The organism is Pseudarthrobacter phenanthrenivorans, from assembly GCF_000813845.1.
GTDB lineage: Bacteria > Actinomycetota > Actinomycetes > Actinomycetales > Micrococcaceae > Arthrobacter > Arthrobacter phenanthrenivorans_B.
This window is the reverse complement of record NZ_JWTB01000005.1, coordinates 171,753-212,434: the sequence shown is the minus strand read 5'-3', so window position 1 is coordinate 212,434 and position 40,682 is coordinate 171,753. Positions and strand designations below refer to the sequence as shown.

Annotated in this window: 36 protein-coding genes (1 of these 36 only partly in view); 22 read left to right on the top strand and 14 right to left on the bottom strand. The window is 67.1% G+C overall.

Annotation, left to right across the window (positions count from 1 at the left end; translation table 11 throughout):
* Positions 1–32 precede the first annotated feature (32 nt).
* Complete coding sequence (locus tag RM50_RS02850; protein WP_043449682.1) at positions 33–662, top strand: MSMEG_4193 family putative phosphomutase; 630 nt, start codon at positions 33–35, stop codon at positions 660–662.
* Between the two features lie 25 nt (positions 663–687).
* Positions 688–1,422 carry an SCO1664 family protein gene (locus RM50_RS02845; RefSeq protein ID WP_052259919.1) on the top strand — a complete coding sequence of 245 codons (735 nt, stop codon included), beginning with the start codon at positions 688–690 and terminating at the stop codon, positions 1,420–1,422.
* Positions 1,423–1,474: 52 nt separating this feature from the next.
* Here the strand turns inward: RM50_RS02845 and RM50_RS02840 are convergent, their stop codons facing one another.
* On the bottom strand, positions 1,475–2,203 hold the full coding sequence (locus RM50_RS02840) for an SGNH/GDSL hydrolase family protein (RefSeq protein WP_043449681.1): 729 nt from the start codon (positions 2,201–2,203) through the stop codon (positions 1,475–1,477).
* A 223-nt stretch (positions 2,204–2,426) separates the two neighbouring features.
* On the opposite strand from RM50_RS02840, the gene RM50_RS02835 reads away from it, so the two are divergent.
* Complete coding sequence (locus tag RM50_RS02835; RefSeq protein ID WP_082006949.1) at positions 2,427–3,260, top strand: MBL fold metallo-hydrolase; 834 nt, start codon at positions 2,427–2,429, stop codon at positions 3,258–3,260.
* Between the two features lie 19 nt (positions 3,261–3,279).
* Here the strand turns inward: RM50_RS02835 and RM50_RS02830 are convergent, their stop codons facing one another.
* The gene (locus RM50_RS02830) at positions 3,280–4,104 is read right to left on the bottom strand and encodes a DUF1206 domain-containing protein (RefSeq protein ID WP_043449679.1); all 825 of its coding nucleotides are present in this window, start codon (positions 4,102–4,104) and stop codon (positions 3,280–3,282) included.
* Positions 4,105–4,309: 205 nt separating this feature from the next.
* Between RM50_RS02830 and RM50_RS02825 the strand changes: the two genes are divergently transcribed.
* Entirely contained in the window at positions 4,310–6,862 is a 2,553-nt protein-coding gene (locus tag RM50_RS02825) for an excinuclease ABC subunit UvrA (protein ID WP_052259925.1), read from the top strand.
* A gap of 47 nt (positions 6,863–6,909) precedes the next feature.
* Complete coding sequence (locus tag RM50_RS02820) at positions 6,910–7,773, top strand: SDR family NAD(P)-dependent oxidoreductase (RefSeq protein ID WP_043449676.1); 864 nt, start codon at positions 6,910–6,912, stop codon at positions 7,771–7,773.
* Positions 7,774–7,778: 5 nt separating this feature from the next.
* Here the strand turns inward: RM50_RS02820 and RM50_RS02815 are convergent, their stop codons facing one another.
* On the bottom strand, positions 7,779–9,110 hold the full coding sequence (locus RM50_RS02815; protein ID WP_205622215.1) for an MFS transporter: 1,332 nt from the start codon (positions 9,108–9,110) through the stop codon (positions 7,779–7,781).
* 372 nt (positions 9,111–9,482) lie between these two features.
* Between RM50_RS02815 and RM50_RS02810 the strand changes: the two genes are divergently transcribed.
* Together RM50_RS02810 and RM50_RS02805 are read left to right on the top strand one after the other, a co-directional pair.
* Positions 9,483–10,916, top strand: coding sequence for a flotillin family protein (locus RM50_RS02810; RefSeq protein WP_043449672.1), 1,434 nt, complete (start codon positions 9,483–9,485; stop codon positions 10,914–10,916).
* 10 nt (positions 10,917–10,926) lie between these two features.
* The gene (locus tag RM50_RS02805) at positions 10,927–11,169 is read left to right on the top strand and encodes a hypothetical protein (protein ID WP_082006948.1); all 243 of its coding nucleotides are present in this window, start codon (positions 10,927–10,929) and stop codon (positions 11,167–11,169) included.
* A 29-nt stretch (positions 11,170–11,198) separates the two neighbouring features.
* Here the strand turns inward: RM50_RS02805 and RM50_RS02800 are convergent, their stop codons facing one another.
* From RM50_RS02800 to RM50_RS02785, 4 genes are all read right to left on the bottom strand, one after another.
* Positions 11,199–12,230 carry an aldo/keto reductase gene (locus RM50_RS02800; RefSeq protein WP_043449670.1) on the bottom strand — a complete coding sequence of 344 codons (1,032 nt, stop codon included), beginning with the start codon at positions 12,228–12,230 and terminating at the stop codon, positions 11,199–11,201.
* 14 nt (positions 12,231–12,244) lie between these two features.
* Positions 12,245–13,138, bottom strand: coding sequence for an SMP-30/gluconolactonase/LRE family protein (locus RM50_RS02795; protein WP_043449668.1), 894 nt, complete (start codon positions 13,136–13,138; stop codon positions 12,245–12,247).
* Positions 13,139–13,276: 138 nt separating this feature from the next.
* Positions 13,277–15,463 (bottom strand): bifunctional polysaccharide deacetylase/glycosyltransferase family 2 protein, encoded by a 2,187-nt coding sequence (locus tag RM50_RS02790; protein WP_043449666.1) that lies wholly within the window; start codon positions 15,461–15,463, stop codon positions 13,277–13,279.
* Position 15,464: 1 nt separating this feature from the next.
* Positions 15,465–16,034, bottom strand: coding sequence for a hypothetical protein (locus RM50_RS02785; RefSeq protein WP_052259918.1), 570 nt, complete (start codon positions 16,032–16,034; stop codon positions 15,465–15,467).
* A 146-nt stretch (positions 16,035–16,180) separates the two neighbouring features.
* On the opposite strand from RM50_RS02785, the gene RM50_RS02780 reads away from it, so the two are divergent.
* Together RM50_RS02780 and RM50_RS02775 are read left to right on the top strand one after the other, a co-directional pair.
* Positions 16,181–17,347, top strand: coding sequence for a cytochrome P450 (locus RM50_RS02780; RefSeq protein WP_043449735.1), 1,167 nt, complete (start codon positions 16,181–16,183; stop codon positions 17,345–17,347).
* An 82-nt stretch (positions 17,348–17,429) separates the two neighbouring features.
* Entirely contained in the window at positions 17,430–17,945 is a 516-nt protein-coding gene (locus tag RM50_RS02775) for a nucleoside kinase (RefSeq protein WP_043449664.1), read from the top strand.
* Between the two features lie 54 nt (positions 17,946–17,999).
* Here RM50_RS02775 and RM50_RS02770 read toward each other — a convergent pair whose 3' ends face one another.
* Both RM50_RS02770 and RM50_RS02765 read right to left on the bottom strand, forming a co-directional pair.
* A complete protein-coding gene (locus RM50_RS02770) occupies positions 18,000–18,743 on the bottom strand; it encodes a lytic transglycosylase domain-containing protein (RefSeq protein WP_043449662.1) in 744 nt (247 codons plus the stop codon).
* A 24-nt stretch (positions 18,744–18,767) separates the two neighbouring features.
* Positions 18,768–19,802, bottom strand: coding sequence for a zinc-dependent alcohol dehydrogenase family protein (locus tag RM50_RS02765; protein WP_043449659.1), 1,035 nt, complete (start codon positions 19,800–19,802; stop codon positions 18,768–18,770).
* Positions 19,803–20,064: 262 nt separating this feature from the next.
* Between RM50_RS02765 and RM50_RS02760 the strand changes: the two genes are divergently transcribed.
* The 4 genes from RM50_RS02760 (at position 20,065) to RM50_RS02745 (ending at position 23,501) form a co-directional block, all read left to right on the top strand.
* Positions 20,065–21,117, top strand: coding sequence for an NADP-dependent oxidoreductase (locus RM50_RS02760; protein WP_052259917.1), 1,053 nt, complete (start codon positions 20,065–20,067; stop codon positions 21,115–21,117).
* Positions 21,114–21,971, top strand: a complete 858-nt coding sequence (locus RM50_RS02755) for an alpha/beta fold hydrolase (protein WP_043449658.1) — start codon at positions 21,114–21,116, stop codon at positions 21,969–21,971. Before RM50_RS02760 ends, RM50_RS02755 begins: the two co-directional genes overlap by 4 nt.
* A gap of 72 nt (positions 21,972–22,043) precedes the next feature.
* Positions 22,044–22,646 (top strand): TetR/AcrR family transcriptional regulator, encoded by a 603-nt coding sequence (locus RM50_RS02750; protein ID WP_043449656.1) that lies wholly within the window; start codon positions 22,044–22,046, stop codon positions 22,644–22,646.
* Positions 22,647–22,793: 147 nt separating this feature from the next.
* Entirely contained in the window at positions 22,794–23,501 is a 708-nt protein-coding gene (locus tag RM50_RS02745; RefSeq protein ID WP_043449654.1) for an SDR family oxidoreductase, read from the top strand.
* Between the two features lie 6 nt (positions 23,502–23,507).
* Here RM50_RS02745 and RM50_RS02740 read toward each other — a convergent pair whose 3' ends face one another.
* The gene (locus RM50_RS02740) at positions 23,508–23,990 is read right to left on the bottom strand and encodes a hypothetical protein (RefSeq protein ID WP_043449652.1); all 483 of its coding nucleotides are present in this window, start codon (positions 23,988–23,990) and stop codon (positions 23,508–23,510) included.
* A 1,273-nt stretch (positions 23,991–25,263) separates the two neighbouring features.
* Here RM50_RS02740 and RM50_RS02735 point away from each other — a divergent pair.
* Positions 25,264–26,016, top strand: coding sequence for a GntR family transcriptional regulator (locus RM50_RS02735; RefSeq protein ID WP_043449650.1), 753 nt, complete (start codon positions 25,264–25,266; stop codon positions 26,014–26,016).
* 8 nt (positions 26,017–26,024) lie between these two features.
* Here the strand turns inward: RM50_RS02735 and RM50_RS02730 are convergent, their stop codons facing one another.
* Together RM50_RS02730 and RM50_RS02725 are read right to left on the bottom strand one after the other, a co-directional pair.
* Positions 26,025–26,483 carry a PTS sugar transporter subunit IIA gene (locus RM50_RS02730; RefSeq protein WP_043449647.1) on the bottom strand — a complete coding sequence of 153 codons (459 nt, stop codon included), beginning with the start codon at positions 26,481–26,483 and terminating at the stop codon, positions 26,025–26,027.
* The gene (locus tag RM50_RS02725) at positions 26,483–26,713 is read right to left on the bottom strand and encodes a glucose PTS transporter subunit EIIB (protein WP_043449645.1); all 231 of its coding nucleotides are present in this window, start codon (positions 26,711–26,713) and stop codon (positions 26,483–26,485) included. Before RM50_RS02725 ends, RM50_RS02730 begins: the two co-directional genes overlap by 1 nt.
* A 231-nt stretch (positions 26,714–26,944) precedes the next feature.
* Between RM50_RS02725 and RM50_RS02720 the strand changes: the two genes are divergently transcribed.
* The 8 genes from RM50_RS02720 to RM50_RS02685 all read left to right on the top strand — a co-directional run bounded on the left by RM50_RS02720 (position 26,945) and on the right by RM50_RS02685 (position 37,721).
* Positions 26,945–28,192, top strand: coding sequence for a PTS transporter subunit EIIC (locus tag RM50_RS02720; RefSeq protein ID WP_043449731.1), 1,248 nt, complete (start codon positions 26,945–26,947; stop codon positions 28,190–28,192).
* Between the two features lie 44 nt (positions 28,193–28,236).
* On the top strand, positions 28,237–29,016 hold the full coding sequence (gene nagB / locus RM50_RS02715; RefSeq protein ID WP_043449642.1) for a glucosamine-6-phosphate deaminase: 780 nt from the start codon (positions 28,237–28,239) through the stop codon (positions 29,014–29,016).
* Positions 29,001–29,804, top strand: a complete 804-nt coding sequence (locus RM50_RS02710; RefSeq protein WP_052259916.1) for a copper homeostasis protein CutC — start codon at positions 29,001–29,003, stop codon at positions 29,802–29,804. The genes nagB and RM50_RS02710 overlap by 16 nt, the downstream gene beginning before the upstream one ends.
* Complete coding sequence (locus tag RM50_RS02705; protein WP_052259915.1) at positions 29,804–31,039, top strand: N-acetylglucosamine-6-phosphate deacetylase; 1,236 nt, start codon at positions 29,804–29,806, stop codon at positions 31,037–31,039. The genes RM50_RS02710 and RM50_RS02705 overlap by 1 nt, the downstream gene beginning before the upstream one ends.
* A 232-nt stretch (positions 31,040–31,271) precedes the next feature.
* Positions 31,272–31,772 carry a DUF1772 domain-containing protein gene (locus RM50_RS02700; RefSeq protein WP_052259914.1) on the top strand — a complete coding sequence of 167 codons (501 nt, stop codon included), beginning with the start codon at positions 31,272–31,274 and terminating at the stop codon, positions 31,770–31,772.
* A gap of 301 nt (positions 31,773–32,073) precedes the next feature.
* A complete protein-coding gene (locus tag RM50_RS20295; RefSeq protein ID WP_082006946.1) occupies positions 32,074–33,192 on the top strand; it encodes an ATP-binding response regulator in 1,119 nt (372 codons plus the stop codon).
* Between the two features lie 267 nt (positions 33,193–33,459).
* Positions 33,460–36,816 carry a hybrid sensor histidine kinase/response regulator gene (locus RM50_RS02690; RefSeq protein WP_240471842.1) on the top strand — a complete coding sequence of 1,119 codons (3,357 nt, stop codon included), beginning with the start codon at positions 33,460–33,462 and terminating at the stop codon, positions 36,814–36,816.
* Entirely contained in the window at positions 36,813–37,721 is a 909-nt protein-coding gene (locus tag RM50_RS02685; RefSeq protein ID WP_043449641.1) for a GGDEF domain-containing response regulator, read from the top strand. The genes RM50_RS02690 and RM50_RS02685 overlap by 4 nt, the downstream gene beginning before the upstream one ends.
* A gap of 382 nt (positions 37,722–38,103) precedes the next feature.
* Here the strand turns inward: RM50_RS02685 and selB are convergent, their stop codons facing one another.
* Positions 38,104–39,897, bottom strand: coding sequence for a selenocysteine-specific translation elongation factor (gene selB / locus RM50_RS02680; RefSeq protein ID WP_043449639.1), 1,794 nt, complete (start codon positions 39,895–39,897; stop codon positions 38,104–38,106).
* 3 nt (positions 39,898–39,900) lie between these two features.
* Positions 39,901–40,682: the 3' portion of an L-seryl-tRNA(Sec) selenium transferase gene (gene selA / locus RM50_RS02675; RefSeq protein ID WP_043449638.1), read on the bottom strand. The gene runs 550 nt beyond the window's last position; only the last 782 of its 1,332 coding nucleotides appear in the window; the start codon falls outside the window, past its right edge — the gene reads right to left on this strand; the stop codon is at positions 39,901–39,903.

The following is a 40,682-nucleotide window of genomic DNA, read 5'->3' as shown; positions in this document are numbered from 1 at the left end:
GCGGGGCCCCCTCGCGGCTACGCTTAGACCCGATGACACAGAACACGCTGATCCTCCTGGTGCGTCACGGTGAGACCCCCACTACGGGAAAGGTCCTGCCTGGCCGGGCCCCCGGGCTGCATCTGTCCGAGCGCGGACGCGCGCAGGCCGACGCCGTTGCCGGCCGCCTTTCCGGCCTTCCGGTGGACGCCATCTACTCCTCGCCGCTGGAACGCGCCAGGGAGACCGCGGAGCCGGCCTCCGCCCGCTCCGGAGTGGCGGTCACGGAAGAAGCCGGGCTCCTTGAATGCGACTTCGGCGACTGGACCGGAGCTGAGCTCTCCGGCCTCGGCAGCCTGCCGGAGTGGCAGACAGTGCAGCACAACCCGTCGGTCTTCCGGTTTCCCAACGGCGAATCGTTCTCCGGAATGCAGGCCAGGATGGTCAGCACGCTGGAGGACCTCCGCGCCGCCCACCGGGGCGGGGTGGTGGTCTGCTTCTCGCACGCCGACCCCATCAAAGCGGCCGTTGCCCACGCCCTGGGCACCCACCTTGACCTCTTCCAGCGGATCTTCATCAGCCCGGCGTCGGTCTCTGCGATCTCCTACGCCGATGGCCAGGCGCCCGCCGTGCTGACGGTGAACTCGACGGCGGACCCGTTGAGCGGGCTGAGGCCGGCATGACGCCTTACCTGCCGGTGCCGGACGGATGGACGAGGCGCTCAGCCGCCGGGGGCGCGCGGTGTCCGGCCGCGAACTGACCCTCCTCACTGAGGGCCGCGTCGAGTTGCTGGGGCGCATCGTGACCGGCAGCAATGCCACCTTCCTCGCCGAAGTGACGCGCGGCGACGATTCAGCCTGGGCGGTGTACAAGCCGGAGGCAGGGGAACGGCCACTGGCGGATTTCGACGCCGGCCTGTACCGCCGGGAGCGCGCCGCGTACCTCCTCAGTGAAGCACTCGGGTGGGGCATTGTGCCGCCCACGGTGGTCCGGACGGACGCACCCCTGGGCATCGGATCGCTGCAGTGGTTCATCGAGGGCGACCAGCAGGAGCATTACTTCACCCTCTACGCGGATGCTCCGGAAACCCACGCGGCACTGGCCCGGATAGCCCTGTTTGACTACGTGGCGAACAACACCGACCGCAAAAGCGGCCACGTCCTGCGCGGCGCCGACGGGCATATCTGGGGCATCGACCATGGACTTTGCTTCTCCGCCCCCTTCAAGCTGCGCACCGTGATCTGGGACTTCGCCGGCGATCCCGTTCCGGAGCCCCTCCTTGAGGACATCAGCCCGCTCGCCGTCGAGGTTCCGCTGGACGTGGCCGCGCTGCTCGACCCTGCCGAAGCGGCGTCCCTGCGCCGCAGGGTCCAGCACATACTGGAGGACAAGACCCTTCCCGTCGACCGGACCGGGATGCGCTACCCGTGGCCGCTCGTCTGAGGAATCTGGCCTGAGTTATCTGGCCTGAGTTATCTGGCTTGGGGCAGCGGCTTCATTGCGCTTCCGGGTGCCCCTTGGCGGCGGCTGCCGCCGGAGCCACCTGTTCCAGGTAGGCCCCGATGTGCTCCAGCAGGTAGTGCTGTCCCAGCACCGTGGGGTGGTCGCCGTCGGGGCCGATCAGGTCGTCGAAGTCATCGCTGATCCAGCCCTCGGCGATGGGGTCCACGAACTCACCGCCCGCCTCCCGGGCCGCGGACCTGAGCTGGCCGCTGATGTCCACGAGCGCGGGGTCAGGGTCTGCAGAGTACGACGGCGGCCCCACCACGATGATCTTCGCTTCGGGCGCCAGGGCCTCCGCACGGTCCATCGCCGCCAGGGCGGCCTCGCCCACGTCCGAAGGCGCATAGCCAAGGTCGTTTTCAGAGCCGAAGAACACAACGATGCCGGTGTCCGGGGTGACGAAGTCTTCTACTTCGGTGCCGAACGTGCCGTCGAAATCACCGGGGCTGAGGTAACCGCTGCCGTTCTGGGCGGCGTTGACGACCTCCAGGCCGGCGCCCAGCGGGTCCTTCCGGATCAAAGCCGGCCACGCCTGCTGCGGTGAGGTGCCGTGGCCGGTGCTGAGCGAGTCCCCCACCACCACGACGCGGACCGGCGGCGCGGCAGCGGCAAGTGGCGGGGCCTGGGCGGTGCTTCCCGACGTGACGGCGAGCGCGAGGCCAACGGCACCCGCGGCCACAAGCCGGCCGGGATGCCTGTGCAGCAGCACACTGTGTTGCATGGTGCCGCCTCCTGCCTGGAATCATCGAAGGTCCCGCGGCGGCCGGCGGCCGCCAATCTGTCCTTTGTCCCTGTCCCATCGTAGGCAATGGTGGAAATACTTTATGGCTTGGGCGGCCAGGATCAAAGGATCCACAGCGACTGCACAGGAATTTCCGCTCCAGGGACGCTCTCGGGGGCCAAAGGTCCGGGAGGTCCGGTTCGCGGCGGGCTACCCTTGACGGGTGCAGCGGCAAACCATCGGCTGGAACCCCGAAACCAACGTCTCCGAACCGGCACCCGGTGTCTACTTCGTCGAGGGGCCGGCCTCCAACTGGATCGTGGTCCGGGCCGGATCGGACTTCATCCTGGTCGACAGCGGTTACCCCGGGGACCGCGAACACGTCCTGGCGTCGCTCCGCTGGGTGGGCCTGGAACCGGCGGCCGCCGCTGCGCTGCTGCTTACGCACGGCCATGTGGACCATACCGGCTCTGCGGCCTTCTTCTCGGAATCGTATGGAACCCCGGTCCTGTGCGCGCCCGAAGAACTGGCCCATGTCCGGGGGCAGGAAAAACACCAGGTGACTTTTGGCCAGGTCCTCTGCCGGGCGTGGCGCCCCCGCGTGTTGAGCTGGATGGTCCACGTCATCCAGGCGGGGGCGCTGTCGGCGAAGCCCGCAACGCGGGCCGAGGCATGGGACACGGCAACCCTCCGCGCCCTCCCCGGCCACCCGGTTGCCATCAGCCTGCCGGGCCACACGCCCGGCAACGCGGCACTCTTCTTCCCCGCCGCAGGTGCCATCGCCGTGGGCGACTCGTTTGTCACCGGACACCCGATCAGCCCGGAGTCCGGTCCGCAAATGCTGCACGCCATGTACCACAGCGATCCGGCCGGGGCGTTTGCCGCACTGCGGAACCTGGCGGGCATGGAGGCATCCGTCATCCTTCCCGGCCACGGTCCTGCACTGCATAAGCCGCTGGCCGACGCACTGGCGGACCTGGACGTTCAGGAAGGGACCGCGCCGCGAGGATCGGGAGACCGAGGATCAGGGAACCGACCACCAGGGAAGCAGGGATAAAGCCCAGCGGGGGCCGTACCTAGAACTTTCCGTACCGGGCCCGCGCCATTGAGTACACGCCGTAGCAGATGAGCCCGGCGGCAATGGCCGCCAGGAGGAAGACGCCATAGGGCTGTGCACCAAGCGTCTTCAGGCCGCCGTCCAGGCCGGAGGATTTGGAGGGGTCGGCCGTTGCGGCCGCCACGATGATCAGGACTCCCACGACGGCGAGGACCACGCCCTTGGCCGTGTACCCGACGACGCCGAGCCACTCGACGGCCGTGCGGGCACTGCCTGGGTCCTGCAGGTCCTTCATGAACTTCCGTGACACACCGCGATAGGCGTAAAACACCCCGGCGCCGATGATTGCCAGGCCTATGGCGATCAGGAGGACCACCCCCGCGGGGGCTCCCATGAGCTTTGCCGTGAAATCACTGGCCGACTGGCTGGAGTTCTTGCTGCCGCCGGAGGCAAAGACCGCAAAGGTGAAGGCCAGGAACCCGAAGACCACCGCTTTGCCGGCGGCACTGGCGGCCGCCTTCAGCTTCTTCTTGGAATCGGTTTCGGCACGGGCCCCAAAGAACGTCTCGCTGAGCATCCACAGGGCAAGCGCGGCGCAGGCCACCGCCCCGACCCACAACAGGATGCCGCCGCCGGGCTTGGAGGCCAGGGTTCCGATGGCCCCGGATTGGTCGGCTTCCCCGCCCTGGCCCCTGTCCAACTGCAGGGCGATGACGCCGATCAGGATATGGACCAGGCCGATGAAGACAAAGCCGGCCCGGGCCAGGATACGGACGGCCGGGCTGCGGCTCGCCGACGCGGCCTCGGATACTGCCCTGTTCGCTCCCTGCGACGCGTTGCCCATGGCCGGCCCTTCCACCTATGTAGTTGATCGTTGGTCCCGCCGGGTGGCACCTGCTGCCTGCCGTCCCTGCGGGATGATTCAGTGTAAATCCGTCCGCCCCGTCCCGACAGATCCCTGGAGTTCGGGCCACAGCCGGATGGCGGCTAGAGTCGAAGCGGTGCATGCCGAACAGAACCTTGACGACCTGACCGCCCTGAACCTGCAGATGCCGGGCCTGCCCGCAGAGGCCGGCGGCCACGGCGAAGGCGGCTTCGTCCGGGTGCGTGGCGCCCGCGAAAACAACCTCAAGCACGTCAGCGTGAACGTACCGCGCGACGCAATCGTGGCCTTCACCGGGGTCTCCGGCTCCGGCAAGTCGTCCCTTGCCTTCGGCACCATCTACGCCGAGGCGCAGCGCCGCTTCCTCGAATCCGTCGCACCCTACGCCCGCAGGCTCATCCAACAGGGCCACAACCCCAAGGTGGAACAGATCACGGGGCTGCCGCCCGCCGTCGCACTTCAACAGCGCCGCGGCACGGCCAGCACCCGCTCAACTGTAGGAACGGTCACCACGCTCTCCAATTCGGTGCGGATGCTCTTTTCCCGCGCCGGCAGCTACCCCGCCGGGGCTCCGCCGCTGGACTCCGATGCCTTCTCCCCCAACACTGCGGCCGGCGCCTGCCCGGAATGCCACGGCCTGGGCACCGCCCACACTGTCACGGAAGCGTCGCTGGTTCCGGATCCGTCAGTGAGCATCCGCGAAGGCGCGATTGCTGCGTGGCCCGGCGCCTGGCAGGGCAAGAACCTGCGGGACATCCTGACGCACCTGGGGTACGACGTGGACATCCCCTGGCGGCAGCTGCCGCGGAAAGACCGCGACTGGATCCTCTTCACGGAGGAGCAACCCGTAGTGGAGGTGACGCCGCAGCGCGACCGCGTGGCCAAGCCATACAAGGGCCGGTTCTGGAGTGCCAGGAGCTATGTGATGCACACACTGCTCGGCTCCGGCAGCCCTGCCATGCGGGAAAAGGTGCTGCGGTTCATGGACACCGGGCCGTGCCCGCGGTGCGGCGGAACAGGGCTCAGGCCCGACGCCCTCGCGGTGACGTTCGCCGGGCACACGATCGCCGGGCTCAACGCCCTGCCCCTGACCGACCTGGCTGGGATCATCCGCCCCACCACCCTGCTGGCCACACCGGGCACCGCATCACGGAAACAGTCATCCGAGTCGAACGAAGTGGCGGTGGCCATCACCCGGGACCTCCTGCAGCGCATCACCGTCCTGCTGGAGCTCGGCCTCGGCTACCTGGCCCTCAACCGGGCCACGCCAACACTCTCCCCGGGCGAAATGCAGCGGCTCCGGATAGCCACCCAGCTCCGCTCCGGGCTCTTCGGCGTGATCTACGTGCTGGATGAGCCGTCGGCGGGCCTGCACCCCGCAGACGCCGAACCGCTCCTGGCGGTCCTCGACCAGCTGAAGGCATCGGGGAATTCCGTATTCGTGGTGGAGCACAACATGGATGTGGTGCGCCGCGCCGACTGGCTGGTGGACGTCGGTCCCCGCGCCGGGGAAGATGGCGGCCAGGTGCTCTACAGCGGCCCGGTGCGGGGCCTGGACGAGGTGGAAGGGTCCGTGACCCGGCCGTTCCTGTTCCCTGGCGGCCACGCAGGACTCAGCGCTGACGGCGGCACCGGCAACGACGGGCCGCGGGAAGCTGCCGGGTGGCTGGCCCTGCACGGGATCACCCGCCATAACCTGAACAACCTGGACGCCGCCTTCCCGCTCGGCGTCCTGACAGCCGTTACCGGCGTTTCAGGCTCGGGCAAGTCCACGCTGGTCAGCAAAGTACTGGCCGATGCCGCCGGTGCCCGGCGGGCCGCGGAGGACAGCGCGGGAGGGTCCGGCGAACCGGGCAGGAGCGACGGCGACGGCGGCCCGGGCCGCGTGGGGCAGGTGTCCGGGCTGGAGGGGATCGACCGGACCGTCACGGTGGACCAGAAGCCGATCGGACGCACGCCCCGCTCCAACCTGGCCACCTACACAGGATTGTTCGACGCCGTCCGGAAGGAGTTCGCCGCCACGGACGCGGCGAAAAGCCGGGGCTTCGGGCCCGGGCGGTTTTCCTTCAACGTGGCCGGTGGACGCTGCGACACATGCCAGGGCGAGGGCTTCGTCGCCGTGGAACTGCTCTTCCTGCCCGGCAGCTACGGTCCGTGCCCGGAATGCAACGGCTCGCGCTACAACCCCGAAACCCTGGAGGTCACCTACCAGGGCAGGAATATCGCCGAGGTCCTTGGCATGACAGTCAACGCCGCGGCCGGCTTCCTTGCCGGAATCCCCGCCGCTGCGCGTTCCCTCCGCACCCTCCAGGACGTGGGCCTGGGCTACCTCCGGCTGGGCCAGCCTGCCACCGAGCTGTCCGGCGGCGAGGCGCAGCGGATCAAGCTGGCCACGGAGCTGCAGCGGGCCAGGCGCGGCCACACCCTGTACCTGCTGGACGAGCCCACCACGGGACTGCACCCGGCCGACGTCCAGCTCCTGGTGGCGCAGCTGAACCGCCTCGTGGACGCCGGCAACACAGTGATCGTGGTGGAGCACGCCATGGACGTGGTGGCCGGGGCGGACTGGGTGATGGACCTGGGCCCGGACGGTGGGGACGCCGGCGGCCGGATTGTCGCCGCCGGCAACCCGGCCGCCGTCGCGCGTTCCCGCACCAGCCGCACCGCCCCCTACCTTGCAGCCGCGCTCAAGGCCCGGTCCGGCACCCGCAAAAGATAGGAGGCCACGCACTTGCCCTCCTCCCCGCCGGCGCGTATCACTGAGGAATGCGTTCCCGGACGCCGGCAGCCCGGCACGACCAGCTTCGGGGCCGGGTGGCGGTGGTCACCGGCTCAAGCCGCGGGCTGGGGTTTGCGATGGCGAGGGAGCTGGGCCTGCACGGTGCCGCCGTGGTGCTGGCGGCACGATCGGCCGACGCCGTTGCTGCCGCCGTCGAACGCTTGCGGGCCGAGGGCATCACGGCGTCAGGACGGCGCTGCGATACCGGCGTACTGGCCGACGTGGAAGCGGTCCGGGACGAGGCCCTCGCCCGCGGAACGCTGGACATCTGGGTGAACAACGCCGGGACGTCAGGGGTGTTCGGACCGACGGCGTCCACGCCCGTGGACGACTTCACCCGCGTGGTGCGCACCAACATCCTTGGCACGTTCCACGGGGCGAGGGTCGCTTTGCCGGTCTTCCTTGCCCAGGGCCACGGCGACCTGGTGAACCTCTACGGCCAGGGAGACCAGGGACCCGTAGCCCTGCAGAACGCCTATGCCTCGAGCAAGCGGTGGGTGCGGCAGTTCACCGAAACCCTGCGCCTGGAAACCAAGGGGACCGGCGTACGGGTGCACGGCATGAACCCCGGGCTGGTGGAAACAAATCTCCTGGGCCGGGTGTCATCACAGGCCGGGTACGAGCAGCAGCTCGGGGCCCTGCAGGTGGTGGTGGGGCTGTGGGGCCAGAATGCACGCGAAGCAGCCCGGCCGATCGTTGGGCTGGTCACCGGCGATGCACCGGAATACCGGTTCCTGACCAGGCGGAGGCTGGTGACGCACGGACTGCGCAACGTCCTGCGCGGCCGCCTCCGCCGGCGGAACCGGATGCCCCTGGACGTCACAGTGGTGGAGGGACACTCCGGGAATTGACGACGCTACGGGATTCCCGGCCTGGCCGGCCTTACCGTGGTGGCTGCGTCCCTTGCCAAGGCTCCCTTGGCCCGGGGCAGGAAGATCAGCGCCAGCATCGCGATAACGCAGCAAAGGATGATGTAGAGCGAGATCGAGGTCGAATTCCCGTAGCTGGCCAGCAGGGCCGCGGCAATCAGGGGCGCAGGGCCACCGGCAACCACGCTCGCCAGCTGGTAGCCGAGCCCGGCACCCGTATACCGGATGTCCGTGTCAAAGCTCTCGGCAATCAGCGCGGCCTGCGGCCCGTACTGGATATCGTGCAGGACCAGGCTCACCACGATGGCGACACCCACCCACAAGGCGTCACGGGTGTTCAACAGCCCAAAGTACGGGAACGCGAAGAGTGCCGTCAGCACGATGCCGGTCCCGTAGACGCGGCGCCGGCCAAACCGGTCTGAAAGGCGCCCGAACAAGGGAACGCTGACCAGCCCCAGGGCCGCTGCAATGAGGGTGTCGTCAAGAATCGAGTTGCTGTCCAGTTTCAGCTGCTTGGTGGCATAGGTAATGACGAAGGTAATGAACAGGTAAAACGGAGCCTGCTCGGAGGTCCGCACCAGGGCGGAAAGAAGGATTTCCCTGGGCTGGCGCCTGATCACCTCGATGATCGGGGCCCGCACCACCTTGTTGGACTTGCGGACTGCATCAAACTCCGGGCTTTCAATGACGCGCAGCCGGACGAAGAGGCCCACTCCGATCAGGATGATGCTCAGGATGAACGGGATCCGCCAGCCGTATGCCAGGAAGCCGTCCGTTCCGGTTGAAGCGGTGGTGATCCGGACGACGCCGGTAGACAGGACAAGTCCCAGCGGCACCCCGATCTGTGGCCAGGACGCCGACAGCCCACGGCGGTCCTGGTTGCCCCATTCCATGCTCAGCAGGACGGAGCCGCCCCACTCACCGCCGACGCCGATCCCCTGGATGATACGGAGCAGGACCAGCAGGACCGGGGCGGCCACGCCGATGCTCTGGTAGGTGGGAAGGCAGCCGATCAGTACCGTACCGAAAGCCATGAGGAAGAGCGTGGCCATAAGCGTTGTCTTGCGGCCGATCCGGTCGCCGAAATGGCCAAAAATGGCTGCACCGATGGGCCGGGCAACAAAGCCGACAAATTGCGTGCCGAATGCCGCCAGTACGCCGGCAAAGGCTACCTGCCCCGGGAAGAACAATTGCGGAAACACCAATGCAGCGGCAGTGCCATAAAGGAAAAAGTCATACCACTCAATGGTCGTTCCCACCACGCTGGCCACGGTGGCCCGCCGTACGGCCTGTTCCCGGGTCACTTCTTGAATACTCATCATCACTCCATTGGTCTGATGCAGTAGAACGCCCGGCTTGGCTTCGAAATAGCGACATGGATTGTGAAGCCAGGCCCTGGACCCGCAGTGCGGATCCTCCTTTCATGGTGCGAGGGTCGGTTGCCTGTGTCAACGGTCCGCGGGAGGGCCCGGCGGGCCCGCAGCCGGGGCGGCCGTCGGACGCCTGTCTTGGTTGCTGCAGGCAAATATCAACCGGGCTCTGGACTCTTGGCCGGGGCCCGATCAGACTGTCTACAACAGCTGGCCGGGCGCGGCGGAATTGACGGTACTTTGATGGCCTGGTGCATGGACGGCTGCATTTATTGGGGCTTTACCGTGATGCCTGTTTCACGGCATTGAAAGGACCTGGTCATGCCGGACTTCGCACCGTTCTATCCACTTATTGCCATTATCCTGGGCGTGCTGGTTGCCATCGGGTTTATCTGGGTGGCAACCAAGCTGATGTGGAAAGTGGCTGAACCCAATGAAGCCCTGATCATTTCGGGCCTGACGCGGGGAACCCTCGAAACGCGGGCAGGAATGGATTTCAAGATCGTCACCGGCAAGGGCGCCCTGGTCCTGCCAGGTCTCCAGACGGTACGGACACTGTCGCTGACACTGAATGAAACCGAACTGAAGGTTTCCTGCGTGACGTCCCAGGGCATCCAGGTGATTGTTGAAGGCGTGGTGATCTACAAGATCGGTGATGCACCGCCGTTCATTGCCAACGCGGCCCGGCGCTTCCTGGGCCAGCAGCCCAAGATGGAAAGCCAGGTGTACAACGTCTTCGAGGGCCACCTCCGGTCCATCATCGGCAGCATGACCGTGGAGGAGATCATCCGGGAACGGGACAAGCTCGGTTCCCAGGTCCGCAGCGCCAGCGGGGTGGAAATGGAAAAGCTGGGACTGGTGGTGGATTCACTGCAGATCAAGGACCTGCAGGACCCCACCGGATACATCCAGAACATCGCAAAGCCGCACATTGCCCAGGTGAAGATGGAAGCCCGGATAGCGGAAGCCACGCGGAACCGGGAAGCGGCGGAGAAGGAGGCGGAAGCGGCGGCGCTGATTGCGGACGCCCAAAGCGTCTCGGCGATCCGGCAGTCGGTGGCGCAGGCCAATGCGGAGCGCGCCAGGGCGAACGCCGCCCAGGCCGGGCCGCTGGCCGAGGCGACCGCGCGGCAACAGGTGGTGGTGCAGGAAACCGAAGTGGCCAAGCTCGAGGCGGACCGGGAAGAGCAGAAGCTGCAGACGAGCATCCGCAAGCCCGCAGACGCGAAGGCTTACGCGAAGCGAACGGACGCTGAAGGCCAGAAGGCTGCTGACATCAGCGCCGCCGAAGCGCTGGCCCGCCGCACCGAACTCGAGGCGCAGGCGAACGCACGCCGCACCGAACTGCAGGCCCAGGCAAATGCGACGGCCGCGGCTGCCGCCGCCGGTGCAACGAAGGTCACGGGCGAGGCCGAGGCCGCCGCCACCAGGGCGAAAGGCGACGCCGCTGCATCCGCGATCAAGGCCAAGGCACTGGCGGAGGCGGACGGCATCAAAGCCCGGGCGGAGGCACTGGGCACGAACCAGGACGCCGTCATCTCTCAGCAGCTTGCGGAGAACATGCCCGCCATCATCGCCGCAGCAGCGGAGCCGTTCTCGCACGTGGGCAACATGACGGTGCTGAACGGCGGCGAAGGCGTCAACAAAATGCTGGGCGGCATCCTGGCCCAGGCCGGCGATTACCTGCCGGCCCTCGCGTCCGCGCTGCGCAAGGGTGAGGACACCAAACGGCCCCCGAAGGCTCCCACCCCCTAAAGGCAGGCCAATGCGAAAAGACGTTGACCGGAGCCTGACGGGCAGGATCGGCCGGGTGACCGGGCGGATCGGGCCGGGCACCATCGGCGAAGTCATGCTGCCCTATCTTGGCGGCATCATGGCCTTCCACGCCCACCCGTTCGACAAGACCAGCGTCTTTCCCGTGGGCTCCGAGGTGCTGGTGATCTACTTCGACCCGCCCCAGACGGTCTACGTGGACGAGCTGCCGGACGTGTTGCGGCACGCCGATTAGTGGCCCTGCGTCCGCCTGTGCCGGTGGAGCTACCGGCCGCCCTCCATCTTGCGGCTGCGCTGCTCCTGCGCCATGGGTCCGTAGGGGTACACCCCGGCCTGGGGCCGGCTGGCCAGGGTGAGCCGGTCAACGTCCTCGGCGCTGAGCTGCAGGTCAGCGGCGGCGAGGTTGTCGGCGAGCTGATCAGTGGTCCTCGCGCCAAGGATCACGGAGGTGACGGCCGGACGGTCCGCCAGCCAGGCCAAGGCAACCTGGGACGGGCTCACGCCATGGGCTCCCGCGATGTCCTCGACAGCGTCGACCACGTCCCACGTGCGCGGGTTGTCATTGCGCGCCTTCCAGGCCTCCATGCCGCGTTCGGGATTCTCCCCCAGCCGCGTGGCTCCGGACGGCTGCTGGTCCCGCTTGTACTTGCCGGACAACCAGCCGCCGCCCAGGGGCGACCACGGCAGCAGGCCGATCCCGGCGTCGAGGGCCGCAGGAACGATTTCGAATTCGATCTCGCGGACCAGCAGGCTGTACTGGGGCTGAAGGCTGACCGGCGGGTTCCAGCCGTGGCTCCGCGCCACGTGGACGGCCTTGGTGAGCTGCCAGCCCAGGAAGTTGGAAAAGCCGTAGTAGGCGATCTTGCCCCGCGACACGGCGTCCTGAAGGAAGCGCAGGGTTTCCTCCAGCGGCGTGACCGGATCCCACGCATGCATCTGGTATAGGTCGATCTGTTCCACGCCCAGGCGGCGGAGGGAATCATCCAGGGCCCGGGTCAGGTGCCGGCGGGAGGTTCCGACGTCGTTCGGCGCCGTTCCCATGGGGAAGCGCCCCTTGGTGGCGATCACCGCGGTGTCCCTGAGCGCGGGCCGCGCGGCCAGCCAGCGGCCAATGATTTCCTCGGACACCCCGCTGCTGTAGACGTCCGCGGTGTCAATGAAGTTGCCGCCTGCTTCGAAGTAGCTGTCCAGGATGGCGTGGGAGGTTTCCTCGGTCGCTTCTGCGCCGAAGGTCATGGTGCCCAGCGCGTAATTGGTGACGACGGTGCCGCTGTGGCCAAGGGTTCGATGCTGCATGGATTTCCTCGCGATCAGTGGTGGTTGGATTCCAGGTACCGGGCTGCCGAGTCGGTGGTGGCACTGCGGATCCGGTAGAGGCTGGTGGTGGCGGTGATGTAGACGTCCTGCCCGTCGGGACCGCCGAAGCACAGGTTGGATACGGTTTCCGGCACGGCGACGGTGTGCAGGAGGTCGAAGGACGGTGTGTAAACCCGGACGGACGGACCGGCCGAGGTCCAGATCCTGCCTTCGACGTCCACCCTCAAGCCGTCGGCGGCGTGGCCGTCTTCCAGCGTGAGAAGGCCTGACCGCGGGCCGCACCGGCCGTCCCGGACAGGGTAGGCGGCAATCCGCAGCGGCACGCCGTAGCCGGGGCCGGCCGTGTCCGCCACGTAGAGGATGGATTCGTCCGGCGAGAAGGCCAGCCCGTTGGGGTGCACCAGGTCGGTGACCACCGCCGCCAGCGCCCCGGAAGCCGGATCGAAACGGAACACGTGGCAGCCCCCGTATTCCTGCTCCCCTTCGTGTCCTTCCCTGGTGCCGGGCAGGATGCCGTAGGGCGGGTCCGTGAACCAGATGCCGCCGTCGCCCGCCACCACCACGTCGTTGGGTGAGTTCAGGCGGTGGCCCTCAAAGGTATCCACGATCCCGGTGACCGTGCCGTCCCGGTCGCGTTCCAGCCGGCGCCGGCCGTGGCTGCACTGGACCACGCTGCCGTCGGCATCCAGGGTCCGGCCGTTGGCGTATTCCACGCCAACGGCATAGTCGCGGGTACTCCCGGTGGCTGGGTTGAATTCGAGGATCCTGTTATTGGGAATGTCGCTCCAGCGCACGGTGCGCGAGGACGGCACCCACAAGGGGCCTTCCGCCCACACGGCTCCCGTGAAGAGGCACTCCAGCGGGCCCGTGGTCAGATCGTTGCCCATCAGCGCTCCTTTGCGGTCCACGTCCGGCCGTGCCGCTGTCCGCCCTTTTGGCGGCACCGTCCAGCGGCGGCACGCACAGGCACCACCATAGCGCGGGCCCGGATCACGACGGCGGCACCCCACCGGAGATGCGGAAAGTCAGGAGCTGTGGAGCTGGCGCTGGGCGTCGGGGACGGTCAGGCTGCCGTATCTTTCCATCCGGTGCCAGCGCAGGTGCACGCCGGTCACTGCCGTGACGACTGCTTGGATAACGACGAGATACATGAGCTGCCGGTAGACGAACTGCTGGAGCGGAAGGGTCCACAGCGGGCCCAGGGGCTCCTTGTCGAGCCGGAACGCGTATGCGGCCATCAGCATCTGCACGGCCAGGAAAGCGAGCCAAAGGGCCGCGATGCGCAGCGGGTCGAGGAAGACCAGGCCGTAGACGGCGAAGACGTCGACGATGGGAGCGAAGAGGGGAAGCAGGACCTGCAGTACCAGCAGGTAACCAAGTCCGCGCCGGCCAAGCTTGCCCGCGGCACCGTCCTGGATCACCGCGCCGCGGTGCTTCCACATCGCCTGCAGGGTGCCGTAGCACCAGCGGTAGCGCTGCTTCCACAGGGCGCCGAGGGTGGCTGGAGCCTCCGTCCACGCCCGTGCGTCCTCTTGGTACACCACGCGCCAGCCGTCCCGGCACAGGGCCATGGTCAGGTCGGTGTCCTCTGCCAGGGTGTCGTCGCTGACGCCGCCCACGTTGCGGAGGGCGGCCAGGCGGAAGGCGCCGATGGCACCCGGGACGGTGGGCATGCATTCGGCCACGTCGAACAGCCGCCGGTCAAGGTTGAAGCCGACGACGTATTCGATGTGCTGCCACGCACCCAGGATCCCGCCGCGGTTGGCGACCTTGGTGTTTCCCGAGATGGCCCCTACCCGGGGATCGGCGAAGGGTTGAAGCAGCGCCCGCACCGTGTCGGGCTCGAAGACGGTGTCGCCGTCGACCATGACCACAAGGTCGTAGCTGGCAGCCAGGATCCCCGCATTCAGCGCAGACGGCTTTCCGCCGTTCTCCTTCCGGATGACCCTGACGCCCGGCAGGCCGAGCGCCTCGACGATGTCCGCCGTTCCGTCTGTCGATCCGTCATCCACCACGATGACCTCCACCGGATGGGAGGACGCTGCGATGGACGTGACGGCAGCTTCGATGCCTGCCGATTCGTTGTAGGCAGGGACGATCACGGTCGCCGGTTCGGTGATCACAGGCCTGTGCACCGCGTCCACCCGCCTCCTGCCCCGGCCCTGGCGGCTGGCGCGGCGGGCCGCCCGGCTGTGGCGGGCGGCGAAGAACATCACCAGGACGGCGCGGACCAGCGTGACAACGCCGGCGGCGACGAGGGCCCAGGAGATGGCCGTGACCACGAAGTCGCTGACGCGGATACCCCAGACGAGCGCAGAGCCTCGTGCCTGCTCCAGGCCTGAGGCGGGACGCATGGTGTCCACGCCTGCCGCGCCACCCACTGTGGTGACGCGGTAGCCCTGATCGGAGAACTGCGAGAGGGCCTGGTCCAGGGCGGCGACGGTCTGTTCCCTGTCACCGCCGCCGTCGTGCATCAGGACCACCTGGCCCTGCGGTCCCTGCGGCTTGAGGCTGTCCGCAATCGCCTGGACGCCTGGCTGCTGCCAGTCCTTGCTGTCCACGCTGCTCAGCACCGTGAGGTAGCCCTCGTCCCCCAACCCCTGTATGGCGGACCACGTACTGTCGGTGATTGCTGCGTTGCCTGCGGTGTAAGGGGGCCGCAGCAGGGAGACGGACTGGCCGGTGACGCCCACAATTGCGTCCTGGCCCCCTTGCACCTCAAGCCCGCGCCGCCACTGCCCGGCCGCACCCAGGTCCGTATGGGTCAGGGTGTGGACGCCGATTTCGTGGCCTTCGGCGACGATGCGGCGCACCAGGTCCGGGTGGTCCACCGCGGCAGAGCCGACGACGAAAAAGGTTGCGTGGACGTGGTGTTCCTTCAGCACGTCCAGGATTCGCGGGGTCCACTGCGGGTCCGGTCCGTCGTCGAAAGTGAGCGCCACGGTACGGTCCGGCGGACTGACGGAGCGCACGGCTCCCCCGCGCGAGTCAATGACCGGTCCGCCGCCGGAGACGGCCGCGGGGACATTGCCTGCTGCTGCGCCGGACGGAACGGCGTCCGCTCCGATGCCGCCCAGATGGTGGATGTAGCCCTGCACGGCAAGGGCCAGCCCCAACGCGGCCAGGGTTGCCAGGAGGATGAACCAGTGGGCGGTGACCTTGGCGGGGACGGCGGACGGGCCCGGCCGCGGCGCTTTGTTCCGGGATGCCATATCAGGGGCGGGCCGGGGCGGTGGGCCGGGTGGTCTGGCCGGGTGCAGCGCCGTTGGCCCCCGGTGCGCTGGCGCTTCCGCCGGGCGCAGTGCCGCTCGATCCGGGCGCGGTGCCGCTCATGCCGGGAGCCGGCGCTGCCGTGGTGGGTGCCGCGGGAACCCCGGCGGCAGGTGCCGCCGGCGCGGGCGCGGGCGCAGGAGGCAGGGCCGGGAGGGCCTGGGGCGCGGCCGACGGGGACTGCGCAACGATGGGCACGGCAGCGGACGACGGCGTTCCCGCCGCTTCCGTCCCGGCTGCCTGGGCAGCGGCGTCGGAAGGGACCGGCGCAGCGGTCCGGGACGGTGCCGGCTGCGGCCCTGCCGCGGCCGGAAAGGGGAGGAACGGCGCAGGGCCGCCGGAGCCGCCGATGAAGGCGGCGACGAGCAGGACCACGTAGCCGGCCACGAGTCCCAGGACTCCCAGCCCTATCAGCCGGACCCTGCGGAAGCGCCGGCCGGAGGCGTCAACAAAGATGGGCCCGCGCGCCGACTTCGGGCGCGGCTGATCGGAGGTCTTCTCAGGGGCTTTCATCGAGCATCAACCTTAGAGGCTTAAAAATCGCTAGCACAAAACGCCCCCGGGGCGGCAGGCTGTAGCTAAGATCGAGCAACGGTCAGTCAGTTGAGGCCCTGGAGCCCGTCATGCCGGGCGTGCGACAGGTGAGCAGGGAGGCCACCATGGACACCAGCCGGTCCGAAGAATATCCGCTCGACCCGTTCCCGCACTATGCACACATGCGGTCCGCGGCCCCCGTCCTCCGGGACGAGCAGACGGGGAGCTGGCATGTGTTCCGCTACGACGACGTCCAGCGGGTCCTGTCGGAACACGCCACGTTTTCGTCGCGGATCGGCGGTGACAATTCCTCCGGGTCCGGCCAACTGTTCGCGTCAAGCCTGATCACCACTGATCCTCCGCGGCACCGGCAGCTGCGCTCGCTGGTCACCCAGGCGTTCACTCCCAAGGCCGTCGACGCGTTGGCTCCAAGGATCGCGGAACTGGCCAACGGGCTTCTGGATGAGTTTACGGCAGCCGGGAGCGCAGACCTGATCCGGGAACTGGCCTACCCGCTGCCGGTCATCGTCATTTCCGAGCTCCTGGGCATCCCCGCCGAGGACCGCGGGCGGTTCAAACACTGGTCGGACGTCATTGTCAGCCAAACACGCACCGGGCCGGCCAACACCGAACAGGATTCCACCACGTCAGAGATGGTCGGGTACTTCCTGGCCCTGATCGATGCCCGGCGGAACCGACCGGGCAAGGACCTGATCAGCACCCTGCTTGCTGCCGAGATTGACGGCCAAAGGCTGACAGTGCCGGAACTGCTCGGTTTCTGCAGCCTGCTGCTGGTTGCCGGGAATGAAACCACCACCAACCTGATTGGCAACGCCGTCCTGTGCCTGGCCGAATCGCCGCGCACCCTCGGGCGTGTCCTGGAGGATCCCTCCCTGCTCCCCCAGACCCTCGAAGAGGTGCTTCGATTCCGGTCCCCGGTCCAGTCCATGTACCGGGTAACGGCGGTCGAAACGACGTTGGGCGGCAAGACGCTTCCCGCCGGCGCCCCCGTCGTGGCGTGGATTGGGTCGGCGAACCGGGACGAGCGGCAGTTTGAGCGGCCGGCCGAGTTCGACGTGGACCGCGCCCAGAACCGGCATCTGGCGTTCGGCCACGGGATCCACTTCTGCCTTGGCGCCCCACTGGCACGGCTCGAGGCGAAAATCGCCATGGAGGTGCTGCTGTCCCGCCTGCCCGGACTGTCCGTTGCCCCGGGGACACAGCTGGAGCGGATGCACAGCAGCATTGTCTATGGGCTGAAGACCCTCCCCGTTACGTGGAACGCGCCCTAGGAGCACTGCGGTCAGTCCACGGTCCCGGCGGTTCTTCCCCGGTTCCCGCCTGCCACGGCTGCGCCCCTGGGTACCATCAGGCATGGGCAGGAAGAACTTCCTCATCGAGGGCGGCTCGGGCACGGGAAAAACTGCGGTGTGCCATGAGCTGCGGCGGCGCGGCTACCAGGCCATCAACGGGGACCGGGAACTGGCCTACCAGGGAGACCCGGAAACCGGCAGCCCGGTGCCGGGCGTGACGGGCACCGCCGTGCACCACCACCACATCTGGGACGTGGACAAGGTGAAGTCCCTCGTCGCGGACCGGACTGAGGCCCTGACGTTCTTCTGCGGCGGGTCGAGGAATGTTGGCAGGTTCATCGGGCTTTTCGACGCCGTCTTCGTTCTTGAGGTCGACGCCGAAACCCTGGCAAGGCGGCTGGACGAACGTCCGCTTGACGAATGGGGCGGGCAGAAGGATGAGCGCAGGCTGATTGAGCGGCTCCATCAGACGCGGGCCGAAATCCCGTCCGGCGCCATTCCGATCGATGCCACCGCGCCCCTTCCCCGCGTCGTGGATGACATCCTTCGGCGCGTCCAGGCAAGCGGCGGGGCATAAGGCCCTCACGGCGGACACCCAAGGGCTCGGTGGACGGCAGCGCGCTGCCTCCGTTCAGCCGGCCCCACCCGCCTTTGCCGCGTAGGTGGTTGCCTGGTCCCGTACCTTGCGTATGTAGGTGTCGGACTGGTTGTAGGCGTAGATGGCATCCGTCCAGCCCTGCGCGGTGGTGAGGTCCCGGCCCCGGGCACAGAGATAGGTGGCTGCGCTGAGGGCGGCGTCGTCGATATTGAACGGGTCCGCCGTTCCGTCCCCGTTTCCGTCCCGCCCCACCAGCCGCCATGTGGAGGGGATGAACTGCATGGGCCCGACGGCGTGGTCCCAGTTGGCGTCGTGGTCCAGTGCACCGCCGTCCGTGTCGTCGATGGCGGCAAAACCATCACCATCGAGGCTGGGGCCCTCGATGGGGCCGCTCGCCTGGCCCAAGGCATCGAGGCGCCCGCCGCCGTACGTCCCGTGGGCTGATTCGACAAAGCCGACGGCAGCCAGCGTGTTCCAGCCGATGCCGCAATCCGGATGGGAACCCCTGGCAGCCACGGCTGCCGTGACGTAGGCCCGCAGCGCCCTGGCCGGGATGCCCGTCTGGCTGGCAGCCGAGGACAGCCATTGGGCATCCGGGCTGCGGGTCACGTTCACGGCAGTAGTGATTCCGCTGGGTGCCGCCGCAAGTGTCACTCCTGCCTGCGGCGGTGGCGGCAGGAGGCGCGCGCCCGGCTGCCGGACCGCCCAGAACGAGAACGCGGTGATGGCACAACCGAGAACCAGGCTAAGGACAACAAGGCGTTTGAGGCGGAGCACTGACCAATCAAACCATCCCGCCTGCTATCGGGACGGATCGACCATCGTCATGCCCGCAACGTTGGCCGTGTCCATTCGGGGAAGCAGTTCAGCGGCCTCGTCCAACCCAATAATGCGCTCGATGAGCTTCTGCGGTTCGAGTGCCCCGGATGCTATGAGGGAGAGCATCCCCGGGTAGTCAGCGGCGGCCATCCCATGGCTTCCCAGGACTTCAAGCTCCCACGCGATGACCCGCGCCATGGGTACGCGGGGATGGCCGTCAACCGGTGGCAGGAGACCCACCTGCACGTGCCGGCCGTGACGGCGGAGACTCAGGAGCGCGTCAGCACAGGTCTGCTCGCTGCCGACTGCGTCCACCGAGACGTGGCTTCCTCCGGTGATCGCGTGCACCTGGGCGGGGATATCGGCCCCGTCCGCTGTCAGGACGTGGTCGGCGCCGAGGGAGGCAGCCATCGACAGGGCGGCTGGATTGCGGTCGACGGCGACGACTTTCGCCCCGAGCGCCTTGGCAATCATGACTGCACTGAGGCCCACGCCACCGGCGCCCACGATGGTGACCCACTCGTTGGGAGTGAGCCGGGCCCGCCCGGTCAGCGCCCGGTAGGCCGTTGCGAAACGACAGCCAAGGCTGGCCGCGGCCTCGAAGCCTACGGCGTCCGGGATGGCTATGAGGTTCGTGTCCGCGGCATGGATCACCACCTGTCCGGCGAAGGAGCCCCAGTGGGTGAACCCGGGCTGTTGCTGCTGGGGGCAGACCTGCGCATTGCCGCCCAGGCACCATTCACAGGCGCCGCAGCCTTCCACGAACGGTGCTGTCACCCGGTCACCGGCAGCCCACTTTTCCACGTCCGGGCCAACGGCTGCGATGACGCCGGCGAACTCATGGCCAGGCACATGAGGCAGAACGATGTCGTCGTGCCCGGCCCAGGCATGCCAGTCGCTGCGGCAGAGGCCGGTCGCGACGACGTTGATGACCGCTCCCCCCGCGGGCACGGCCGGCACAGCTACTTCCCGGACCGCCAGCGGTCCTGCGATCCGGTCCATGACGATTGCACGCATCACGATCCTCCTTTGTTTGCTCCCATCGGGAGACCGGGCACACCGGCAGCTTGAGGCCTCCCCAAATCCTAAGGCAGCACATGAGGCGCCAGCGGTGCAGTGGCACGGCCACGTTTCGCTCATCTTGTGCCGGCAGGTGCCGGGGGTACTCCATGCCCCGTAGCGGCCGCCGGGTCTAACCCCCGGAACTGGTCCAGACACTCTTGACGAAATTTCTGAGTAGGCTCATAATTGAGTCAACTCAACTGGAAGGAAGTCCATCATGAAGGCTTTCGTCATCAGCAAATACAAGACCCCCCTGCAGCCGGCGGAGCTGACTGAACCTGCAGTGGGCGACCATGATCTGCTTGTCCGCGTGGAGGCGGCCGGCCTCAACCAGCTCGATGAGAAGATCCGGCTTGGCGGGTTCAGGCAGATCCTTCCCTATGACCTGCCCCTGGTCCCCGGCCATGACGTGGCGGGAACAGTCCTCCAGACCGGCACGAAGGTGCGGCGCTTCAAGCCCGGCGATGAGATCTTTGCCAGGCCCGGCAAAGAACGGATCGGCACCTTCGCGGAACGGATCGCCGTGGCCGAATCCGATGTGGCCCTCAAGCCTGCATCCATCAGCATGGCCGAGGCCGGGTCCCTTCCGCTGGTGGCTTTGACGGCCTGGCAGGCCCTGGTGGAGCGCGGCAAGGTGCAGCCGGGGCAGAAGGTCCTCATCCATGCAGGCGCCGGCGGCGTGGGTTCCATCGCCGTGCAGCTGGCCAAGTACCTTGGTGCCTCCGTTGCCGCCACGGCCAGCGCCGCCAATGCTGAGTTCGTCCGGGGCCTGGGCGCTGATGTTGTTATTGATTACCGAAATGAAGACTTCGAGGAGATCCTCAGCGGATACGACCTGGTGCTCGACAGCCTCGGCGGACGCAACCTGGAGAAATCATTGCGCGTCCTCAAGCCGGGGGGCACCGCGATTGGAATCGCAGGGGCGCCGGACCCCGATTTCGCCCGGGAACTCGGCCTCAACCCCGTACTCCGCCTCGCCATCGGAGTCCTCAGCCGGAGCATCCGCCGCCAGGCGCGCAGGCTCGGCGTGCGCTACGAATTCCTGTTCATGCACGCCAGCGGCAGCCAACTCGGCCGCATCGCAAGGCTTGTCGACGACGGCGTGCTGCGTCCCGTCGTCGGGCGTGTCAGCCCGTTTGCCCAAACGCCGGACGCTTTGAAGGCCCTGGGAAGCGGAGGCCTGCGCGGCAAGGCCGTCGTCATCAATCCCCCAGGCGGCGTGGACCGGGTCAAGGCAGCTGGCCGGCAGCAGCTTGGGGAACAGCCATGAGTCCCGCCAGCATCCACGAACCGTCTTCCTACGCGCAGGCACCCACCCGTACCATCACAGCCGGCGACGTCAGCTATGTGTACCGCGAACTGGGGCCCAGAGGGGGTATTCCCGTCGTCTTCTTCCTCCACCTTGCCGGCAACCTGGATAACTGGGACCCGCGCGTCATCGACCCGATCGCCCGGGAACACCACGTCATCACCTTCGATAACCGCGGACTCGGCGGAACCACCGGTGTGGTGCCGGACAGCATCGAAGCGATGGCTGACGACGCAGTTGCCTTTATCCGGGCCCTGGGCCTGGACAGGATTGATGTCTTCGCCTTTTCCCTGGGCGGCATGGTGGCCCAGGCCCTCATCGGGAAGCACCCGGACCTGGTCCGGAAGCTCATCCTTGCCGGAACGGGTCCGCGGGGCGGGAAGGGCATGGACAGTGTTGCCCGGGTAACGTACCTTGACATCCTGCGGGCCGCCCTGCTCCGGTCTGATCCGAAGGAGTTCCTGTTCTTCAACCGCAACGCCGCCGGCAAGCGCGCTGCAAAGGATTTCATCGGGCGTCTCCAGGAGCGCCGTGCAGGACGTGACCGACCGGTCCGTCTCCGGGCGTTCCGCACCCAGCTGAAGGCCATCAAAGACTGGGGCCGCGCGCAGCCGGCCGACCTGTCTGCAATCAGCAACCCCACCCTGATCGCCAACGGCGACCATGACCGCATGGTTCCTACCGGCCTGTCCACGGACCTGCACCGGCGAATCGCAGGCTCGAAGCTGGTCATCTACCCCGACTCCGGCCACGGCGGCATCTTCCAGTTCCACGAGCAGTTCGTTCCCGTTGCCGTCGAGTTCCTCCAGGGCTGACGCCGGTGCCCGCGCCATTGGCTACACTCGAAGTCAGCCCAGCCCAATGACCGTCCCGGAGGACATCCCGCCATGCAACTTGCTTCCCAGCCCGTCTCCCGGCGGGAACGGAACAAGCAGGCCAAGCTTGACCGGATCACGGCGGCAGCCCGCGAACTTTTTGCCAAGCATGGCATTGACGAGGTCACCACCCAACAAATCGCGGAGAAGGCCGACATCGGCGCGGGCACCCTGTTCCTGTATGCCAAGAGCAAAGGTGAACTGCTGCTGCTCGTCCAGAACTCGGCCTACGCCGATGCCCTTGCCAAGGGCAAGGCGGGCGCCGCGGAGACCAGCGCACCGCTCGAAGCCGTCATGGCCATCATCCGGCCGGTGGTGGAATGCAACCGGACCCAGGTCGACAACGGACGCACCTACCTGCGGGAAATGGTGTTCGGCGACCCCACCGAACCCCACCACCATGCCGCCCTCACTCTTGCCGCCGGTACGGAGGCAGCCATCGCCGCCGTGCTGCAGCGGAACGGCCGCACTTCCGCCAAACCTGCGGCTACCCTTGCCCGCGCCGTCTCCGCCATCATGTTCCTCACCATGGCAGCCGCCACCAACGCCTCCCGGTCCACGGACGAACTGATCCTGGACATCCGGGAGCAGGTAGCGGCCATCCTCCCGGCCTGACCGGCAACCCGCCGCCGGTTGTTGACCGGAGAACGGTACCCCTCTGCCGGTGCCTGCGCACATGTCCCTGGGCAGCACCCGCTACCCGGCGAATCCCCCTCACCCTGCGCCCAGTTCCGGCGCGACTTCCTCGAAAGGCACGTAACCATGACTTCCCTTAACGGAGCAACCGTCCTCGTTACCGGCGCAAACGGCGGCATTGGCACAGAGTTCGTCCGCGAGGCCCTCGCCCGCGGCGCCGCCAAGGTCTACGCCTCCGCGCGCCACCCCCGCTCCTGGGACGACGACCGCATCGTGCCCCTCACCCTGGACGTCACCGACCCCGCGTCCATCCAGGCAGCGGCGGAATCCGCAGCCGACGTCACAGTGCTCATTAATAACGCCGGCGCCTCCCCTGCCAGCGCCAGCCTGCTGACCCTGCCGGAAGAAGACATCCGCTCCATTATGGAGACCAATTTCTTCGGACCACTCAACCTGGCACGCGCTTTTGCGCCGGTGCTTAAAGGGCAGGAAGCAGCCGCTATGGTCAATATCCACTCGCTCCTGAGCTGGTACGCAACGGCCGGTGTCTACAGCGTCTCCAAAGCCGCCCTCTGGTCGGCAACGAATGCCCTGCGGCTCGAGCTTGCCCCGGAGGGCGTCCAGGTCCTCGGCGTGCACGTCGGATGGGTGGATACCGCCATGGCCGCCCACACGGCTGACGCCAAGCTTCCGCCGGCAGTCCTGGTAACGCGGGTGTTCGATGGCCTGGAAGCCGGGCACCATGAAGTGCTTGCGGACGAGGCCTCGATAAACATCAAAGCGGGCCTTGGCGCCGGAATAGAGGAACTCTACCCGCAGCTCAAAGCCCTGTAACCGCTGCTACCTGGGGCGGGTGGTGAGGTCCGCATCGACGTTGGGATTCGATCCGCCGGCTTCCTGCTCCTGGCTGCCTGATGTTGCTTCCGTGCGCAGGGAGGCCTGCCGGGAGCGCCATACTGCTGCACCGGCAGCCAGGGCAACGATTCCTGCGAGCCACCACCAGGTTTTGGACGTCCGGTTGGGGGCGGGAACCCGCTTCCCAGCCCGGGCAGACGGGTTCGGTCCGACGCGCCCCAGTTGCTGCCGGACCTTGGGAGTGAGGGTTTCCACTCCGGCGGCAACGTCGTCCGCCAACTGCCGCAGGATCGCCTGGAGCCGCGGGGAGGCAGTCTCAATTCCGGCGTCCAGGCCTGCCACGGCCCGCTGGAGCGCCGCCTGGACGCCGGGAGTGGCCCACTCCCGGCCCCTGGCCACATGGCTCAGGAGGTTCCCGGAAAGGCCATGGGCCTGCATGGACTCCATCGCTTCTTCTGCTGTCCGCATCAGTGCCTCCTTCTGGTGGTGGTGAAGACAGCTTAGGTCCGGCGGAACGGCGCGGACAGGGCCTTTGGGACCGGGATGAGGCTCTGGCGCGCTCTTCGTCACCGTGCCAGCCGCTGCGTCTGCGGCAGCCGTGTCAGGAATGTGGTTATGACATTCGGGGACGGCGGTTGGCTGCCAGGGCGGCGAGATCACGGATCAGCTGCTGGACCTCGTGTTCCCTCCGGGCGGAACGCGGTGGTTGCGCTGCTGCCCGGGGCCTGGCCAAGCGGGTCCGCGGTGGAGCAGGCAGGGGCACGGTGCGGCATGGTTGCGCCGGCAGAGTTGGTCCGTTGCCCGTGCTGGGATTGCTTGTGCTCATGCGTCCCCCTTGCCCTGTCCGTGTAGGAAGATCCGGCCGCCGTCTTTGTAGAGACACTTTAGGGAGGCGACAGGATCAGGGGGAAGATGCTTTGTCCACCATCGGGACTTATTGTGTCAATCTTGAGATTCGGGGCGCGATCAGACCCCGGTGCCCCGGTTCCGCGGCAAGGCGGTGGAGGAGCTGGCGACGGCTGGGGGAGGTATCCGTGGTCTCAGACGAACACCCTCGCCGCCAGCTCCGGTAACGACTTTACGTGCGCTCTTCCCCCATGCGCCCGAGTAACTGGTACGCGTTTCGCGGAGGCCCGGTACTTGCCGGCGGCTGCAACGCCGGGGCGGCCGGTCCCTGGCTGCGGCCGTTGACGCTTTCAGGCCGGAATACCCTAAAGCGACTGCCGCCGGCCGTGTTCAGTTGGGGGCATGGGAAGAACTCAGTTGGCCCTTCGAGGCGTTAAGGCGTTTCATACAGCGGCCTGGTTCAGTATCGAGGCCTGCATGGTCTATCTGCTGTATGCGGGATTCCGCGGGAGGAGCGACAAGCGGGCAGCGGCGGCAGCAGCGGTTGTCGCCGGTGAAACACTGGTCTTCGTCGGCAATGGCTTTCATTGCCCGCTGACCCCCTTGGCGCGGCGGCTTGGGGACCCCACCGGCTCTGTCACAGACATCTACCTGCCCCGCTGGTTTGCCCATAACCTGCCCGCAATCCACGTTCCCCTGCTCGTTCTCGCCATAGTCCTGCACCGGCGGAATCTTAGGAGACGGAAGCCCAGCCCCGCACGGCAACTGCCCCGACCAGGGAATTCTTCCTGACAGCGCGCCGAAGCGACGCCGACAATGGCCTTCCCAACGCTGCCATGTGGAATAATCCGAGCTAGTGGTCCTTACCGGACCGCTCCAGATTAAGGAGGGCTCGATGCCGGCCATGTCAGGGAGTACGGCGCATGCGCCCAATGCGCACATCAACAACTCCCAGGTGCCCAAGCATGAGCAGCTCCGGCTCATCATCCTCAAGCTTGCCAAAGAGGAGTTGGAGCCGGGGGCCCGGCTTCCCAGCGAACGCACCCTCATGGATTCATATGGCGTCAGCCGCATCACCGTCCGGGCCGCAATCGGCCGCCTGGTCAACGAAGGGCACCTGGTCCGCGTTCCGGCCAAGGGCACCTTCGTTGCGGACTCACCCGTCCAGTCCACGCTGCATCTGGCATCCTTTACCCAGGAAATGGAGGCGATGGGGCACGTTCCCAGCACGGTGGTCCTGGTGGCCGAGCGTCTTGAAGCGCCGGATGACACCGCAGAGGCGCTCGGCCTCGCACCGGGCGCCGAGGCCTACCACCTGAAGCGGCTCCGCCTGGCGGACGGGCGGCCGGTAAGCGTCGACGACGCCTGGTACAACCCGCAGCATGCGCCCGGACTGCTGGGCATCGATCTCAGCGGCTCCGTCTACAAGGCCCTGGCCGGGCAGTTCGGGCACCAGATCGACCGGGCCCGCCAAAGCGTCAGGTCCGAGGGCGCCCCGGCCGACGTCGGGGCGCTCCTCGGGACGGGAACGGGGGCACCGGTGCTTGCCTTTGACCGCGTGTCCTATTCAGGCGACCTGGCCATCGAACATTCGCGTTCCTGGTACCGCTCGGACCGCTACTCCCTCACCATGGAAGTGCGCCTGTAGCAGTTCGCCTAGCCGAGCGTAAACAGCAGGTCGCCCGCGGTGACGCTGCCGGCGTCCACCAGCGTGGCGCTGTCCGGCTTGGTATCCAGGACGACGACGGGACTCACCATTGAGTAACCCGCCGCCACCGCCGCCGTGGGATCCACGTGCATGACCGGCTCTCCGGCCTTGACCTCATCCCCCTGGCTGACGAGCACCTTGAAGCCGTCACCTTTGAGCTTCACCGTGTCGATGCCCACGTGCGTCAGGACGCCCCGTCCGGATGGCTCAACCACCACAAAGGCGTGCGGCAGCATCTTGACCACCTTCCCCGCAACGGGGGATACGACGTCGAACGCCACGCCTGCGGGTGGTTCCACGGCCGCGCCGGAACCCACCATCTGCCCCGCGAACACGGGGTCGGGAACGTCGGCCAGCGGAATGACTGCACCGCCAATCGGGGCATGGACCGCCAGGGACCGCGCCATTAGAGGAGGTCCTCGATATCTTCGGCCAGCGTGTCCGCCTCGGGTCCCACAATCACCTGCACGGCGGTGCCGGCAGCCAGGACGCCATGGGCACCGGCGGCCTTGAGGGTCGCTTCGTTTACCAGCGAGGAATCCTTGACCTCGGTGCGCAGCCGCGTGATGCAGGCTTCGACTTCCACGATGTTGCCGGCCCCGCCCAGGCCTTCAATGATTTTTTCTGCTTTGGACATGGCTGCCCTTTCTGACGGTGCCCTCTCGGAGCACATCTTCGAACACCGGAGCCGGCGGCTGCGGTACGACCAATGATGGCTTCTTTTGCCACCGGCGGCCTGTCCCGGAGGAGATTTTCCTTCCTTGACACCGACGGTGGGATGAATCACACTGAACTGGTCATAACCAGACAGTACCGGCTGGAACCGTTCTTTCACAAGCCCCCACCCAACCCCACAGAGGTGCACACCATGTCATCCGAGACCACCGCCCTGGCAGCTGAAAAGAAGCCAAACCGGGCCTTCGCCACCCTCCAGCGGCTGGGCCGCTGCCTGATGCTCCCCATCGCTGTCCTTCCGGCCGCCGGCATCCTGCTGCGCATCGGCCAGGCCGACCTGCTCGGCGCCATTCCCGGCTTTGAAGGGGGCGCCGCCGTCATCTCGGCCGCCGGCAACGCCGTCTTTACCTGGCTCCCGCTCATCTTCGCCGTCGGCATCGCCGTCGGCTGGGCCAAGAAGGCTGACGGGTCCACGGCACTCGCCGCGGTTGTGGGCTACATGGTGATCGACGGCGTCTTCAAGGCCATGTCGCCGCTGGTTCTCGACGGGCAACTGGACCCTGGCGGGAAGCCGGCCATGATCAACTACGGCGTCCTCGCCGGCATCGTGGTGGGCCTGTTGTCCGCCGGGCTCTGGCAGCGGTTCTACCGCACCAAGCTGCCGGACTTCCTGGGCTTCTTCAGCGGCCGGCGCCTGGTGCCCATCCTGACCTCCGTCACCAGCCTGGTGGTCGGCGTCGTCATGGCCCTCCTGTACCCGCTCTTCAACGCAGGCCTTTCCGCCGTGGGCGAGTTTGTGGCGGGCAACGCCGTACTGGGCGGCGGAATCTACGGTTTCGCCAACCGCATGCTGATCCCTGCGGGCCTCCACCACATCCTGAATTCGGGCGTATGGTTCCTCATCGGCGACTACACGGACGCGTCCGGCCACCTGGTGCGCGGCGACCTTAACCGCTTCTTTGCGGGCGACCCCACCGCCGGCACCTTCATGACCGGCTTCTTCCCCATCATGATGTTCGGCCTTCCGGCCGCTGCCCTGGCCATCTGGCGCCATGCCAAGCCCTCCCAGAAGAAGATCGTGGGCGGCATCATGCTCTCCACCGCGCTCACGGCGTTCTTCACCGGCATCACCGAACCGCTTGAGTACTCGTTCATGTTCGTTGCATTCCCGCTCTACATCGTCCATGCAGCACTGACCGGAACCTCCATGGCCCTGGTGAATGCGCTGGGGATCCATCACGGCTTCACGTTCTCAGCCGGGCTGATCGACTTCGTCCTGAACTTCGGCAAAGCCCAGAACGCGTGGCTGTTGATCCCGATTGGCCTGGGCTATGCGGTGATCTACTACTTCCTCTTCTCGTTCGTCATCAAGCGCTGGAACCTGCGCACCCCCGGCCGCGAAGACGACGAAGTCACAGTGGAAACCGAAGCCGCAAAGTAAGCCCTTCCAACATCAGCAACCTCCAGCCGAAAGCATCGCACCGCATGGAAATCATCATCCTTCCCACCCCTGACGACGTAGCCCGCACGGCCGCGGACGCCATCGAGGAACAGGTCCGGCGCGGCCCGTCCGTCCTGGGGCTGGCCACCGGCTCCACTCCCCTGGGAACATACCAGGAACTCATCCGCCGGCACCGGAACGGCGGGCTGAGCTTCGCTGCAGCGCAGGCCTTCCTGCTGGACGAGTACGTAGGCCTGCCGCCCGGCCATCCGCAGTCCTACCATTCGGTCATCAGGGAGGAATTCACGGCAAGCGTTGATTTCGGCCCCGGCGCAGTGCACGGGCTGGACGGCCTGGCCCCGGACCCCCGGGCGGAAGCTACCGCCTACGAGGCCCGGATCGCGGCCGCGGGAGGGGTGGATATCCAGATCCTCGGCATCGGGACGGATGGCCATGTGGGCTTCAATGAGCCCATGTCCTCGCTGGCCTCCCGCACGCGGATCAAGACGCTCACCCGGCAGACGCGGCAGGACAACGCCCGCTTCTTTGACGCACCGGAGGACGTACCGGAGCACGTGCTGACCCAGGGTCTGGGGACCATTCGGGAGGCCAGGCACCTGCTGCTGCTCGCGATGGGCGGGGCCAAGGCAGATGCTGTGGCTGCCGCCGTCGAAGGTCCCGTCGCGGCGATCTGTCCGGCGTCGGCCCTCCAGCTGCACCCGCACGTATCCGTGCTGGTGGATGAGGCGGCGGCCTCCCGCCTTACCCACCGGGAGTACTACCAGGACACCTTCGGCCGGAAGCCGGCATGGCAGGGACTGTGAGCTCCGGGCGCCTGTCCGTGGCCCGGTCCGTGCCGCAGCTTGAGCTGGCGGTGGAAGATGCCGACGGCGTCCGGCTGGCAGTTTCCGTGGCCGCGGCCCGCGTCGAGCTGTGCGCAGCCCTGGCGGAGACCGGGGGCATCACGCCAAGCATTGGCACCATTGGGCAGGCGTGCGGCCTCGGCCTCCCGGTCCATGTCCTGGTGCGTCCCCGGCCCGGCAACTTTGTCTACGCCACCGACCAGCTCGAAGTGATCGAGCGGGATGCCGTGGCGGCACTGCGCGCAGGGGCTGCGGGCGTGGTGGTTGGCGTGCTTGGCGCCGACGGCGGCCCGGACGTTGCGGCGATGCAGCGCATCGTGGCCACGGCCCGGGCAGTGCGTCCGGACGCGGAAGTGACGTTCCACCGGGCGTTCGACGCGGCCCTGGCGGCCGGCGTGGAGCCGGCCGAGGCCCTCTCCCGGCTGCAGCAGGCTGGCGTGGACCGGGTTCTGACCAGCGGTGGCGGCGCGGACTGCGCCGCGGGGCTGGAGATGCTGGGCAGGATCGTGCAGGAGGGGCGACGGAGTGCCCCTTCGGTCCAGGTCATGGCCGGCGGGGGCGTCACCCTGGCACTGGTACCGTCGCTCCTGGACGCCGGAGTCCATGCCGTGCACACCTCGGCGCGGCTCGGGCAGCTGAAGGCCGGGGATTCCGGGGTCCGGCGCGCCGCTGCGGACCCTGACCTGGCCGCGCGCATGGCTGCCGCCGTGGCTGCGAAGGACATCGATGAACGAAGGACTGTATCTTGATGGGCACTGGACTGGTTCTTCGCGGCCGGATCGTCACCGCGTCGATGGACATCGGGGACGGAGTGGTGGCGGCCGACGGCGGACTGGTCACCTTCGCCGGCCCTGCCCGGGAATTCCCCGGGGAACTGCCGCCGGCGGCACCGGCCGGACAGGTCCTGGTGCCCGGCCTGGTGGATGTGCATTGCCACGGTGCCTGCGGTTCGGATTTCTCCGAAGGTGATCCAGGGGGCGCTGAACGGGCGGCACGCTACCTGCACAGCCGTGGAACCACCACGTTGGTCGCCAGCCTGGTGACGGGAAAGCCCGACGACCTGGTCAGGAACCTTCGGGTGCTGCGGGAGCTGACGGGCCTGGGGCTGATTGCCGGGTCGCACCTGGAAGGTCCCTTCCTTTCGGACCAGCAGTGCGGCGCGCACGATCCCGCCTTGCTCCTGGAACCCGACCAGGAGCTCGTGGCCCGCCTGCTGGCAGCGGCGGGACCAACCCTGGCCTCCATGACCCTGGCGGCCGAACTGCCCGGGGCCGCCGAACTCGTTGGGCAGCTTGCGGCCCGCGGCATCGTCCCCTCCCTCGGCCACACCGCTGCGGACAATACGACGGCGGCTGCGTTCCTGGAGCGGGGGGTGTTGGGCCTGGAATCGGCAGGAAAACCCGGCGGTAAGCGCAGGCCGAGTGTCACCCACCTTTTCAATGCCATGCCCCCGCTGCACCACCGCTCTCCCGGACCGGTCTCGGCGAGCCTCAGCGCGGCCCGGGCAGGAACGGCGGTGGTGGAACTGATAGCCGATGGCGTGCATCTGGCGGCGGAAACCGTGAAGTTGGTGTTCGACCTCGTGGGGCCGCAGAACATCGCCCTGGTGACCGATTCGATGGCGGCGACCGGACTGGAGGACGGACAGTACCGGCTGGGATCCCTCGCCGTCACGGTCAGCGGCGGCGTGGCCCGGGTTGACTCCAGCGGCGCCATTGCCGGGGGAACCAGCACGCTGCTGGATGTCGTGCGCTGCTGCGTGGCTGCGGGGGTTCCACTCCGGGATGCGGTCACTTCCGCTTCGGCTGTCCCGGCATCCTTGCTGGGCCTCTCCGCGCGGACGGGTGACCTGCGCCCTGGAATGCAGGCCGATGTCGTCGTCCTTGACGGGGACCTGAACCTGGCAGCAGTGCTGCGCAGGGGTGAACGGGTCAGCGCGCCGGGTGCAGAAAGCGCCAGCCAATTGGAGCACGAACCCTTTTGAGCGCCGGCCCGCGAGGCTGCCCGGAAGACTCCGCCAGGGAGGTCGAAGATGCGACAAGCCAATTGCATTCAGGGGCTTCGCACTGCACGGTCGAGGACCCGGAAGGACGTTGCTGGGAATTCTCCCGACGGACCGGCTTGTTTCGCCCCAGGAGTGGGGCGCCAAGCTGGCCCCGTGACCAGGTTCCGGCCTCCGGGCACCCCGGGCGCCCCTGAAGCGTAGATTTGTGGGCATGAGGACCTTTCAACTTCGCCGGGAACTTATCGCCGATCGGCTTCTGGATGTCGCCGAATTCACCCACGCGCACTGGTTTTTCGGAAACCTCTATGAGGCATTGGTCAAAGTCCCTGACCGAGTGGCGGCAACGGAGGCCAGCCGTGAACTCTCCCGGGCCCCCTTTGGAACGGGCAGCCCCGGCCGCTACTACGCACCTGTCGCGCCGGTCAATGCACCGGCAGCTATCGGTGCGCTGGTAGCCGGCTGGAACAATCCGCGCAGCAGGGCCGCGCTGTTGGTGGGCGCAGCCAGTTCAGCCGTAGGCGCCGCTGCTACGGTCTACATCCTTCGATACCTGAACACGAGGCTGTTCTTCAGCCCGCAGCCGCTCAGCCAGGACCAACGCCGCCCTCTCCTGGCGCGCTGGTATCGCTTCCATGCAGTCAGGCTGGCCGCCAGCGCCGCGGCCCTCGCAGCGATCCACCACGCCCGCACCATAAGGCTCACCAACCGCTGAAGGTATGCCCCCGAACGTCGCTGACAGGCGCGTCATTTTGCTTGTCTCTGTCCGTACAGCGGAAGCGGGCAGCTGGTCTCCGACCCGGCTTGGCCCCGGCCGGGCGTAAGTCTGATCTTGGTGTCAGCTTCTCCGACTGACCTCCATCAGGCAGGGCGGCTAGACTCAGGCAGGTCGGCGCTGTGCTGCCGCCGTTATCGACAAGGCCGGGGGCCGGTATGACAGCTGTAGTCAATGTTTCTGATGCGCGTGGTGCCGGTTGTTGGAATGATGTGGCAGTCCCGCTGCACACATTGTCCGCATGAAATTGGGAGGGCGCGTGGGCCGACCTGGGAATTGTCTAAAGGTGCTTGTCGTCGACGATGATCCCGGATCCTTACTGGTCGCCCAGGCTGCCGTGGAACAATCCGGGCACGAATGCCTCACCGCTGCCAACGGCGATATCGGGTGGGACCTTTACCAGAGGGGACGCCCGCACGTGGTAGTTACGGACCTGCAGATGCCAGGCATGGATGGGCTTAGTCTCTGCCGCGCCATCCGCGCGGCAGAAGGCGACGCTTATACGTATGTGGTGCTCGTGACCTCCCACGGTTCCCGGGAAGATGTCCTCGCCGGCATGGAGGCTGGAGCCGATGATTATGTCACCAAACCCCTGGATCCTTTCCTCCTGCATACCCGCCTCCTCGCCGCGCAACGAGTGACAGCCTTGCACGCCGACCTCGCTGACGCCTTGGGTGCCGCAACAGCCAGTAATGAGAGGCTGGCTGCCTTCACTGGAAGGGTGAGCCACGACCTCCGCACCCCCTTAACTACAATCCTTGGATACATGGAATTGGCATCCATGGATCCGGCGCCTCATCCAACAGAGAGCTCGGGGTATCTGGAAATAGTGGGATCGAGCGCCCGCAGAATGCTGTCCATGGTTGAGGAACTTCTCGCATTCGCCTCCATCGGTGGTTCTTTGGAGAAGAAGCCGCTATCGCTGACTAAGTTGGTGGAAGACGTCACCGTTGACATAAGCCCCACGTTAGGTGAAGCGGGCGCGGTCCTTGAGTGTGAGGACTTTGTCTTCGATGCTGACGAGGCACAGATGCGCACAGCGCTGCAAAACCTGATTCAAAACGCTGTCGCCTATGCCCGTTCCGGAGTTCCTCCGATGATTCGTGTCCAGGGACAGCGAAACAATGCCGGTGTTGTGGTGCAGGTGGTGGATAACGGTAAGGGGATCACCGCAGGGGACCGCAGCCGTGTGGTGGAGCCGCTCGTGCGTCTGCACCGGGAGGGGGATCCGCCCGGCTCCGGGTTGGGGTTGGCAACGTGTGCCCGCATCGCAGCAGCCCACGGGGGGCATCTGGAGATTTCAGGTGATCAGGGGGAAGGAACGACCGTGAGCCTTTTTCTCGGTGAGCCGGAGACATAGGAGTCTGCATCCGCTGCCAATGGGATAAGCGCTGTTGGCTATGCCTGAACGACAAAGCTCCAAGCACATGACGCGCCCGGTCTGGTCCAGAGCTATATTTTGAGTGTGCGTCTGCGCCCACCTTTCGGGCGGCCCGGGTCTCAGTTCCTGCGGGTGAGAGGCGCTTTATTGGGAGGGCTGCACGTGTCTCAGAACTATCTCCTCGGACCGCGACGGCGAATCGGCGGACGCGGGGCCTCTCTCACTTGGCTCGTTGTATTAGCTGCCGTGCTGCTTGGGGTGCTGGCGCTGTATTTCTCTTGGAACAACGGAACGGCGCAGGCGAGGGTGACGGGTGACTTCCTCATCCTTGCTGCCGCCCTGACGGCCGGTATCAGCTGTAGCCGCGCCGCCCGGCGCGGTGAGAATGCGCAGGCGTGGTCTCTCCTGTCGGTGGCCGCCTTTACGTGGGCTGCTGGCCAGGGGATCTGGACATTCTTCGGTCTCACCAACAACAACCAATACCCGTTTCCCTCCATCGCCGACGCCCTGTTCCTCGCGTACTCCGTACCTGCCGCCGCCGCGCTGTTCAGCTTCAAGCGGCCCGACAGGACCACCAAGGTGGGCTGGTTCAGGGCAGCTCTTGACGCTTCGGTGATCGCGGGCTCGGTCCTGGCGATCAGCTGGTACACGGCACTCGGGCCGGCATTAAGCTCTGACGGCGACTTCCTGACCGTGCTCGTCAGCGCGGCCTATCCCGTTGTAGACGTTGTCATGACATCACTGGTGCTGGTCCTCGCCATGCGCCGGCAGCCGGGAGAACGCCTCCCCTGGCTATGTTTCGGCAGCGGACTGCTCGCCCTGACCATCACGGACAGCACTTACATCAGACTCACCTTCGATGGCGTCACGGGCGTCACAGGCTCGCCACTGGCACTGGGGTGGATCGGCGCCTTCCTCCTGATTGCGCTTGCACCAATGGTCCCTTACGCACAAAAGCCGCAGCCCGAGCGAAAGGCATTCGCGCTGGCCCTGGAACTGCTCCCCTACGCCCCCATCCTGGTGGCCCTGGTTGTCGTTGCCGGGCCGCATGTCCAGGAACTAGGTACCTTCCTGCTGGTGGTGGCCAGGACGACGGTGGTCCTCATCCTGATCCGCCAGGTGTTGATCGTCGTTCAGAACATCACTCTGACCACCGGCCTGGAACAGGAAGTAGCCGCCCGGACCGCGGATCTGGAGGGTTTGGGCGCGATTGTGAATTCCTCCACGGATGCCATCATGAGCACCACCTCCGAGGGCATCATCACGAGCTGGAATCCGGGAGCAGAGCGGCAGTACGGCTACCCTGCCGCGGAGGCCATCGGCCGCGACATACGAATCCTTCTACCCCAGGGGGGTTCCGACGGGACCGAGGAGACGCTCCAGCGGCTCCGGGAAAGCCTTGACGCGATGAACTTTGAAACCGAACACGTACGGAAGGACGGGACGGTCATTCCGGTGTCAGTGACGGTCTCGCCGATCCAAAAAGACGGGAACCTGCGTGGGATCGCCGTCATCGCACGCGACATCACTCTCCCCCGGGCGGCCGAAAACGAGTTGAAGGCAGCGAGGACAGCCGCGCTGGAAGCAAGCAGGCTCAAGTCCGAATTCCTGGCGACCATGAGCCATGAAATCCGTACGCCGATGAATGGCGTTGTCGGACTGACTGCACTTCTGCTCGACACCCCCCTGGATGAAACACAGAAGCAATACGCCGAAGGGGTTAAAGGGGCCGGCGAGGCACTGCTGGCCTTGATCAATGACATCCTGGATTTTTCCAAACTCGAGGCAGGCAAAGTTGAACTGGACCTGCGTCCCTTCGATCCCCGGCTCCTGGTGGAGGAAGTCGCGGGCCTGCTGGCAGAACCGGCACAAGCCAAGCGGTTGGAGCTGATTGCCTACTGCGAGCCTGACCTTCCCAGCCGACTGGTCGGAGATTCAGGCCGGATCCGGCAGATCCTGTTGAATCTGGCGTCCAATGCTGTGAAGTTCACGGCCGCAGGAGAAGTGGCCATCCGGATAAAGACCGAAACGCGGGATGCCACGCCCGAATCAACTGCCATGGTCTGCTTCGAAGTCCGGGACACAGGAATCGGCATCGAACCGACACAGCACGCACGCTTGTTCGAATCATTTTCCCAGGCCGACGCTTCGACCACCCGCCGTTATGGGGGCACCGGCCTGGGACTGGCAATTTGCAACCGCTTGACCGCTGCGATGACCGGTGAGATCGGAATGAGAAGCGTGCCCGGTGAGGGCAGCACCTTCTGGTTCCGTATTCCGTTGCCCGTGGCACCGCCGTCCACCGATCCCCTGCCGACCGCCGATTTCCTCACCGGCATGCGTGCACTGGTGGTGGACGACAACGCCACCAACCGGCTGGTACTGGAGTCGCAGCTGCGTAGCTGGCGGCTGAAACCTGACGCCGTACCGGACGCCAGGACGGCCCTGGCCCGCACCCGCGAAGCGGCACAGCGGGGAGAACCCTACGACCTTGCGGTCCTGGATCTGTGCATGCCTGGAACCAACGGTCTGGAATTGGCCCGGGCCATCAAAGCTGATCCGGTCCTGGCCAGCATTGAACTGATCATGCTGACCTCGACCATGCAGGTCAAGGGTTCAGAAATTCTCGACGCAGGGGTGCGGGAATGGCTGATGAAACCAGTCCGCAGCTCCGAGTTCTACAACCGCCTGATCCGCTTGATGTCCACCAGTGCCCGACGCCCCCCAGCGGAGAGGCTCACGGCCATGACCAACGCGGCATTGCGTGAGCGGGCCGCCTCCGGCTCCTCCAACCGGGGGCTCGCCCGCGGCCGCCTCCTCGTCGTCGAAGACAATGAAGTCAACCAGCTTGTGGCCCGATCAACTGTTGCGAAGCTGGGCTTCGCGGTGGACGTGGTCGCCGACGGCGCCGAAGCAGTGGCCTCCGTCGGAAAGATGCAGTATGACGCCGTCCTGATGGACTGCCATATGCCGGTGATGGACGGGTTCGAGGCTACCGGGATTATCCGGCGCCGGGAGGACGGGAACAAGCGGCTACCGATCATCGCCATGACTGCCGGCGCCCTTGACGGGGACCGGGAACGCTGCCTCGCGGCCGGCATGGACGATTACCTCGCCAAACCGGTCGACCCCGCTGAACTCGAAGCAGTCCTGGCCAGGTGGGTTCCCGATCAGGCCACGCGCTTCCTGCCGGGGCAGCCGCTGGCCGTCACCGGTGGTCAGCCGTCGACGACGAGCGGGCATCCCAGGCAGGTGCTCGACGGAAACCGGTTGGCCATTCTTCGGGACCTCGGACCTGCGGACGGAATGGGCCTATTGCCCGCGGCGGCAGAAGCTTTCCGGAAGGATGTACTTGAGCGGATTGCCTCTCTGCATCAAGCGGTCAACGACGATGACGGTCCGGCCCTGGCCCGCACGGCCCACGCACTGAGGGGCGCCGCCGCCAATATCGGCGCCACCACCGCTGCAGCCCTGTGCGGCGAGATTGAAGCTCTTGGCTCGACCGGAGAACCCGGCGGAGCCCTGCAACTTCTGAGCCGCCTCGAAGCGGAACTTGCGGACGTGAATATCGAACTTCTTCAGGTCCTGGACGGTGCACCGTGATCGTCCTGGTGGCAGATGACGATCCGGGCTCGCTCCTGGTAGCCAAGGCAACCGTCGACCGTTCCGGCTATGACTGCCTTACAGCGAAAGACGGCGACGAAGCGTGGGCCATCTTTCTGGAGCACCGGCCGGATGTGGTAGTCACGGACTGGATGATGCCAGGGCTGGACGGGCTTGCCCTGTGTCGCGCCATTCGGGCGCAGGCTGCGGACCTGTACACCTACATAGTGCTGCTGACCTCGCAAGGCTCCCGGGACGACGTCCTTGCCGGGCTTGAGGCCGGCGCGGACGACTACGTCACCAAGCCGCTGGACCCATTTGTCCTGCACACCCGATTACTGGTGGCAAAGCGGGTCACCACACTGCACGCCGACCTGGCCCACTACCGGAAGATGCTCTTACAGCAAGCGCGAACCGATCCCCTGACCGGCCTGAGCAACAGGCTCAAGCTCACCGAAGACCTTACACAACTGCACGCCCGCAGCCAACGGTACGAGGAGGGATACTGCCTTGCCATGTGCGACGTCGACAACTTCAAAAGCTACAACGACATCTACGGACACCCGGCAGGCGACCAAGCTCTACAGGCAGTGGCGGCCGCCCTCGCGACCGTGGCACGCAGCAGCGACGGGGTCTACCGGTACGGCGGCGAGGAATTCCTCCTCGTCCTGCCAAGACAGTCAAAACAGGGAGCCAAAGACATGCTGAAACGGGCGCTTCACGCCGTCCAAGCCTTAAAGATCCCCCATACCGGGGACCCCACCGGCCACCTGACACTCAGCGCAGGTATTTCAGCCTTCACTCCCGGGCATCACGTTGACGCCGCGATCGTCCTGGGTGAAGCCGACACGGCCCTCTACACCGCCAAGGCATCCGGCCGAAACCGGGTGGGCCTGGCACCGTGAATTGCCTTTGCGTCACGAGGCAAGCTCGGGCCGCCATCACCTGATTTCCTGACTACCAGGGCTGACAGCTGCCGCATGGACCACCGCCGAAATGCACTCACGCTTCAAGGCATGATCGCAGTTGCCGATCGACGGCCGGAAGATGCAGCAGACCTCCTCACCCAGGAGCTCAGCATCGCCCGCGAGCATGCGTACCGCGGGTTTGGTGACGAAACGTACCGCGCAGGTTCCCTCCGTCATCTCGCAGCGAGCCCAACTACGCGACGCGCGCTGGAGATCGCCGGCCACCCTTCGACGCAATCCCCGCCGAAAGATTCCTCGATCCACTGCGCGTCACGCAGGCTTTTACCGACGGGCGGAGGGAGGAGTCATCCGCCGGACGTCAGCGCACCACTTTGCGGTGTCCGGCGTCCAGCCGCTGGGTCCATCCCCGCGAATCGAGGTGCTCCAGGAGTGGTACGGCGATCCGGCGCGTTGTTCCGAGGGCCTGGCGCGCCTCGCTGGTGGTGAAGGGCTGTTCCAGGCCGGCGAGGGTGCGCATGGCAAGGGCTGGCGCCGTAGGCAGCAGCACCACGCCGTCACGCAGGCGCAGCAGGCGGCCGGTGCGCTCGGCGGCGGCCAGCTCCCGGGCGCCCAGGCCCAGGGCGGCGAGCTCCTCGGATTCCGGGGCCTGGAACGCATGTGCCGTGAGCCTGCGCTCCAGCTCGGCAATTGCCGGTTCGACGGGGCCAAGGCCCCGGCTGCCGGGCAGCCGGATGTGGCCGGCCTCCTGTTTGAGGCCTGCCGCGCTGATGATGTGGGCAAGCAGCCTCTCGTCGGGCAGGCGAAGCAGGTCGCGGGCTGCCCCCATGGACAGGCCGGGCGCCAACGGGTCGCGGTCCTGCAGCTCCTGGACTGAGTTGCGGAGCTGCTGCTGCCAAGCCTCAAGGACCGGAGCGTGCACCCACCAGTCATCGATGACCTCCACGCCAGGCGGCACGTGGGGCTGGTGGCCGGACAGCAGGCCCAGCCGCCGCAAATGCTCCAGCTGCACTGCTTTGCGGGCTGCCACCTCCCCCAGCACGTCCCCGGCCGGGTCCATGCCGGCAAGCCGTTCTGCCCAGTGGGCGCCGTCGCCGCGCCGCCGCAAGGCGGGTGGGTCGGCGTCGAGGATGCGGGCCCCGCCCAGCACGGAGCGGCTGCCGGGGTTACGCAGCACCAGCCGGTCCCCCGGGACGAGGGGCAGGTGCCTGTCGAGGACCAGCCGGGCGTGGTCGGCGCCGAAAGGTCGCAGCCGGCCAGGCACGGACGCGGTGCCGGCATGGACCATGAGCTGTTCCGGCACCTCCGTGTAGGCGACGCCGGTGGTCCGCTGGATGCCCAGGACGGCGGTGGTAGGCCAGGCATCGGGGGTCAGCAGGGTGTCCCCGCGCCGGATGTCCGTGGCGGCAACGTCACGCAGGTTCAAGGCCACCCGGCTGACGGGGGACACCGAGGTGTACGAGGTGTCGCGGCTTTGCAGTCCACGGACGACGACGGACCGGGAAGCCGAGTGGCCCAGCAGGGTAAGCCGGTCCCCCTGGACGACCGTTCCTGCTGCCAGCGTTCCAGTCACCACCGTTCCGGAACCGGTGATCGTGAACGAGCGGTCCACCCACAGCCGGACCCGCCCATCGGTGGGTGGATGCGGCACACCGGCCAGGACGCCGTCGAGCGCTGCACGCAGGTCAGCCAGGCCCGTGCCGTCGATGGCGGACACGGCAACTGCCGGCGCGTCGCGCAGTCCGGTCCCGGCCAGCTCCACCCGGGTCCGGGCCAGCACGTCCGCCACCCGTTGGCCGGACGCCCGGTCCGCGCGGCTGAGGACCACCACGCCGTGATCGATGCCCAGCGCCGCCACGGCGTCCCGGTGGTCGCTCGACTGGGCCTGCCAGCCTTCGTCAGCGGCGACGACGAAACAGACCACCGGAGCCGGCCCGATGCCGGCAAGCATATTGCCCAGGAAACGCTCGTGGCCGGGGACGTCCACGAACGCAACGTCCTGTCCGGACGGCAACGTGGTCCAGGCGTAACCGAGGTCGATGGTGAGCCCGCGGCGCCGTTCTTCCTCCCACCGGTCCGGCTCCATGCCGGTAAGGGCGCGGACCAGGGTGCTCTTGCCGGAATCCACATGTCCGGCCGTGGCGACGACGTGCACGCCTCAGCCCGCCCTGCCTGCATCCGCAGACTTGAGGGTTGCCAGCGCCTGCCGGACGGCCTCGAGAATCCGGTCATCCTGGTCTGCCGGCACGCAGCGCAGATCGAGCAGGCAGGAACCGTCGTGGACGCGCGGCAGCACGGCGGGATCGCCGGTACGCAGGGGCCGGGCCAGTCCTTCGGGGAGCCTGAGCGCCCACCCGGGCAGGGGAAAGCCGGGAGCGCCTCCGCCGCCCACCCTGCCGTCATGCGGTACGACGGGTACGCCCAGTTCCCGGGCCAGCCGGTCCGTGCGGCGCCGCAAGTCCCCGGCGTCGGCGTGCAGCGCCTGCACGACCGGCGGCGTTCCGCCCGCGACGGTCGCCTCCAGGGCGGCGAGGGCAAGTTTGTCGGCCCGCACGGCCCGCGCAAGCGGGTGGCGGGCCAGCCGGGTGATGACCTCCCTGCCGCCCAGCAACAGGCCGGCCTGGGGCCCGCCCAGCAGTTTGTCGCCGCTGGCAATGACGACGTCGGCCCCGGCCGCCAGGGCGGTGGCAACGTCAGGTTCGTCAGGGAGGTGTGGGTCGGGGGCCAGCAGTCCGCTGCCAAGGTCGGCCACGAGCGACACCCCGTGTGCATGGGCCAGGGGGGCCAGTTCCTGCAGCGGAACAGCGGACGTGAAACCGTCCACCCGGAAGTTGCTCGGATGGACTTTCAGGATGCAGCCGGTATCGGGTCCGAGGGCTCCGGCGTAGTCGTGCAGGTGGGTCCGGTTGGTGGTCCCCACCTCGTGGAGCCTCGCACCCG

Coding starts and splice junctions, on each gene's coding strand:
- RM50_RS02850 (WP_043449682.1), top strand. CDS start 33: ATGACACAGAACACGCTGATCCTCCTGGTGCGTCACGGTGAGACCCCC.
- RM50_RS02845 (WP_052259919.1), top strand. CDS start 688: ATGGACGAGGCGCTCAGCCGCCGGGGGCGCGCGGTGTCCGGCCGCGAA.
- RM50_RS02840 (WP_043449681.1), bottom strand. CDS start 2,203: ATGCAACACAGTGTGCTGCTGCACAGGCATCCCGGCCGGCTTGTGGCC.
- RM50_RS02830 (WP_043449679.1), bottom strand. CDS start 4,104: ATGGGCAACGCGTCGCAGGGAGCGAACAGGGCAGTATCCGAGGCCGCG.
- RM50_RS02825 (WP_052259925.1), top strand. CDS start 4,310: ATGCCGGGCCTGCCCGCAGAGGCCGGCGGCCACGGCGAAGGCGGCTTC.
- RM50_RS02820 (WP_043449676.1), top strand. CDS start 6,910: ATGCGTTCCCGGACGCCGGCAGCCCGGCACGACCAGCTTCGGGGCCGG.
- RM50_RS02815 (WP_205622215.1), bottom strand. CDS start 9,110: ATGAGTATTCAAGAAGTGACCCGGGAACAGGCCGTACGGCGGGCCACC.
- RM50_RS02810 (WP_043449672.1), top strand. CDS start 9,483: ATGCCGGACTTCGCACCGTTCTATCCACTTATTGCCATTATCCTGGGC.
- RM50_RS02805 (WP_082006948.1), top strand. CDS start 10,927: ATGCGAAAAGACGTTGACCGGAGCCTGACGGGCAGGATCGGCCGGGTG.
- RM50_RS02800 (WP_043449670.1), bottom strand. CDS start 12,230: ATGCAGCATCGAACCCTTGGCCACAGCGGCACCGTCGTCACCAATTAC.
- RM50_RS02795 (WP_043449668.1), bottom strand. CDS start 13,138: ATGGGCAACGATCTGACCACGGGCCCGCTGGAGTGCCTCTTCACGGGA.
- RM50_RS02790 (WP_043449666.1), bottom strand. CDS start 15,463: ATGGCATCCCGGAACAAAGCGCCGCGGCCGGGCCCGTCCGCCGTCCCC.
- RM50_RS02785 (WP_052259918.1), bottom strand. CDS start 16,034: ATGAAAGCCCCTGAGAAGACCTCCGATCAGCCGCGCCCGAAGTCGGCG.
- RM50_RS02780 (WP_043449735.1), top strand. CDS start 16,181: ATGGACACCAGCCGGTCCGAAGAATATCCGCTCGACCCGTTCCCGCAC.
- RM50_RS02775 (WP_043449664.1), top strand. CDS start 17,430: ATGGGCAGGAAGAACTTCCTCATCGAGGGCGGCTCGGGCACGGGAAAA.
- RM50_RS02765 (WP_043449659.1), bottom strand. CDS start 19,802: ATGCGTGCAATCGTCATGGACCGGATCGCAGGACCGCTGGCGGTCCGG.
- RM50_RS02760 (WP_052259917.1), top strand. CDS start 20,065: ATGAAGGCTTTCGTCATCAGCAAATACAAGACCCCCCTGCAGCCGGCG.
- RM50_RS02755 (WP_043449658.1), top strand. CDS start 21,114: ATGAGTCCCGCCAGCATCCACGAACCGTCTTCCTACGCGCAGGCACCC.
- RM50_RS02750 (WP_043449656.1), top strand. CDS start 22,044: ATGCAACTTGCTTCCCAGCCCGTCTCCCGGCGGGAACGGAACAAGCAG.
- RM50_RS02745 (WP_043449654.1), top strand. CDS start 22,794: ATGACTTCCCTTAACGGAGCAACCGTCCTCGTTACCGGCGCAAACGGC.
- RM50_RS02740 (WP_043449652.1), bottom strand. CDS start 23,990: ATGCGGACAGCAGAAGAAGCGATGGAGTCCATGCAGGCCCATGGCCTT.
- RM50_RS02735 (WP_043449650.1), top strand. CDS start 25,264: ATGCCGGCCATGTCAGGGAGTACGGCGCATGCGCCCAATGCGCACATC.
- RM50_RS02730 (WP_043449647.1), bottom strand. CDS start 26,483: ATGGCGCGGTCCCTGGCGGTCCATGCCCCGATTGGCGGTGCAGTCATT.
- RM50_RS02725 (WP_043449645.1), bottom strand. CDS start 26,713: ATGTCCAAAGCAGAAAAAATCATTGAAGGCCTGGGCGGGGCCGGCAAC.
- RM50_RS02720 (WP_043449731.1), top strand. CDS start 26,945: ATGTCATCCGAGACCACCGCCCTGGCAGCTGAAAAGAAGCCAAACCGG.
- nagB (WP_043449642.1), top strand. CDS start 28,237: ATGGAAATCATCATCCTTCCCACCCCTGACGACGTAGCCCGCACGGCC.
- RM50_RS02710 (WP_052259916.1), top strand. CDS start 29,001: ATGGCAGGGACTGTGAGCTCCGGGCGCCTGTCCGTGGCCCGGTCCGTG.
- RM50_RS02705 (WP_052259915.1), top strand. CDS start 29,804: ATGGGCACTGGACTGGTTCTTCGCGGCCGGATCGTCACCGCGTCGATG.
- RM50_RS02700 (WP_052259914.1), top strand. CDS start 31,272: ATGAGGACCTTTCAACTTCGCCGGGAACTTATCGCCGATCGGCTTCTG.
- RM50_RS20295 (WP_082006946.1), top strand. CDS start 32,074: ATGAAATTGGGAGGGCGCGTGGGCCGACCTGGGAATTGTCTAAAGGTG.